Annotated in this window: 44 protein-coding genes and 1 tRNA gene (1 of these 45 running past the window's edge); 19 read left to right on the top strand and 26 right to left on the bottom strand. The window is 61.2% G+C overall.

Translation table 11 applies throughout. The features are described from left to right. Positions 1–128 precede the first annotated feature (128 nt). A complete protein-coding gene (locus tag VGN46_RS09370; protein WP_331643013.1) occupies positions 129–1,064 on the top strand; it encodes an MBL fold metallo-hydrolase in 936 nt (311 codons plus the stop codon). A 44-nt stretch (positions 1,065–1,108) separates the two neighbouring features. Here VGN46_RS09370 and VGN46_RS09365 read toward each other — a convergent pair whose 3' ends face one another. Next, positions 1,109–1,924, bottom strand: a complete 816-nt coding sequence (locus tag VGN46_RS09365; protein WP_331643011.1) for a hypothetical protein — start codon at positions 1,922–1,924, stop codon at positions 1,109–1,111. A 124-nt stretch (positions 1,925–2,048) separates the two neighbouring features. Then, entirely contained in the window at positions 2,049–2,966 is a 918-nt protein-coding gene (locus tag VGN46_RS09360) for a LysR family transcriptional regulator (RefSeq protein WP_331643008.1), read from the bottom strand. A 108-nt stretch (positions 2,967–3,074) separates the two neighbouring features. On the opposite strand from VGN46_RS09360, the gene VGN46_RS09355 reads away from it, so the two are divergent. Together VGN46_RS09355 and VGN46_RS09350 are read left to right on the top strand one after the other, a co-directional pair. After that, on the top strand, positions 3,075–3,851 hold the full coding sequence (locus VGN46_RS09355) for an SDR family NAD(P)-dependent oxidoreductase (RefSeq protein ID WP_331643006.1): 777 nt from the start codon (positions 3,075–3,077) through the stop codon (positions 3,849–3,851). Positions 3,852–4,840: 989 nt separating this feature from the next. Next, positions 4,841–5,488 (top strand): DsbA family oxidoreductase, encoded by a 648-nt coding sequence (locus VGN46_RS09350; protein ID WP_331643004.1) that lies wholly within the window; start codon positions 4,841–4,843, stop codon positions 5,486–5,488. Between the two features lie 84 nt (positions 5,489–5,572). On the opposite strand, the gene VGN46_RS09345 is transcribed toward VGN46_RS09350, so the two are convergent. Both VGN46_RS09345 and VGN46_RS09340 read right to left on the bottom strand, forming a co-directional pair. Then, positions 5,573–6,691 (bottom strand): acyl-CoA desaturase, encoded by a 1,119-nt coding sequence (locus VGN46_RS09345; RefSeq protein ID WP_331643002.1) that lies wholly within the window; start codon positions 6,689–6,691, stop codon positions 5,573–5,575. Positions 6,692–6,699: 8 nt separating this feature from the next. Further along, positions 6,700–7,776 (bottom strand): ferredoxin reductase, encoded by a 1,077-nt coding sequence (locus VGN46_RS09340; RefSeq protein WP_331642999.1) that lies wholly within the window; start codon positions 7,774–7,776, stop codon positions 6,700–6,702. A 94-nt stretch (positions 7,777–7,870) separates the two neighbouring features. Here VGN46_RS09340 and fabR point away from each other — a divergent pair, with 94 nt between their 5' ends. After that, on the top strand, positions 7,871–8,518 hold the full coding sequence (gene fabR / locus VGN46_RS09335) for an HTH-type transcriptional repressor FabR (RefSeq protein ID WP_331642997.1): 648 nt from the start codon (positions 7,871–7,873) through the stop codon (positions 8,516–8,518). Between the two features lie 142 nt (positions 8,519–8,660). Here fabR and VGN46_RS09330 read toward each other — a convergent pair whose 3' ends face one another. Beyond that, positions 8,661–9,197 (bottom strand): YaeQ family protein, encoded by a 537-nt coding sequence (locus VGN46_RS09330; protein ID WP_331642995.1) that lies wholly within the window; start codon positions 9,195–9,197, stop codon positions 8,661–8,663. A gap of 197 nt (positions 9,198–9,394) precedes the next feature. Between VGN46_RS09330 and VGN46_RS09325 the strand changes: the two genes are divergently transcribed. From VGN46_RS09325 to VGN46_RS09310, 4 genes are all read left to right on the top strand, one after another. Beyond that, positions 9,395–9,838, top strand: coding sequence for a DUF2231 domain-containing protein (locus VGN46_RS09325; protein ID WP_331642993.1), 444 nt, complete (start codon positions 9,395–9,397; stop codon positions 9,836–9,838). After that, the gene (locus tag VGN46_RS09320; protein WP_331642991.1) at positions 9,831–11,144 is read left to right on the top strand and encodes a sorbosone dehydrogenase family protein; all 1,314 of its coding nucleotides are present in this window, start codon (positions 9,831–9,833) and stop codon (positions 11,142–11,144) included. The genes VGN46_RS09325 and VGN46_RS09320 overlap by 8 nt, the downstream gene beginning before the upstream one ends. 79 nt (positions 11,145–11,223) lie before the next feature. Beyond that, positions 11,224–12,330, top strand: coding sequence for a hypothetical protein (locus VGN46_RS09315; RefSeq protein ID WP_331642989.1), 1,107 nt, complete (start codon positions 11,224–11,226; stop codon positions 12,328–12,330). Between the two features lie 192 nt (positions 12,331–12,522). Beyond that, on the top strand, positions 12,523–14,625 hold the full coding sequence (locus VGN46_RS09310; RefSeq protein ID WP_331642987.1) for a phosphocholine-specific phospholipase C: 2,103 nt from the start codon (positions 12,523–12,525) through the stop codon (positions 14,623–14,625). A 10-nt stretch (positions 14,626–14,635) separates the two neighbouring features. Here the strand turns inward: VGN46_RS09310 and VGN46_RS09305 are convergent, their stop codons facing one another. The 5 genes from VGN46_RS09305 to VGN46_RS09285 all read right to left on the bottom strand — a co-directional run bounded on the left by VGN46_RS09305 (position 14,636) and on the right by VGN46_RS09285 (position 19,579). Next, positions 14,636–14,842 carry a hypothetical protein gene (locus tag VGN46_RS09305; protein WP_331642985.1) on the bottom strand — a complete coding sequence of 69 codons (207 nt, stop codon included), beginning with the start codon at positions 14,840–14,842 and terminating at the stop codon, positions 14,636–14,638. A 564-nt stretch (positions 14,843–15,406) separates the two neighbouring features. Continuing rightward, positions 15,407–15,994, bottom strand: a complete 588-nt coding sequence (locus VGN46_RS09300; RefSeq protein WP_331642983.1) for an ankyrin repeat domain-containing protein — start codon at positions 15,992–15,994, stop codon at positions 15,407–15,409. A 111-nt stretch (positions 15,995–16,105) separates the two neighbouring features. After that, positions 16,106–17,647 (bottom strand): catalase, encoded by a 1,542-nt coding sequence (locus VGN46_RS09295; RefSeq protein ID WP_331642981.1) that lies wholly within the window; start codon positions 17,645–17,647, stop codon positions 16,106–16,108. 236 nt (positions 17,648–17,883) lie between these two features. Beyond that, positions 17,884–18,885 (bottom strand): NADP-dependent oxidoreductase, encoded by a 1,002-nt coding sequence (locus VGN46_RS09290; protein WP_331642979.1) that lies wholly within the window; start codon positions 18,883–18,885, stop codon positions 17,884–17,886. Positions 18,886–18,973: 88 nt separating this feature from the next. Next, positions 18,974–19,579, bottom strand: a complete 606-nt coding sequence (locus tag VGN46_RS09285) for a TetR/AcrR family transcriptional regulator (protein ID WP_331642978.1) — start codon at positions 19,577–19,579, stop codon at positions 18,974–18,976. A gap of 162 nt (positions 19,580–19,741) precedes the next feature. On the opposite strand from VGN46_RS09285, the gene VGN46_RS09280 reads away from it, so the two are divergent. Next, complete coding sequence (locus tag VGN46_RS09280) at positions 19,742–20,371, top strand: phosphatase PAP2 family protein (protein ID WP_331642977.1); 630 nt, start codon at positions 19,742–19,744, stop codon at positions 20,369–20,371. Here the strand turns inward: VGN46_RS09280 and VGN46_RS09275 are convergent. Next, complete coding sequence (locus VGN46_RS09275; RefSeq protein WP_331642975.1) at positions 20,359–21,525, bottom strand: MFS transporter; 1,167 nt, start codon at positions 21,523–21,525, stop codon at positions 20,359–20,361. The genes VGN46_RS09280 and VGN46_RS09275 overlap by 13 nt on opposite strands. Positions 21,526–21,605: 80 nt before the next feature. Continuing rightward, the gene (gene panD, locus VGN46_RS09270; protein ID WP_331642973.1) at positions 21,606–21,986 is read right to left on the bottom strand and encodes an aspartate 1-decarboxylase; all 381 of its coding nucleotides are present in this window, start codon (positions 21,984–21,986) and stop codon (positions 21,606–21,608) included. A 100-nt stretch (positions 21,987–22,086) separates the two neighbouring features. Here panD and VGN46_RS09265 point away from each other — a divergent pair, with 100 nt between their 5' ends. The 3 genes from VGN46_RS09265 to VGN46_RS09255 all read left to right on the top strand — a co-directional run bounded on the left by VGN46_RS09265 (position 22,087) and on the right by VGN46_RS09255 (position 26,086). Next, entirely contained in the window at positions 22,087–22,674 is a 588-nt protein-coding gene (locus VGN46_RS09265; protein ID WP_331642971.1) for a TetR/AcrR family transcriptional regulator, read from the top strand. Between the two features lie 509 nt (positions 22,675–23,183). Further along, the gene (locus VGN46_RS09260) at positions 23,184–25,190 is read left to right on the top strand and encodes a YadA family autotransporter adhesin (RefSeq protein ID WP_331642969.1); all 2,007 of its coding nucleotides are present in this window, start codon (positions 23,184–23,186) and stop codon (positions 25,188–25,190) included. 119 nt (positions 25,191–25,309) lie between these two features. Continuing rightward, entirely contained in the window at positions 25,310–26,086 is a 777-nt protein-coding gene (locus VGN46_RS09255) for a methyltransferase (RefSeq protein ID WP_331642967.1), read from the top strand. Here the strand turns inward: VGN46_RS09255 and VGN46_RS09250 are convergent. Both VGN46_RS09250 and VGN46_RS09245 read right to left on the bottom strand, forming a co-directional pair. After that, entirely contained in the window at positions 26,067–26,522 is a 456-nt protein-coding gene (locus tag VGN46_RS09250) for an acetyltransferase (protein WP_331642965.1), read from the bottom strand. The two genes, VGN46_RS09255 and VGN46_RS09250, sit on opposite strands and share 20 nt — an antisense overlap. 33 nt (positions 26,523–26,555) lie before the next feature. Further along, the gene (locus VGN46_RS09245; RefSeq protein WP_331642963.1) at positions 26,556–27,335 is read right to left on the bottom strand and encodes a hypothetical protein; all 780 of its coding nucleotides are present in this window, start codon (positions 27,333–27,335) and stop codon (positions 26,556–26,558) included. 302 nt (positions 27,336–27,637) lie between these two features. Here VGN46_RS09245 and VGN46_RS09240 point away from each other — a divergent pair, with 302 nt between their 5' ends. Together VGN46_RS09240 and VGN46_RS09235 are read left to right on the top strand one after the other, a co-directional pair. After that, a complete protein-coding gene (locus VGN46_RS09240) occupies positions 27,638–28,789 on the top strand; it encodes a serine hydrolase domain-containing protein (protein ID WP_331642961.1) in 1,152 nt (383 codons plus the stop codon). Positions 28,790–29,120: 331 nt separating this feature from the next. Further along, entirely contained in the window at positions 29,121–30,083 is a 963-nt protein-coding gene (locus VGN46_RS09235) for a hypothetical protein (protein WP_331642959.1), read from the top strand. 645 nt (positions 30,084–30,728) lie between these two features. Here VGN46_RS09235 and VGN46_RS09230 read toward each other — a convergent pair. Continuing rightward, positions 30,729–31,199, bottom strand: coding sequence for an OmpP1/FadL family transporter (locus tag VGN46_RS09230; protein WP_331642956.1), 471 nt, complete (start codon positions 31,197–31,199; stop codon positions 30,729–30,731). Positions 31,200–31,451: 252 nt separating this feature from the next. After that, positions 31,452–31,808: a hypothetical protein gene (locus VGN46_RS09225; RefSeq protein WP_331642954.1), complete on the bottom strand. Its 357-nt coding sequence runs from the start codon at positions 31,806–31,808 to the stop codon at positions 31,452–31,454. A 188-nt stretch (positions 31,809–31,996) separates the two neighbouring features. Between VGN46_RS09225 and VGN46_RS09220 the strand changes: the two genes are divergently transcribed. Further along, entirely contained in the window at positions 31,997–32,554 is a 558-nt protein-coding gene (locus VGN46_RS09220) for a TetR/AcrR family transcriptional regulator (protein ID WP_331642952.1), read from the top strand. A 339-nt stretch (positions 32,555–32,893) separates the two neighbouring features. Here the strand turns inward: VGN46_RS09220 and VGN46_RS09215 are convergent, their stop codons facing one another. Next, positions 32,894–33,787 (bottom strand): NAD(P)/FAD-dependent oxidoreductase, encoded by an 894-nt coding sequence (locus VGN46_RS09215; protein WP_331642950.1) that lies wholly within the window; start codon positions 33,785–33,787, stop codon positions 32,894–32,896. Between the two features lie 108 nt (positions 33,788–33,895). On the opposite strand from VGN46_RS09215, the gene VGN46_RS09210 reads away from it, so the two are divergent. Further along, entirely contained in the window at positions 33,896–34,546 is a 651-nt protein-coding gene (locus VGN46_RS09210; RefSeq protein ID WP_331642948.1) for a TetR/AcrR family transcriptional regulator, read from the top strand. A 1-nt stretch (position 34,547) separates the two neighbouring features. Here VGN46_RS09210 and VGN46_RS09205 read toward each other — a convergent pair whose 3' ends face one another. After that, the gene (locus tag VGN46_RS09205) at positions 34,548–35,393 is read right to left on the bottom strand and encodes a serine hydrolase domain-containing protein (protein ID WP_331642946.1); all 846 of its coding nucleotides are present in this window, start codon (positions 35,391–35,393) and stop codon (positions 34,548–34,550) included. A gap of 203 nt (positions 35,394–35,596) precedes the next feature. Between VGN46_RS09205 and VGN46_RS09200 the strand changes: the two genes are divergently transcribed. Continuing rightward, on the top strand, positions 35,597–36,124 hold the full coding sequence (locus tag VGN46_RS09200) for an arsenate reductase ArsC (RefSeq protein ID WP_331642944.1): 528 nt from the start codon (positions 35,597–35,599) through the stop codon (positions 36,122–36,124). 12 nt (positions 36,125–36,136) lie between these two features. Here VGN46_RS09200 and VGN46_RS09195 read toward each other — a convergent pair whose 3' ends face one another. Both VGN46_RS09195 and VGN46_RS09190 read right to left on the bottom strand, forming a co-directional pair. After that, positions 36,137–36,505 carry a metalloregulator ArsR/SmtB family transcription factor gene (locus VGN46_RS09195; protein ID WP_331642942.1) on the bottom strand — a complete coding sequence of 123 codons (369 nt, stop codon included), beginning with the start codon at positions 36,503–36,505 and terminating at the stop codon, positions 36,137–36,139. A 55-nt stretch (positions 36,506–36,560) separates the two neighbouring features. Then, complete coding sequence (locus tag VGN46_RS09190) at positions 36,561–37,847, bottom strand: arsenic transporter (RefSeq protein WP_331642940.1); 1,287 nt, start codon at positions 37,845–37,847, stop codon at positions 36,561–36,563. 152 nt (positions 37,848–37,999) lie between these two features. On the opposite strand from VGN46_RS09190, the gene arsH reads away from it, so the two are divergent. Next, positions 38,000–38,788: an arsenical resistance protein ArsH gene (gene arsH / locus VGN46_RS09185; RefSeq protein ID WP_414675242.1), complete on the top strand. Its 789-nt coding sequence runs from the start codon at positions 38,000–38,002 to the stop codon at positions 38,786–38,788. A 126-nt stretch (positions 38,789–38,914) separates the two neighbouring features. On the opposite strand, the gene VGN46_RS09180 is transcribed toward arsH, so the two are convergent. From VGN46_RS09180 to VGN46_RS09155, 6 genes are all read right to left on the bottom strand, one after another. Continuing rightward, on the bottom strand, positions 38,915–39,118 hold the full coding sequence (locus tag VGN46_RS09180) for a hypothetical protein (RefSeq protein WP_331642938.1): 204 nt from the start codon (positions 39,116–39,118) through the stop codon (positions 38,915–38,917). Between the two features lie 19 nt (positions 39,119–39,137). Further along, entirely contained in the window at positions 39,138–39,905 is a 768-nt protein-coding gene (locus VGN46_RS09175) for an SseB family protein (RefSeq protein WP_331642936.1), read from the bottom strand. A 28-nt stretch (positions 39,906–39,933) separates the two neighbouring features. Then, positions 39,934–40,032 (bottom strand) — tRNA-Ile (locus VGN46_RS09170). Between the two features lie 137 nt (positions 40,033–40,169). Beyond that, entirely contained in the window at positions 40,170–40,421 is a 252-nt protein-coding gene (locus VGN46_RS09165; protein ID WP_331642934.1) for a hypothetical protein, read from the bottom strand. 99 nt (positions 40,422–40,520) lie between these two features. Then, complete coding sequence (locus VGN46_RS09160) at positions 40,521–40,880, bottom strand: hypothetical protein (RefSeq protein ID WP_331642932.1); 360 nt, start codon at positions 40,878–40,880, stop codon at positions 40,521–40,523. Between the two features lie 205 nt (positions 40,881–41,085). Continuing rightward, positions 41,086–41,529: a helix-turn-helix domain-containing protein gene (locus VGN46_RS09155; protein WP_331642930.1), complete on the bottom strand. Its 444-nt coding sequence runs from the start codon at positions 41,527–41,529 to the stop codon at positions 41,086–41,088. 102 nt (positions 41,530–41,631) lie between these two features. Here VGN46_RS09155 and VGN46_RS09150 point away from each other — a divergent pair, with 102 nt between their 5' ends. Next, positions 41,632–41,977 carry the beginning of an oxidoreductase gene (locus VGN46_RS09150; RefSeq protein WP_331642928.1) on the top strand. 470 nt of this gene lie beyond the right edge of the window, so only the first 346 of its 816 coding nucleotides appear in the window; its start codon is at positions 41,632–41,634; its stop codon lies beyond the right edge, outside the window.

Below are 41,977 nucleotides of genomic sequence, written 5' to 3'. Positions count from 1 at the left end.
TGCTCGAGGCACCCCCCTCGCGCGCAAGCGCGCTCCTACAAGGGGAGGCTTTTCCAAGACGCCTACACCTTGAGGTCCGATCTTTGTTGGACAGCCGCGTCGCGCGGCCTACAACGAGGGGGCGCACCATGAATCGCACGTCGTTATGCATCGTGGCTACCGCGATCGGCATCGCCTGCGCAACCGCTGCGGCACAGGAGGCGGCCAAGCCCACCAGCCCGGTCATCAAGATCAACGCGGCGGCAGCGACGGATCCGATCCTGACCACCCCGCTGCGCGGCCCCCTGAGCATGCTCTCGGGCTCCGGTGGCAACATCACGGTACTCAGCGGAAAGCAAGGCCAGCTCATGGTCGATGCGGGCATCGCCGTCTCCCGGCCGCGCATCGAAACCGCCCTGGCGGCGCTCGGCAAGCGCCCGATCAAGTACCTGATCAACACCCATTACCACTGGGACCACACCGACGGTAACCCGTGGGTGCACGAAGATGGCGCGACCATCATCGCGACGGCAGGTACGGTAAAACGCGTGACGAGCACCATTCGCGTGGATGACTGGGATTACACCTTCAAGCCCCTTGCAGCGGCTGGCGTTCCCACCGAAATCCTGAAGGCCGACAAGACCTATCATTTCGACGGGCAGACTGTCGAAGTCAAGCTGCTCAATCCGTCTCATACCGACACGGACCTGTACGTGATCTTCAAGGAGGCCAATGTCGCCTCGCTCGGTGATCTGTTCTGGAACGGCGTCTACCCGTTTATCGATAACGAGAACGGTGGCGGGATCGACGGCATGATCAAGGCTGACGACGCGATCCTTGCCCAGTTGAAGGACGATGTAGTCATCGTGCCTGGGCATGGTCCCGTCGGTACCAAGAAGCAGCTGCGTGAGTTCCGCGACATGCTCGCCGCCATCCGTGACAACGTCGCCGCACTGAAAAAACAAGGCAAATCACGCGATGAAGTCATCGCCGCCAAGCCGACCGCGAAGTTCGACGACACCTACGGACACTTCGTGATCGACCCCGATTTCTTCACCCGCATCGTCTACGACGGCCTGAAGTAGCTACCGGCCACGGGTTCGCCCCAGAGCATCGTAGGCGTATGGTGCTATTTGTCGGTGGGAAGCGAAAAGGTGGTCAGGCCGTCGTGGCCGTCAGGGACACTTCTGTGCGAACCGCGCACGAGATCCTTCATCCATTCCAGTTTTGCGCGCGTCGGATCTTCCCAGGGATGAGCCGGGGTCTGTTCGTCGAGTTTTTCAAGGATCGCGTTCTTGAAGCACTCATGGGTAACGTGTTCATTTCCAATCTGCACTGCCTGGCCCATTTCAAACTGATAGAAAGGGTTCAGGAAGTAGGAGTTGTTCTGGCACGAAACCATTTCAGGAATATAGGATGGACGAGGGATATATGACCATTGAGGATTCTCGTCAGAGAAGAATTCCTCATGATTCCTGTCAGTGAGGGCTTTGGCGCGCGCACCTAGCGTTCCACTTAACATGATGCGCGGAACGACGGCCTGCTTTGATTCGATAAGGTATGCCTCTTCGACGGCGGGTCCGAAGAGGCTGAGGTCGTCATGGTACGCATCACCAAATACGATGCCTCCACGCACGAGGTAGCCCTCATACAGGAGGCGGAGCGTCACCAACATTGTATTATGCAGAGCGACATTGATCAGGGCATCCTCGGAGTTCTCGTCGTTTCTGGCCTCAGACTTTAGTTCATGGAGCAGATACGCGCAGTCGGAAAAGTTGAACATCTTCCGCGCATAAGACAAGTCCTGCCGATCTCGTTTCGCGAAATCGCGCATTGATTCATGAAAGATGCGGTGGACGTTGTATTTGGATGCGAAGTCAATCCTCTCTCGCGTGCCCAGGACATCGAGAAAGGATACGACGGTAGGCTTATAAGAAAGGCTCATCTTTATGGACGGTGGCGGCAAATAGTTAAGTCTATTCGCGATAAGTATCCCTCATAACTACTGTAGGAGCGCGCTTGCGCGCGATGGGGCTTGCGACAAGCCATGATCGCGCGCAAGCGCGCTCCTACAGGGGTAGGCCGGCGCGTCGTGGCAGTGCTTCGCTTATCCACTCGACGAACGCGCGGAGGCGCGCGTTGTTTCGGCGTTCGCCGGGGTAGACGAGGTACACGGGCATCGGCGCGGGCTGCCAGTCCGCGAGGAGTGGCACGAGCTTCCCTTCCGCGATGTAAGGCGCCATGGCGAAGGTGAAACCTTGCACGATGCCGAGGCCAGCAAGGGCAGCAGCGGTATGCGCGTTGCTTTCATTCACTTCGACGGGTGCCCGAAGCTCGTCGCCAATTTCAAGCGCGCGATCGGGGTTGCTGAAACGAAGCGGCAGCCTGCGCCCGGTGCGCGCGGAGAAGTAACAGACAACTTCATGTTCGTCGCGCACGAGATCATCGGGATGCTGTGGCGTCCCATGCTGCGCAACGTAGGCAGGCGACGCGCAGGTCGTCCACGGAAAGTCAGCAATGTGGCGGGCCACAAGATTCGGATCATCGGCCGTGCTGCGGATCGCGCAGTCGATCCCTTCGCCGATGAGGTCTAGTGTGCGGTCGGAAACGCCGACCTGCACCTGGATGCCCGGGTAGCGCTCGCGGAACGAAGGGAGCTCGGGAAGGATCAGCCCCGCCGCTACGGAGCCACCGGTATCAATGCGTAGCGTCCCGACGGGGCTGCTGTGGCCGCCGGCTAGCGTGGTCTCGAAATCGTCGAGTTCGGCGAGCCAATGCCGGGTCCGTTCGTAATAGGCGGCACCGTCGGTCGTGACGGTGACGCGCCGCGTCGTGCGTTCGAACAGGCGCACCCCGAGCTTGGCTTCGAGGGCCTGGACCAGCTTGGTCACGGTGGATTTGGGCAGTTGGAGGCTATCCGCGGCCCTGGCGAAACCACCCGTCTCAACGACCCGGCCGAACACGCGCATGGCGAGGAGATGATCCAAGACTGTTTCTCCATGGAAATAGTGAAATCGCTTTTGGATTATTTATCCAGTAAGAGGAAATAACCAGACTATCCCTATCGACCGCGCCGCGGTCACCGGAGCCTGACCATGCACACCCTCGCCAATAGCAACGTCCACACCACCCGCCACGCCGACAAGATCGCCCTGGTCACCGGCGGCAGCTCAGGCCTTGGACTTGCGACGGCAGAACGCCTGATTCGCGAAGGTGCCACGGTCTACATCACCGGCCGCCGCCAGACCGAGCTTGACGCGGTTGCGGCGCGCATCGGTGCCATCGCAATCCAGGGCGATATCGCTGTGCAGGCCGATCTCGATCGGGTCTTCGCCGTGATTCGCGAGCGCAGTGGCAAGCTCGATATTCTTTTCGCCAATGCAGGCGGCGGGGAATTCGCTCCGCTCGGCCAGATCACCGAGGCCCAGTTCGACAAGTACTTTGGTATCAACGTGAAGGGCACGCTGTTCACCGTGCAGAAGGCGCTGGAGCTGATGGGCGAGGGTGGTGCCATTGTCCTCAACGGCTCGATGGTCTCGATCAAGGGCGCCGCCGCGTTTGGCGTGTACGCCGCGACCAAGGCCGCGCTTCGCTCGTTCGCCCGCACCTGGGCGAGCGACCTGAAAGGCCGTGGCATCCGCGTCAACGTGGTCGCACCGGGCACCATCGTCACCCCGGGCTACTCCAGCGAGCTCGGCATGAGCGAGCAGCAGATCGCCGATTACGCCGCTTATGTGGCTACCGTGACCCCACTGGGCCGCACCGGTGAGCCGGATGAAATCGCCAAGGCGGTGTCGTTCCTGGCCTCGGACGATGCGAGCTACATCACCGGCATCGAGCTCTTTGTCGATGGTGGGCAGGCGCAGATTTAAGGTTCTTCGCAGAAGTCCGGGGACGAGTAGTACATCGCGCCGTCGAATCGGTTCATTCGCTGGGGCGAATGCATGTGACCAGCGGCTTGCGCCGCCTCGCTTTTGATTGGTTGAGAAGCTGCGGATGGTCAGGCCCTTGGGGCCGCCAGTCGCGGACCTGCGGACCGGGCCGTAGTGCCTCTTTCGCGAAAATCGCCGCGCGACGCGGCCCTCCGCTCATATCGGCCCCAAGGGCCTGCCCACCCGCGCCCCAAGCGATGAGGTTCACGGTGGGAGAGCTCGCGACGCGTGGCAACTCGCCTGTAGGAGCGCGCTTGCGCGCGATCAGCCCACGGAGCGGTGAGGCGGCGGGCCGTCTCGCTAGCGTAGCCGTCGTTCGATCCGCCGCGGTTTGGTGGCGACGGCACCCGCTGGTATCGCGTCGCCGGGAAGGCTTTCGTGTCTATGGAATGCTGAGCGCGCCTGGCGTTTGCGCGGGATACGGCATCGCCGCTTCGTCGGCTGATCGCGCGCAAGCGCGCTCCTACAAGGGGCGGGGTTTCGGTGTGCCGGCTTGTGCGGCACGAAACGGAGTGCGTCGACGCGGGGGCGGGCAGGCCCTGGCGGCCGACATGAGCGGAGGGCCGCGGGACGCAACGATTTTCGCGACGGGGGAGCTACGGCCCGGTCCGCAGGTCCGCGACTGGCGGCCGTCAGGGCCTGACCGCTCCCGATCCCGCGACGCAACCCGCCTAAGGCGGCGCACGCCGCTCAGTACACGCATTCGCGCCAGCGAATGAACCGATGACGAGGCGGCGATGCACCTGACGACCCCGGTAATGCGCGAAGAACCAGATTTAAGCCTGCGAGGGCATTGAGTTGAAATGAGAAGGGGGCGCTCAGGCGCCCCCTTTACCTGTGGTTTTGGAAAAGTGATTTGCCTGGACGGGCGGGGACGAGCGGCGCGACCGGGGCTATTATTTAGTGCATCCCAAAAGGTTTTTTTTCCCATGTCCAAGAAACTGAAGATCGATTTCGTCTCCGATGTCGCCTGCCCCTGGTGTGTCATTGGTCTGGGCGGTCTCGAGCGCGCGCTGGAGAACCTCAAGGGCGTCGTCGAGCCGGAGATCACCTTCCATCCGTTTGAGCTCAACCCGAACATGGTCAAGGGTGGCGAGAACACGGTGGAACATATCGTCAAGAAATACGGCATTCCGGCGGACGAAGCCCGGACCAACCGCGAGCGGATCAAGGCGCGCGCGGCGGCGGTCGGTTTTACCATGAACACGTCTGATGCGAGTCGCATCTACAACACCTTCGATGCACACCGCCTGATGGCGTGGGCCGCCGGTAGCGGCAAGCAGCAGGCGCTGAAGCACCAGCTGTTCATCGTGAACTTTACGAACCAGACGGATCCCGGCGACCACGACACACTGGTCGCCTCAGCGGAAAAGGCAGGCCTGGATCCCGCTGAAGCGCGTGCGGTGCTCGACTCGGATCGTTACGCCGACGAAGTCCGTCGTGACGAAGCCCTGTGGCAAAGCCGCGGCATCTCCGGTGTGCCGGCGGTGATCGTCAACGACAAGTGGCTCATCTCCGGCGGCCAGCCGCCCGAAGAGTTCGAACGCCAACTCCGCGCGATGGCAGACGAAGCGTAGAACACACGTGTAGGAGCGCGCGTGCGCGCGATGGGTGCTTGCGGCAACCCTATCGCGCGCAAGCGCGCTCCTACAAACTGCTTGTCAGGCTGTTGCGGGTTCGTCTAGCACGCGCAGCTTGCGCGGGCGGCTCGGCAGGGCGTGGCGCAGGATCCGCCAGACCACCTGGCCAAACTGACGGGGCAGGGAGCCCGTGTTGTAGTGCTGACCGTAGCGGGTGCAGATTTCCTTCAGTTCGACCGCGATCGTCGCGTACCGGTTGGCCGGCAGGTCGGGATAGAAGTGGTGCTCGATCTGGTGGCTCAGGTTACCCGAGAGCAGGTCGATGACCTTGCCGCCGCTGATGTTCGACGAGCCGCGCAGCTGGCGGAGATACCAGTGGCCACGGGTTTCATTGCGCAGCACTTCCTTCGGGAACACTTCCGCATCGGCGGTGAAGTGGCCGCAGAAGATGATCACGTAGGTCCAGACGTTACGCAGGCCGTTGGCGACCAGGTTACCCAGCAGCACCGGCAGGAAGAACGGACCGGCGAGCAACGGGAACACCACGTAATCCTTCAGCAACTGCTTGCCCATCTTGCGGCCTACCGGGCGGAACGCCTTGCGCAGCTCGCCGGGCTTCATCTTGCCCGCGAACCAACGGCCGATGCGCAGATCCTGGATCGCCACGCCCCACTGGAACAGCAGTGCGAAGACCACGGCGATGATCGGCTGCATCAGGTAGAACGGGCGCCAGCGCTGTTCCGGGAAGATACGCAGCAGGCCGTAACCGATGTCGTCGTCCATGCCGCGTACGTTGGTGTACGTGTGGTGCTGGAAATTATGCGTCTTGCGCCAGGCCTGGCTCGTCGCGGCGATATCCCACTCATAGGTCTTACCGTTGAGCTTGGGGTCGTTCATCCAATCGTACTGGCCGTGGATCACGTTGTGGCCCAGTTCCATGTTCTCGAGGATCTTGGACAGGCCGAGCAACAGTGTGCCGATGATCCACGCGGGGACCAGCACGGTGTGTACGAACGCGCCAAGGAACAGCAGTGCGCGGCCCGCGACACCAGTCCAGCGCACGCCGGCGACAACGCGGCGGATATAGCGCGCATCGCTCGGCCCGATGTCAGCCGTGACGCGTGCGCGGATGGCATCGAGCTCCACGCCGAAGGCATCTTGCTCGGCGGCGGAAAGGGTGCGGTTACGGATACGGCTCATGCGTTACCTCAGAGATCAAGGATAAGGTCGGTGCGCGGCGCGCTGATGCACAGGCGAACCTGCGTCGTCGGCTCGCTACTGCGGTCACCGGTAAGAATGTGGCGGGTCGTGCCGGACGTGCGTTCGCAGGCGCAGGTGTTGCAGATGCCCATGCGGCAGCCGTTTGCCGGGCGGACGCCCTGCGCTTCGAGACCTTCTAACAAGGATTGGTTACGCGGCAGCTTGAGCGTTCGGCCGCTACGGGAAAGGTGGACCTCGACCTCGCCGGCTTCATCGTCGCCGGGTGTCATCGGCGGCAGGCTGAAGGCCTCGGCCTCGAAGCTCGCGACATGGCCGTTGAAGCGCTCACGCGCCGCGGTGACGAAGCCACCCGGGCCGCAAGCGAGCACGCGGCGGCGGTGCAGCGACTCGACGGCATCGAAGGACGTTGTATCGACACGCGCTGCCGGCGCATCACCTTCGCGCGTGACCAGGAAGTGCACGCGCAGACGCGGATGCGCCGCGGCGAAGGCCTGCAGCTCGTCGACGAAGCAGAGATCGTCACGCTGGCGGGCCCAGTAATAGAGATCGACCTCCATCGGCATGCCGCGCGCGGCCAGGTCGCGCAGCAACGCGCGCATCGGCGTGATACCGCTGCCGGCCGCTAGCAGGAGCAGGCTTTCGCCGCCCGCTGCTACGGTCATGTCGCCGAAGGCCTTATCGAGGCTGACGATCTCGCCGATCCGGGCTTCGCGTGCGAGGTATTCGCTGACGACCCCGCCGGTGATGGCCTTGACCGTGATCGCCAGGGTGCCGTCGCCCATGAGGGTCGGGCTGTAGCTGCGGACCAGGCGGCGGCCGCCGATCGTCACGCCAAAGCTGACGTGTTGGCCGGGGCGCATGCCAGCCCAGTGGCCGTTCGGACGGAAGACCAGGGTCACCGCATCGCGGCTCGCCGTGGTGCGAGACACCAGGCGCGCCAAGGGCTGCTCAAGGGTCCAGAGCCGGTTGACCCGGGTAGCCCAGAAGTCAAAAAGCGCCGGGGAGACCGCGCGTCGGGCCAGGCGCAGGGGCCAGCGGGGCTTGGGTGCGGGAAGGGAGGTCATGGGTGCATACTATACGAACACATATACGAATGTGTATACACATGTATATTCCGCGACCGGGGTATCATTTAGCCCCAGCTGCCCAGGTCATTCCATGCCATCCAGCCTTCTCATTCCGACCACCGACGCGCCCATCGTCCGCAAGGCGGCGATTTCGCGCGAAGACCTGCTGGCCGCGACCCTGAAAATCATCGGTCCGAACCGCAGCCTGTCGACGGTGAGCCTGCGTGAGGTGGCCCGCGAGGCCGGTATCGCCCCGAACAGCTTCTACCGGCAGTTCCGCGATATGGGGGAGCTTTCGGTCGCCCTGATCGACCTGGCGGGCAGTTCGCTGCGCACCATCATCGGCCAGGCCCGTGAGCGGGCGACGTCCACCGATCGGAGCGTCATCCGGGTGTCGGTCGAGACCTTCATGGAGCAGCTGCGCGCGGACGACAAGCTGCTCCACGTGCTACTGCGTGAAGGCGCGGTGGGCTCGGATGACTTCAAGCACGCCGTGGAGCGCGAGCTGGCCTATTTCGAGGACGAGCTGCGGGTGGATCTGATCCGTCTGGCCGCAGCGGACGGGGCCACGCTTTACCAGCCGGCCCTGGTGGCCCGGGCGATCACCCGCCTGGTTTTCGCCATGGGCGCCATGGCCATGGACCAGCCGCCCGAGCGCGACCCCGAGCTGATCGAGGAAATCTCGCAGATGCTGCGCATGATCCTCACTGGCTCCCACGCCCTAAACCGCACCGCCTGACTACTCTCACCCTGTAGGAGCGCGCTTGCGCGCGATGGGTGCTCGCGGCAAGACCCATCGCGCGAAAGCGCGCTCCTACAGGGGGGGGTTAGGGTGCTTGCGGCAAGATCCATCGCGCGCAAGCGCGCTCCTACAGGGGGGATTAGGTGAGGGTCGTCAGCTCGATCGGGATGATGGTTTCGCCGCTGATGACCTGGGCGTGGCCGTCCTGGACCATGAACTGGAGTTGCATGGTGCGCTCGGTGAGCGCCGCCAGCGCTTCGACCGTGGCCGGGGCGACGTCGATCACCGTGACGTTCTTCGTGCGCGCCACCGCCGCCGAGGTCTTTTTCCACCAGACCTCGGCACCGCGGCCGCTGTACGTGTAAATGATCACGCGATGGGCCCGGCCGGCGGCCCGGCGGATCCGCTGCTCATCCGGCTGGCCGAGTTCGATCCAGAGATCGACCTCGCCTGTAAGCTCCTTTCGCCACAGGTCCGGCTCGTCTTCCGAGCTCAAGCCCTTGCCGAAAACGAGCGATTCGTCCGCATTGAGCGCGAACGCGAGGACGCGCACCATCATCCGCTCGTCCGTCTCCGACGGGTGCTGGGCGATGGTCAGGGCGTGGCCCTGGTAATAATGCCGGTCCATATCGCTGACCTGCAGGTCAGCCTTGAAGACCGTGGATTTGAGGGCCATGGAGGGTGTCGCCGATGTGATCCAGCCGCCAAGCCTACACGACCCCTCCCTCTTGTAGGAGTGCGCTTGCGCGCGATGGGTCTTGCCGCGAGCACCCATCGCGCGCAAGCGCGCTCCTAACAGGGGGGGCGATGCATACAAGGCGTCGACGTAGGGCGGGCCTACTATCGCTCCGGTCTATCCAAGGGGATCCACCCATGAGCTACCCAGCCGTACCGCGCCGTTCCGCCGTGGCGAACGCCATCTATGGCCTGTTCAACCCCATACCGTTCGGCTTCTTCGTCGCCGCGCTGATCTTCGACATCATTTATGCGAAGACCGGCACGATTCTCTGGGCCAAGAGCGCGGCATGGCTGATTACCCTCGGCCTGATCTTTGCGATCATCCCGCGGCTGGTCAACCTCACCCAGGTCTGGATTACCTCGCGCCGCTTCAGCACCGGCGCGGACCACGTCGACTTCTGGCTCAATGTCGTCGCGATCGTCGCGGCGATCCTCAATGCCTTCGTCCACAGCCGCGATGCCTACGCGATCATGCCTGCCGGCGTGTGGCTCTCCGTACTCACCGTGGCGCTCATCGCCATCGGCCACATCATCATCGCCGTGCGTTACTCCACGGACCGGGAGTACTTCCATGGCTAAGCACCTCTACCGCAGTGTTCTCGCCATGGCCTGCGTGGCCATCCTCGGCGCATGCAGCGAGAAGGCCTCGCTCGATGCCGCTCAGCAATCGGGCAGCGACCCGTCCATGCCGAAAGCACGGAACTTCTTCGTGCCGCCGATGCAGGTGCCGGACTTCGCCGGCTGGGCACAAGGCGCCATGCCCACCGTGGCTCCCGGCCTGAAGATCGAAAAGATCGCCGGCGACCTCAAGCACCCGCGCCAGCTGCTCACGCTGCCAAATGGCGACGTGCTCGTGGTCGAATCCAACGGCCCCGGCCAGGAAGCGGTCACCACGCCGAAGCAACTGATCGCCGGCATGGTGAAGAATAAATCGGGCAAGGGGGCGAAGGGCGGCAACCAGATCACCTTGCTGCGCAAGACCGGCGACGGCGAATGGGAAAAGCACACCTTCATCCAGAACCTGCATTCGCCGTTCGGCGTGCAGTTGATCGGCAATACACTTTACGTCGCGAACACCGACGCCATCCTCACCTTCCCGTACACCGAGGGCGAAACGGAAATCAAAGCGCCGGGTGTCGAATTCACCGACCTGCCGTCGACGGTGAACCATCACTGGACCAAGGCCCTGCAGGCGAACGCGGACGGCACCAAGCTCTATGTTGGCGTGGGCTCGAACAGCAACATCACCGAGAACGGCCTGGAAGTGGAGTACCGCCGCGCCAACGTCCTCGAAGTGGACGTGGCGAGCCGCAGCAGCCGCATCTATGCCTCGGGTATTCGCAATCCGACCGGCCTCGCGTGGGATGCTTCGACGAACAAGCTATGGGCGATCGCCAACGAGCGTGACGAAATCGGTGCCGACCTGGTCCCCGATTACATGACTTCGGTGACCGAGGGCGCCTTCTACGGCTGGCCCTATAGCTATTACGGCCAGAACGTCGATACGCGGCTGATGCCGCAGAACCCGGACATGGTCAAGAAGGCGATCAAGCCCGACTACGCGGTGGGCTCCCACGTCGCGGCCCTGGGTCTCCTGCTGAGCCAGAAAAACGCGCTGCCGGCGAAGTACCAGAATGGCGCCTTCGTCAGCGAGCACGGCAGCTGGGATCGTTCACCGCTCAGCGGCTACGCCGTGGTCTTCATTACCTTCCAGGATGGTAAGCCCGTCGGTAAACCGGAAACCCTGGTGAGCGGCTTCTATTCGAAGGATGAGAAGCAGCTCTACGGTGCCCCGGTCGGCGTCGTGCTGGACAAGGAGGGCGCGCTGCTCATCGCGGATGACGTGGGCAACACCGTGTGGCGCGTGACCGCAGCGGCTCCCTGAGCTGTCAAACCCACGACGCCGCGATGGTGTAGAACACGGGGTGACGCCCGCTCCTGGCAGGCGACCAAGGGAGTAGGGCGTGACCTCCACTTTGCATCCGCCAGCCGTACCGCGCGTACAGAATGCCTGGATCACGGCACTAGGCCTGTTCGATGTGGCCTATGCCATCGATATCGGCAAGGCGCGCGAGTTATGCGCGGATATGCCTTCGCTGAGCGAGCCGCCTGGGCCCTTGCGGTTCGGGGTGCCGCCCTTACGCCTGCGCCACACGAGCGTCGCGATCGAGGTCGGTGGCGTGCAGATGACCGGCAATGTGGCCGTGCATCTGTATGAATTCGGCACGATCACCCTGGATATCTCGTTCGACATCGAAGACATGGCCTGGCCGGTCTTCGTCGATACGGCGCGCGAGATCGAGCAGGCCCTGGCGTTCGACAAGCCTGGCGCGCCCTGGATGCCCCTGCTGGAGCAGATCAAGACACGCATCGCGGCGGCCCTGGAACGGGCGAACGATGCGGTGATCCAGGAGGACTACCTGCTGATCGAGATCGAGGATTTCAGCGAGCCGCTGGGCATGCCGTTGCACCTCGCGGTCGATCTGACGCCGCTCCTCGCAGGCGACGCGCGCCCGCTTTCGGACAACACGCGTGAAACCCTGCTGCGCCACCGCTTCGGCTACCTCGCCGACGATTGCGTCGTCATTACCCGTGACCGGGCGGTGCTCTATCAACCGGGTGGCGATGCCGGCATCGATGCTGTCCTGGAAGCCGCTAACGCCCAGTTGCTGGAACTGCGCCACTACGGCGCGTTACTGGATGACGAACTGCCACGGATGTACGACCTGGTCGATCGCACCCGTACCGTCTCGGCTTTCCTCGCGCCGGCCGAGCTGTCCCGCCTGGCCCGGCGCCTCTACACCGTGGTGGCCGAGGTCACCGAGCTGACCGAGAAGGTCGATAACGCGCTCGAGGCCACGGGCCACCCTTACCTGGCGCAGGTCTACACCACGACGCTCGAGCTGTTCGGCGTGCCCGCCGTAGGCGCGGCAGTGGATCGCAAACTCGCGATCGTGCGCGACACGTACGCCGCGCTCTACGACGAGGCGGCGGTCAGTCGCGCGGGCCTGCTCGAGATCACGATCGTCGTACTGATCGCCGTCGAACTGATCCTCGCCGTCATCAAGTAAATACCCAGCAAAGCGCACAACGTGTAGGAGCGCGCTTGCGCGCGATGGCCCCCAGCACCAAACACCCGGAACTGTGACGCCCGTTGCGTTTCTGATGCGAAGCCAGTGCAGCCCCCGCAAGCGTGTGAAAACTGTCATAACCCGCCATGACAATCGCCGCCACAGGGGATAAACCAGCGCAGGCGGACACGCATGACCTCCAACGACCGGCGGCATTTCCTGAAGCTTTCCCTTGGCGCCGCAGGCGCCGCATTCACGACCTCGGTCGTGCCCCTGTCGATCCAGAAGGCCCTTGCGGTCCCTGCGGCGCGCCGCACCGGCACCCTGAAAGATATCGAACACGTGGTCATCCTCATGCAGGAAAACCGCTCGTTCGATCATTACTTCGGCAGCATGCGCGGCGTACGCGGTTTTGGCGATCCGCGCACGGTGACACTGGCGAGCGGCCGTTCGGTCTGGCACCAGCCGTTGACAGCCGGCAGCGACGACTATGTTCTCCCGTTCCGGCCGCAAGCCGATAACCTTGGCCTGCAGTTCCTCGAAGACCTGCCGCACGGCTGGAACGACACGCAGGCAGCTTTTAACGCGGGTAAGTACGACCAGTGGGTGCCTTCGAAAGGCACCACGACCATGGCCTACCTGACCCGCGAGGACATCCCGTTTCACTACGCGCTGGCCGATGCCTTCACCGTATGCGACGCATACCACTGCTCGATCCTCTCGTCGACCGATCCGAATCGCTATTACATGTGGACCGGCTACGTCGGTAACGACGGGCAGGGTGGTGGACCGGTGCTTTCGAACGCGGAGCTCGGCTACGGCTGGACGACGTACCCCGAGCGTCTTGAGGCAGCGGGTGTGTCGTGGAAGATCTACCAGGACATCGGCACGGGCCTCGATGCGGCCGGCGGCTGGGGTTGGGGTTCCAATCCGTACATCGGCAACTACGGCGATAACTCACTGCTGTACTTCAACCAGTACCGCAACGCCACGCCGGGCAATCCGCTTTACGATAAGGCGCGTACCGGCACCGATACCTTGAACGGGCAGAACCTGTTCGAGATCTTGCAGAAGGATGTCACGGCGGACCGCCTGCCGCAGGTCTCGTGGATCGCGGCGCCCGAGGCGTACACCGAGCACCCCAGCTGGCCGGCCAATTACGGTGCGTGGTACGTCGATCGCGTCCTCGATGCGCTGACCTCGAATCCGGAGGTCTGGAGCAAGACGGCGCTGTTCATCACGTATGACGAAAACGATGGCTTCTTCGATCACCTGATGCCTGCGTATCCGCCGTCGTCGCGCGATCGTGGCCTGTCGACCGTGAGCACGGACGGGGAGATCTATCCAGGTGGTAACAGCTTCAATGCAGGCGTTTATGGACTCGGCGTACGCGTTCCCATGATGGTCGTGTCACCGTGGAGCAAGGGCGGTTGGGTGTGCTCGGAAACCTATGACCACACTTCGATCCTGCGCTTCCTCGAGCAGCGCTTTGGTGTGCAGGAGCCGAATATCTCGGCATGGCGTCGCGCCGTGTGCGGCGATCTGACCCGTGCCTTCGATTTCGATGGCCACGATGGGCGGGTGCCATTCCTTCCGCCGACGGCTGCGTACGAGCCGGATCGCGGCGACCACAGCGATCTGCATCCGACGCCGCCCACCCAGCAGCAGCTTCCGCGACAGGAACGCGGGCAGCGTCCAGCGCGCGCCCTTGCTTACGACCTCGAAGTCACCGGCAAGGTTGACCAGGGCCAGGGGCGGTACGTGCTCACCTTCGGCAATACCGGTGGCATCGGCGCGTGCTTCCATGTGGATTCCACCTTGCGCTCCGATGGCCCGTGGACCTATACGGTCGAAGCCAACAAGTCGCTCTCGGACTACTGGACCAGCGCCAACAGCGACGATGCCTACGACCTGACCGTCATTGGCCCGAATGGCTTTCTTCGCCAGTTCAGCGGCAAGCAGCCGGAGAAGGGCGCCGACCGTCGGCGTATCGCCTTGCCCGAGGTCTCGCTTGCGCATGGCCGGCGTGCCGGTGAGCTGCACATCGTGCTGAGCAATGAAGGTGGCCGCCCCTGCGCCATCACCATCGAAGCCAACGATTATCTGCGCGAGCCGCCGCGGCGTTATTGGCTGCTGCCGGGGCAGCGGGTCGAGAGCCACTGGGATATCACGGGTTGTGACCACTGGTACGACCTGACGGCGACCTGCGATACCGATGAGCTGTTCTCGCGCCGGTTTGCAGGGCATCGGGAGACTGGCCGCGCCTCTGTGTCGGATCCCGCGCTCGGCAGCTGATCGTTTGCAGTTAGAAGCTCAGCCCAAGGGGCCGGTTGCACTCGTACTTCGCGTTGGCCGCCTTTACATCGGCGGGCGTGAGGTGCCTTGCGACCAGCTCCTCGGTGCTGAGGCTCGACCAGACCTCGACATCGATGCAGTGCTTGTTCGTCACGCCGAACAGGCGCTGTGCGTTGCGCATGACGGCGCCGATGCCCTGGTTCCTCGGGTCGGTCATCGTCAAGCCTGGGGCCAGGCGGGTATCGGAGCCGGGTAGGCCGGGAAGGTGATGGGCGCTTTGAGCGTCTTGAAGGCGTTGCTGGAAGCCGCCATCGCTCGTGGTGGCAATGGTTCCTGTTGGGCCGGGCGCGCTGGATGGTGTGATTGGGGCAAGCGGCGAGGTGGGCGGAGGTGATGCCGATGCCTGGGTGGGTATCTGGGGTGCCAGGACGCCTGGTTTGCGGCTGGCTCGCTGGGGGTGGTCCGTCCGTTGGCGCGCCGGCGGAGGCCCCCTTCGCGAACTAACCGATGAGCGTTGCCATGGTGGAATCAGCCGCGCCTCAAGCGCCGCCTGCCGTGAAGCGAACGTGCGTGTCGGTTCGGACCGGAACGTTCCAGGACGGAGGAGCATCACCAGAAGGGTGCTATGAACGCCGATAGCCGCAGCCATGGCCACGATCCGACGGACGGATACCTTCGACTTCCCTGGCGTCATTCCCGCGGTCCCCGACCGGATGATTTCCACGTCAGGGCTGTAGACGCCGTGGGGAAGCGGTAGTTCCCGGCCTTGGCAGGCCCGGACCTAGTTCGTTGCCCCTAGGTCGCTGAGCACCCGCAGCATGTCGACATCGCCTTGTTTAGAGGCGATCGCCATGGGTGTTTGCCCATGGGCATCGCGGCTGTCCAGGCGAGCACCTAAGTGGAACAGGTCCTCGACGAGTCCCTTGCGACCAAACAAAACCGCAAAGGCGAGCGCGGTCTCACCTGCCTTATTCGTCTGATCGATGGGGCAACCACTGCGCATGAGGCGTTGCGCCTCCACCTCATGCCCCTTGTAGATCGCCCCCATCAAGGCGCTATTGCCATTGTGGTCGGCAATGCACGGATTGGCGCCAGCGCTTAGCAGGTAGTCGAGTGCCGCAGGTTGCTTGTCATAGGCGGCGAGGATCACGGCCGTATAGCCCGAGGCGTTCTGCCGATCGATAGGGTAGTGAGCATCATGCAATGCCTGGAGGATATCGATCCGGCCGGCTCTCGCCGCATCAAACCATTCCGGATCGTAGGTGCTCGCATCCACCCGCTGCACGGTGGATAGTTTCGTTACATCGACAGCGTGTGCCCATAGGCGCACCTGCGGGCAGAGGAGATAGGTGCCCACGGCGCCGATCAAGGCGGCACCTATGGCAAGGGGAATCCAGCGACCGTGCATAGCGTAAGCCCTTTCGGCGTTCTCGAGGAGAACTGCCCCAGTGCCACTACGGTGGACCCGGGGCAGTGAGAGTCAATCCGAAGAGAGATGGGTCGCCATAGCCTTTACGCGATCCGGTTGCGCGTGGACCGCCTTGGCCAGGCGTGTTCCGTAATCGGCATCGGCCTTGTAGAAATAGGAGAGCATCGTGTACTTATTCTCCTCGTTCGTAACCTGACCGAGGTCGGCGCTTAACGCAGTGATCAGGTCGGCCTTATCCAGCTCGGAAAGCGTTCGGTAATATTCGCCGGCCTGGACGAAGTTGCGCTTCTTATCGATGGCGTTCTGCTGGGTGGTGCCATTCAGTTCAGTACGAACGAGTTTGGCCGACGGATCTTCCACCAGGTCCCCCGTGCTCGATGGCTCGAAGTTGACTTCACCCTTGCGGCCGCTGGCGTTCATTGCACCGTCCTGGTTTTCCGACGACACGGCAATGGCCGGGCGGTTCACCGGGATGTTCTGGTAGTTAGCTCCCAGTCGATACATCTGTGTATCTGCATAGGCGAAGAGCCGGCCTTGCAGCATCCGGTCCTCCGATGCCTCAATGCCGGGAACCATACGCGATGGCGCGAATGCCGACTCTTCCGTGCTTTCGAAGTAGTTGTCCGGGATGCGATCCAGGGTCATCGTGCCGATTTTCCTCTCGGGCACGTCGGTCCATACCTTGGTGTCATCCAGCGCGTTGAAGTCGAACTTTGCCAGATCTCCCGGTTCCAATACCTGGACGTACAGGTCCCACTTTGGATACGACTTGCTCTTGATCGCGCCGTAGAGGTCGTTCGTATGCAGGTTCCAATCCTTGCCGATCGACGCGGCAATCTCCTGGGGTCGCAAGCCGTGGTTGCCTTGCTGACTCTTCCAGTGGAACTTTACGTAGTGAACTTCGCCCTGTGCATTGACGAGTTTGAACGCGTGTACGCCGAAGCCATCCATGCGTCGATAGGAATCCGGCATGCCGTTGTCGGTGTACAGGCGGGTCAGCATGTTGGTGGCTTCAGGCGTGCGCGCGAAGAAGTCGAAGGCGAGGTTCGGGTCCTGTACGCCGGTGACCGCACTAGGCTTGTTCGCGTGGACGAAATCGGGAAACTTCATCGCATCGCGAATAAAGAAGACTGGCAAGTTGATCCCGACAAGATCCCAATTTCCTTGTTGGGTGTAGAACTTGGTGGCGAAACCACGCGGATCACGCGCTTGTTCGGGCGAGCCGCGATACCCCATCACGGTGGAAAAGCGTACGAAGACGGGGGTGGTCGTACCCGGCTTGAACACGACGGCCTTGCTCAGCGCGGAGATATCCGCTGTCGGCTGGAACGAGCCGTATGCACCGGTACCTCGCGCATGGACAACACGCTCCGGTATGCGCTCACGATCGAACCGTTGCAGCTTCTCGATCAGGTGTGAATCCTGCAAGAGGGTCGGTCCATTCGGTCCGGCAGTCTGCGAGTTCTGGTTGTCGCCGACGGGTGAACCCCCATCCGTCGTAAGGCGCGTGTTCTGCGCTTGAGCTGAGGCGACCAGACAAACTGATATAGCAAGCGTGATGTAGCGCGCCTTGAAACGTTCGATCTTTGCCATGCTGGCTCCTTGATTCACGTGATGCCCTGAGGCGCGGGTATTTCCACTGATCAAGTGCCTGGCTGTCTAATCGATTATATGCATCGAAGCCATAGCCACCTTCAATGCCAAAAGCGGAGATCTACAGTTCCGAATCGCGCGCGAGATGCGGGATAGAAGGTGATGACGCGGCGTGTCCTCGCTAATCCGTCGATGATTCGCGGGTCCCAGTTATCGAGCACCGCTGCGATACGATCTCATTTCACTTTCACGACGACCTTTCCCTTGGCACGGCCCGCTTCCACATACGCCAGCGCGTCGTTGGTCGATCCGAAAGGGAAGACGCGATCGATGACCGGGCGAATGGCGCCGGCCTCGATGAGTCGGGTGATCTCGCGCAACTGGTCGCCGTTCGCCTTCATGAAGAGAAACGAATAGCCAATGCCGCGGCTCCTGGCCTTTCGCCGGACGCCTGCGCTCAGGAGCCGCATGATCCCGCGTACGAGAGCGGGTGCTGCGATGTCCTTGCCAAACTGGGGATCGGGTGGCCCGGAGATCGAGACCAGTCGTCCGCCGCGCCTGAGCACCTGAAGCGACTTTTCGAGCGTCTTACCATCCTGGCTATTCAGAACGACGTCGTGATCAAGCAGGATACGTTCGAAGTCCTGGGTCTTGTAGTCGATGGCCACGTCTGCACCGAGACGTGATACGAGCGCGAGGTTGGTCGAACTGGTCGTCGTGGAGACTGTCGCGCCCAGATGCTTGGCCAGCTGGATGGCGAACGTGCCGACGCCGCCGGAACCTGCCTGGATGAAGACTTTCTGGCCGCGCTTAAGTTTGGCCGTCTCGATCAACGCCTGCCATGCGGTCAAACCGACCAGCGGAATGGAGGCCGCTTCTTCCATGGTGAGGTTCTTCGGTTTGAGTGCCAGCGATGTCGCTTTTACCGGAACGAATTCGGCGAAGGTGCCGATCCGGAAATCATCGACCCTCGCATACACCTCGTCGCCCGGCTTGAAGTCCCTGACGTCGGGACCCGTCTTCGCGACGACACCTGCCACGTCGTGGCCCAGGATGAGCGGCATGCGATAGGGGAGGATGAGCTTGAATTCGCCGTTTTTTATCTTGGCGTCCAACAGGTTCACGCCGGCGGCGTGGACCTCTACCAGGACTTCGTCACGGCGTAACGTGGGCACGGGTACGTCCGTCTCGCGCAAGACTTGTCTTTTCCCATAATTATCGAGGACATACGCTTTCATCTTCATTCCTTTTCGCTGCGTGCCCGATATCCTGCATGATGATCATCATGCGGAATGGCGAGCGGAAGATCGGCTTCGCGCCGCCGACTTAGTGAGTGGCTAAGGGCAGATGGTTAAGTGCGGCATCGCGCATGGCGTCTGCCAAGGCAGGGTCATCGACAGCGCGCGACAAGATCAGCGCGCCGACCATGGTAGCGATCGTCACCATGGCGCGTTCGTGCGCCGCAGGTTTTCCCCAATCGGGCGATTGCCGGGCAATCAGGTCGATCGATTCCTTGATGTAGCGGGTGGTTACACGGCGGACGTCAGGGGCCTGGCGTGATGTCTCGGAGCCAAGCGCAGCCAGCGGACACCCTTCGTCGATGCGTTCGAAGTGCTCTTTCGAGAGGTAGGCAGCCATCATGGATGCCAGGGCGGCCCCCGGCGGCACGGCGGCGGCCACGTTAGCGGCGACGGCAGCGGACTCCTCGCAGGCCTGTGTAGCAGCCTCGGCCAGCATGGCTTCGCGCGAGGCGAAGTGTGAGTAGAAGGCGCCATGCGTCAGCCCGGCCTCTTTCATAATGTCCGCGACGCCCGTGCCGTCATAGCCACTACGACGGATCGCGCGGGCGGCAACGGCGACGATGCGCTCGTGGGTGGCCTCTTTGGCCGCGGCCCTGCTAGGAGTGATTGTTTTTCGCATGACATTCATCATGCGATCTTTCTGGCCCGGGTGCAAGTGGCACGATAGCGGTGGTCTACCCGCCGGCTTGAGCCCCTAAGCCGGCCGCGGCATTTGATCAGCTTGCCCTAAGGTACCGGCGTTTTAATGACCGAGAGGACTGCCGGGACCTGACGCCGGCAGGAGGGAGGCCGTATGCGACGTGTACCGATGGGTATTGCGCTGACGCTCTTGATGCTCTGTCCGCTGCAGGCCTACGCGGGCGGCGGTCCCTTTGGCATTGATCACCGCGTTAATAAACAGAACAGCGGGATATGGAAGCTCTCCAACCAGAACATCCTGCGCTACGGCACGATCCTCACCGTGGCCGGCGGAGCGCTCGCCTTTGGTGATAACGACCAGCTGGGCGATACGTTCTGGCGGTCGGTCGATTCGACGATCATCGGAAGCGTGGCCGCCACGGCCATGAAATATACGTTCCGGCGCGAGCGTCCTTCGAAAACCGACGACCCGGATCGTTGGTTCAAGAGCAGCGGCAACAAGAGCTTCCCTAGTGGCGAGGTCACGCTTATCTCGGCAGCCGTCACGCCCTTCATCGTGAACTATGGGGAAGAGTATCCCGCGGTGTACGCGCTGGCCTTGCTGCCGGCCTACGACGCCGTCGCCCGGGTGAAAGTGCAAGGCCATTGGCAGAGCGATGTGCTGGTGGGCGCCGCGCTGGGCGTGGGTATCGGCATCTGGAGCGCGCGGCGCAGCGAGTCGCCGATCAGCATCAGCCTGCTGCCGGGCGGCTTCCGGGTCGGCTTCGTGCATCATTTTCGTTGAGCTTCGAGTTCGCCAGCTCGCGCCTTCTGGTCACGGGGGTCCCCCTGCCAGTGATACAGGCAGGCGGTGAGGCCCAGCACGATGCCGAAGACGACAATGCCCTTCCAGCCATAGTGGCTCATCAACCACCCGCTGATGATGACGCCGACCGCACCGCCCAGGAAAATAGCCGTCATGTACAGGCTGTTGATGCGACCCTGGGCGGTGTGATCCACGGCGAAGGCCCGCGTCTGGTTGGATACCAGCCCTGCCTGCACCCCGATATCGAGGACGATCACGCCAAGGATCAGCAGCGTCATCGATGACGCTGCGCCGCCGAGAATCACGTACGACACGGTCACCACCAGGATGCTGATGCCGACGACCCATCGCGGTCCGTGGCGGTCTGCGCCCCTTCCGGCAAACGATGCAGCCGCGGCACCGGCAGCACCGATGATGCCGAATGCGCCCGCCCAACCACTTCCGAGATGCCAGGGGCCGCTGGCAAGCAATGCCGCGAGGTTGACCCAGAATGCGTTGAAGCATGCCCACAGCAGCGCCTGGACGATCATGGATTCGCGGATCGGGCGATTGTCGCGTGCCAGTGGCCAGAGCGAGGCGAGTAACCGACCATACGACAGGTTCGTCGTCGGCACGCCACGCGGTAGCAGCGATGCGGAGATAAACCACACCGGAACCATCGCCACCGCTTGCAGGCCATAGACGGCGCGCCAGCCGAAGTAGGCACCGACGATGCCGCTGATCGTGCGGCCGAGAAGGATGCCGATCATGATGCCGCTGACGACGGTGCCCACCGAGCGACCACGCTCGCTGGGTAAAGACATGCTGGCGGCGAACGGTACCAATTGCTGGGGTACGCAACTGACGACGCCGAGCGCGAACGATGATGCGATCAGGGGCCAGATGCTCGGGGAAAACGTCGCACACAGCGCCGCGAGAAAGGCCAGCGTGACCTGGGCCAGGACCAGCTTGCGCCGGTCTACCCGATCGCCCAACGGCAACAGAAGGGCGAGCCCACTCGCAAATCCCAGCAGGGCCGCACCGGCGACCAGATCCACCGCGGCCAGATCGACACCCAGGCCCGTCTCGATAAGCGGAAGGATGGGCTGCGTGCAATAGATGTTTGTCGCCACCGCACCGGCGATCGCGCCCATGACGATGATCTTGCCCCGAGAAGCAGAGGGGGGAGGTGTGTGTGTCGCGGAAGTCGTTTCGCTAGTCACGGCCATTTCCCTCATGCCATCTGTTTCGGAATGGCGGATGAGACGCGTGCAATGCGATTGGCTGCGTCGACGTAGACAAGCTCGGGTTGGTAGCCATCGAACGCGTCGTGGGGAACCAGTGCGAACGCAGCGATGATCAGGATGTCGCCCGTGGAAACCCGACGAGCTGCGCTCCCATTCACCGAAATGATCCCGGAGCCTTCTTCCGCACGCAGGGCATAGGTGACGAAGCGCTCGCCGTTGCTGACGTTCCAGACGTGGATCTGCTCGTACGATGCCATGCCCGCAGCGTCGAGCAGGTTCCCATCAATGGCGACCGAGCCCTCGTAGTTGAGTTCGGCGTGAGTCACGGTGGCGCGGTGAATCTTGCACTTAAGCATGTTGAGGTGCACGTGGTTTTCCCTTGGCAGTGTAGGAGACAAGTCTGTCTATATTGAGGTTGATATAGACAGGTCTGTATGTCAATATGGGAAAAACACGAGGAGCCGGGTCATGCCGCCGAATGCCAATGCCGTCGTTCCTGCGCGTGAGCGCATCCTGGAAACCGCCAACCGGCTGTTCTACAGCGAGGGGCTGCGGGCGACCGGCATTGACCGGATCATCGCCGAGTCCGGCGTGGCCAAGATGTCGTTCTACCGGCATTTCCCGGCGAAACGCGACCTCATCGTGGCTTACCTCGAGCTGCGCCGTAAGGAGTGGATGGGGTGGTTCCGTTCGGAAGTCGAAAGCCGGCTGGCCAAGCGGGGCGCCGGGCTCGAGGTCATCGCCGATGTGCTCGAGAGCTGGTTCGCGCAGACCGACTTTCGCGGATGCACGTTCATGAACTCCGTGGCGGAAGGTGCGCACGGGGAACCGCAGATCGCCCAGGTCGTCACCGAGCATAAGGCCGAACTCGGTATGTACATCCAGGAACTTGCCGGTCGCTTTGGCTTGACCCAACCCAAGCGGGTCAATGAGGCCGTCATGATCGTGATCGAAGGCTCGGTGATCCGTGCGCAGATGACGGGCGATTTTGGTGACCCTACGGTGGGCCGTATGTTGCTGCGTGCTATCGCCCGCGAGTACACACGGGCGAAGTAACGCCGCCTCCGTGATCGTTGGTGTTAATGACTAACGGAAACGGCCCAGCCGGCTGCGTCTTGTCGTCGATTCATCCTGTAGGAGCGCGCTTGCGCGCGATAGGTGGAAGGTGATCTGGGCAACCATGTGTCATGGTGGCCTGAAATGACTTGTTTTTGTGCCGCTTTGGATCGACGAAGGCGTCACATGCGGTCCGCCTAGCACACCGAATCAAACCTATTTGGGCACAAAGTCACAAGTTGCGTCATTTGGCAGGAGGTTCTCCAGAGGCCTGCGTATCCCTATCTGGACCGTTCGGCAGCATTGACGTTCCGAGATGTACTGGCTTTATTCAATGCCTGTGAACACGCATGGGATTCTGTTGGACTATCGATGTGATTTCCGTTGTTTATTTATGGGATTTCTTTGAACTGACCAGGGGTGTGTCAAATATCCAGGGGCGGGCATGCTTTATGCAGAACGCATCGTGATCGGGGACATGATCCCCGCACTGGCGCGAGGCAAAAGCCATGAACGACATAGATATACAGGCCGGGGATACGTGGGAGACCTGCCGCGGTTTGCAAGGCCGACATCATCGGTATCGCCCGGGTCTGAGAATCCGGTTCGTTGCCATGGCTGCGATATGGGGGTGGCTCGTCCTGCCCAGTATGGCCCTGGCGCAATACGCGGCGGGTGGGGGCACCTACACGGAAGGCACGCGTTGCGTCGGAAACATATCCATTGGATCAAATGCCCCAGGCTTATTACCGAATGCTACGGGTTGTGATGCGATCGCCATTGGCATTGCCGCAAAGGCAAATTCTGGTATCGGCGGCGGAAACAATACGACGCAGTATTCGGCCCCCATTGCGTTAGGAGCGTACTCGAGCGCGACGGGCCTGGAGGCGATCGCATTAGGTCAACAGGCAGCGGCGACAGGCAACTTGACTACGGCTGTGGGTAATGCGGCCATAGCCAATGGAATCGGTGCCACTGGGCTCGGTGCTAGCACGTCAGCTTCTGCTTCTAATGCTACGGCCGTCGGCAGCACGTCCAGAGCCAGCAATATCAACGCCACCGCCATCGGATTCAACGCCAATGCCAGCGGTCGCGACTCCCTCGCGTTGGGTTCCAACGCTGTAGCGAGTGGCTCATTGAGCTCGGATGGCAACCCGGGTAATGGCTTCGCCCTGGCGATTGGTTCTCGAGCAAATAGTGCAGGAAGTTCGTCGATTTCTATCGGCGGTAACTCGCTCGCTTCAGGTACCAAGGCGCTTGCACTGGGTGACACCGCTTCATCGAGCGCGACCAGATCAGTCGCTATCGGCGCAAATGCCAGTTCCACTATCAGTGGCGCCGTGGCCATCGGCAACGGTGCGACGGCTTCTGCCAATGTGGGTGACGTATCGTTGGGCGCGGGCTCGAGTACCGCTGCCGTCGTGATCACGAGCAGCATCACGGTCGGTGGCAATACCTATGCCGTGGCGGGGAGCAGTCCCACCAGCACGGTAAGCGTGGGCACCGCCGTTAACCCGCGCACCATCACCAACGTCGCCGCGGGTCAGGTGAGCGCCACCAGCACGGATGCTGTCAATGGTTCGGAGCTGTATGCCACCAATCAGCAGGTGAACGCCAATACCGCGAACATCGCTAGCAACACCACAGCAATCAACAATCTCAGCCGTGGAACGGCAGGCCTCGGTACATCGATGTCCAGCGTGCTTGGCGGGTCCACAAGCTATAACGCCAGTACCGGTGAAGTCGCGGGGAACTTTACTTATGGCGGCAACACCTACGGCAGCGTCCAGGGCGTGTTCAACGCTATCACGGGTGATGACACAACGGCCGGCATCAAATACTTCCATGCGAATTCTGCAGCGCCCGAAGCGCAAGCCACAGGCGTGAACAGTGTGACGATCGGGCCCTCAGCCGTCTCGAGTGGTTCAAACAGCGTCGCTATGGGTACCCATGCAACAGCATCCGGTGACAACGCGACAGCCATCGGCGTTGGATCATCGGCGACCGGTAACGGCAGTACATCGGTGGGCGACCATTCGATGGCCTCGGCGAACGATGCCGTCGCGCTCGGGCAAGGTTCGGTGGCCGATCGAGCCGGCACGGTATCTGTCGGCACGGCGATCAATACACGTCAGATTACCAGCGTGACTGCGGGTACCCAGGCGACCGACGCGGTGAATGTAGGCCAGCTCAACACCGGCATGGAGGCCGCGAAAAGCTGGGCGAAGGACTATACCGATCAGAGATTCCAGGCTATCGATCGGGACTTGAACGCCGTCGCCAATCGAGCGAATGCGGGTGTGGCTTCGGGCATCGCGATTGCGAGTCTGGGCCAGGCGTACCAGCCAAACCTCAGTACCGTCGGTGTCGGCGTGGGTTCCTACCATGGTGAGGCCGGTATTGCGGTCGGCTTATCCACCATCTCCGAAAGTGGGCGGTACATGTTCAAAGTCGCAGCGACAAGCAACACGCGTGGAGATACCGGGTTGGGCGGTAGCGTCAATCTGGCTTGGTAGATGGGTTTGACCCCAAGGGCAGGGAACCCGGCCAAGGGGGATCTGGCGGCCGGGCCGCCAGGGGTTTAGGCTCAGGCTTCCGCATGTCGCAGGGCCAGGCGCCCTAGGGAAGACGAGTCATGAAGTCCACCCTCCTAGCTGTGGCGATTGCCGCGGCCGTTCTTTCCGCAGCGGCTGTTTCAGCCGCGCCACCTCCCGCCAGCCCGGCCATTGCGGCTGCGGTCGCCGATTCACACCGGCCGTCCAAGGACACGGAGCAGGATGCCGTCAGGCGGCCAGCCGACCTGGTGGCGTTCTCGAAGGTGAAGGCGGGCGAAACCGTCATGGATGTCTGGCCCGGTGGTGGCTACTGGAGCCGGCTGTTCTCGCCGATCGTCGGGGCCAAGGGCCACGTCTACGCCTATGTCCCGTCGGAGATCGCCGAATTCAAAAGTGACCCGGTCGCTCTCGCCAAGGCGATTTCGTCCGAGCCGACTTACAGCAACGTCAAAGCCATCTCCGACCCGTTGGCCCAACAGCCGCCGCCGGACATGTTCAATAAGTTCGACGTAGTCTGGACCTTCGAGAACTACCACGACCTGCACGATAGCTTCATGAAGGGCGCAAGCGTCGACGGCTTCAACCAGGCGATCTTCAAGCTGCTGAAGCCCGGCGGCTATTACGTGATCGTCGACCATGCCGCGGCGAAGGGGCAGGGGCTGAAGAACACCGAAGACCTGCACCGGATCGATCCGGCCACCGTAAAGGCCGAGGTGGAAAAGGCCGGGTTCGTGCTGGATGACGAGTCGTCACTGCTGGCCAGCCAGGCGGATGATCATTCGCTGAAGGTCTTCGACCCCGCGGTAAAGGGTAAGACGGATCGATTCATGCTTCGGTTCAGGAAGCCGGCCAAATAACGTTCGCATGCATGTGAATCAACGGAAACGGACGGCCTTCGCCGTCCGTTTCCGAACGGCCCGTGGCGCGGAATCCTTGGGCCACGTAGAAGGCGAGGGCGTCCGGATTCTGTTCATTGACATCGACGGTCAACTCGCCTTTCAGCTGACGAGCGTGTGCGACCAGCTTTGTGCCGCCGCCGTTCCCGGTGTGGGCCGGATCGATGAACAAGGCTTCCAGCTTCGCGCCGTCCAGGCCCATGAAACCGAGTGGGCGGTCGTCGTGATCCGCCAGAACCCACACCTCGAGCATGACAAGCGCACCGTCGCGCACCGCCGGTATGAGCGCGACGATATCCGTTTCGCTCAGGAACGTATGCGTCGCGCGGACGGATCGAAGCCAGAGCGAGAGTAAGGCTTCGCGATCGTCAGTTGTGGACGGCCTTATGCACGTCATCGCAGTTCCGTCCTATTCCGGCAATGCGTAAGCTTACATCTTGTGCGGCGATGCCGGACTTCCATCGGAGAATGTGTTCGTCCCGACCAGGAAGACGGAGATGGCTGGAAGCGCAGCGATCTCAGCCTCATGGCCAGGTAGCAAATACCAGTAATTGCCGCCCATCACGGGAGAGTCCGGCAGGTTTGCACCCCAGTTCGTGCCATCTTTGAATGGCACGTAGAACATGACGTGGGCCATGTTGTGCTCGCCCATCGCCGACAGGTAAGCGTCCTTCGACATCATGTAGCACATGGCGCCCGCGCCGAGAGGGGGGATCTCCTTCGTCCGAAGCGCTGTCTTGATGCGATCCATGATCTCGGCATCTGTCTTTCCGGCAAGCGTCATGGCCGTACGCAGCTTAAGAATCGCGGTCATCGTGGGCACGGCTGGCGGGTTATCGCAGGCGGCGGCGCGAATCCTGGGATCCCAGCGTTCGGGCCAGTCAGGCGCGCCACCGAAACCGCGACCCACATAGCACACGAAGCCGTTGGTTCCCTTTACCGCCGTTTCATAGCCCTTGCGCGTCAGGACCAGGACGGTCGCGTCTTTGGCGATCGAGGCCGGCGCGGCGCTCCTGGCCAGGCTGATTTCCGCGGCACGGTCCATCAGGTAGGCGTCGACCGGTGCCATGCGAGTAACGTCTTGCGCACGTAGTGCGGTACCGGCGGAACCGGCGAAACCGATGATGAGAGCGGCGGCGTAGGCGGCGGCTCGGCCGACGCGACGGGTAGGGAACCTGACGGGAAGACTCGTGCGATGGGTGGTTTTCATGACGGTTTCTCCAATGAGGCGATCATCGCCCTATCCAGACGACGAACGAGCACCGCGTAAATCGACATGCTCAAGCGAGAGGAGCAGGTTGTCACCACTCGCTTTATAGAGACACTCTGGAAAATAGCCGATAAAGTCATTTGAATCAATGATATGAAGCAAATCTTTGCTCCCCCTTCGAGCCCCTCGAAGTGGAGGCACGGTTCATCCCTATGCCGAAAGTACAGAGGCCCACCGGCACGGGTCTGGTTCGTTACTCCCGCCTACGATGCATCGAGTCAACGATCGGAAAGGGAGCCGTTATGGCAAAGCGCATCGTGAGCATGCTGGTGGCCATCGTACTTCTGCAGGCGCCGCTGGTACATGCGAATTCATCCATTGAGCTCAAGGTAGATGAGGTGGTGGGCAAGGACATGGCTGCCCGCCACACACCTGGTGCATCCGTTGCTGTTATCAAGGACGGTAAGGTAGTGCTTGAGAAAAGCTATGGGCTCGCCAGCATCGAACTAAACGTTCCTGCCACCAATGCAACCTTGTATCGCTTAGCGTCCACGACCAAGGAATTCACCGGCGTCGCTATCATGACGCTAGTGGAGCAGGGCAGTATCTCGTTAGACGACTCTGTCAGGAAATATCTTCCGGATCTTCCTGCTTCCTGGGCCCCCGTGACGATACGCCATTGTCTTTCCCACACATCTGGCCTTCCGGATAATGTGGTGGACGACATGGTCAACGTCCTGCCGTTGGCTGGAACCCGCGCCGATCTGATGGCCTTGCTCGCCCAGAAGCCGGTCAAAGCACCGGGTACCTCCATGGTCTACAACCAAACGGAATACATGCTGCTGGGCGACATCATCGCGCGTGTCAGCGGCATGCCTTACGAGCGTTACGTTGACGAACGCCTTCTCAAACCCCTGGGTATTACCGGCCTTCAGTGGGGTGATACATGGACGCTGGTACCAGGTCGGGCATCCCTGTACACCGCACTACAGCCGACGGCGGACCACTCGAAGCTCCAACTGGATGCCAAGGGCCAACCGGTCTTCTCGACCAACGGCATCCATCCATTCGGCTCGAAGATTGCCACGGATTGGTTGAATCCCGCTGCCGGGTTAAACGGGAGCATCCAGGCTATGGCCACCTGGGAAAATGCGCTCTGGACCGGAAAGGTCATCAAGCCCGAAAGCCTCGCGCTGATGGCGAAACCTTATGTGATGCGTGATGGTAAAACGGGTGACTTCGGCCTTGCGCTCATGCAGGAAAACCAACAGGGTCACGTCAGGGTGAGCACCGGCGGTGGTGCGGCGGTGTGGATTACCACTATTCCCGATCAACATCTGACTGTCATCGTTCTGACGAACCTGCAGGCATCACAGCCATATAAGCTGGTCTCAGCAATCCTCGACGTTTACACACGACCAACGCATAGCGGGGCAGCCGAGGCAACTCGCTGAGTGGATGCATTGCGTTACCGTGGGTTGCGCCAGGAGTGTGCGTTTTCACACGTGCGTCAGGCGCGACCCCGTGTTGCTACTTACGCCTTGCGTCGTATTGATAATGTGGCCGCTCGCTTCAATAGTGATGGGGCGGGCAAGGATTGCGTATCGAAATGGCTCTTAGATTGAACGTACCCACATTCCCGCGTGGCGCTATTCACTGAGCGGAGGGAGTATGGGATCGTCATATCATCTTCCGGAGTTTTCACCCGCTAGCTGGCGTGCAAATTGCTACATTTGCCATGCGCCTCTCATCAAGAACCACCGAGCTAAACTGGGTACTCACACGTTGGAGCACGTCATCCCCCAATGGCTGGCCAAGGCATATGAACTCAACCGCGTTCCGATTTCGATTGAGGGGGATAAGCGGGTTACATACACGAACTACGTCGTGCCCTGCTGCAGGCGTTGTAATTGCAAACTTCTCGGGCCACTTGAGAAGTTTCTAAAAGATGCATTCGAGGACGAAGAAAAAGGCCCGAACTACGTATCAAAAATGACTATCTCACTATGGTGTTGCAAGATTTTTGCGGCAGCGAGAATGTATTCAGAGGTGTTGCGGGAAATGCCAGAGAGTGCCATGGATGGACTGAATGAGCTTGTGCCTTCGGCCGGGAAGCATGTACACCGGATGATCAGCAGAAAGGAAATATGTCACAAGTTTCTGGGCATCTTGAATGATCGCGTTAAGGTGTCTAGCGAAGTGAGTAGTATGTTTTGTCAGGATCGGGGCGTGGAGTTTCCCTTTTCCGTAGAAGCCTTTCGAACAAAGGTGCCAGCCTGTCTCGAAGCGAGGTTTGACTTCCACCTTGATACACAACTCTACGCGATGTACCTAAGGTTCGGCTGCTGGATGATGGTAGCGTGCCTGGATGGAGGCTACATCAGCTTCCAAGCGCACAGTTTCTTCGAGGCATACAGAGGCTTCGAACTTGCACCCTTGCAGGCTGAAGAGATGGCAGCGCATTTTTTCACCATGGCATCTACGAGTCGATGCTATATGAATTACGTGTCAGAAGTTGATGGGGGCGGTGTTGAGCATTTGAAAGCCACTTTGGCCCCCGTTAATGAACCGTTTTCGGAGAGTCCCGACTATGCGGAGCTTACGCATTTCCTTCGTTTCTTTACCAGGGAACCGAGGATTGAAGGCTGGTCAAAAGAGCGTGGGATCACCACGTGGCTGAAAATAGATAGCCACGGAAATCTCCAAGCGGTAGGAGCTGATGACGTCGCCGGGGTTTGCGAGCGGTAGGATCGCGAGACCCTATTTGGCGCCATTTGAAGAGGCACGCCTGCGCCGGCTGAACGACACCGTCTCAACTGACCATAGTCTGCGTACCGTGGCGCCACACATGGCGGAAGGTGGTCGAGCGATCGATGCATCCACCGCTTGCCAGCTTGTTGGCAGTGACGACATGTATCCCGGCGTGGAGCCATCCAGCATGCCTATCAGCAACAAGCGGTTGGAAGCGGCCATCGTTTCAGCGCGTGCTGCGGAATAACTTGCGGCCGAACGAGGCGCCCGCGCCAGAGCGCTCGAGGAACAATTGGCTAGGATGGATGGTCTCCCCGCCGCGTCGGTTGCAGCTCAGCGAACGTTGGCCGCTGCAACCAAGCGCGAAATGGCTCTGCAGAAGAAGTTGACCGGACGCTCCGCAAAAGCTGCAGATAAGAGCGTCGGGAAGTAACGGTGACCATTGCTGGTCGCCGATTGATCGGCCAGGCCAGGCCAGTAACTGGGATCGTTGGCTTGACTGACCAGCCAACGACTTTGCGAGAGAAGATATCCATAACGGCTGCAAGATAGAGCCAGCCCTGCCAAGTTCGGATGTAGGTGGTAGCCCACCTACCGCACGGCGATAATCAATGAAATGATGATCCGTGCCACTGCAGAAGCCTAGAAGCGATAAGCCAGCGCAAGCATGAAGAAATCGCTGCCCACGTCATACGTTCCGCTCAAGCTGCTGCCCGTCACGGAAGTAAGCGCAACCTTCGGGCTATCGAGGAAGAGGTGTGTATAGCCGGCGCTGTATTCGAGTGCGAACGATGCCTTCCAGGTTGCGCCAACCGAAAGCCAGCGACGGTTCGTATCCGGTACCCGAACATCGCGAATCGCGCTTGTTACCGGTGTCTGGTCGTAGGTAACGCCGCCACGCAAAGTCAGGCGGTCGCTTACGGTGTATTCGGTGCCGATGGCGCCGAAGGTTGTGTCGCGATAGCCGAAATGGAATATTTGGGTTGGCTGTGCCGGGGCAAAATCGAGACGAATGTCCTTGAACGCACTCCACTCGGTGTGACTCACGTCGGCCATGACTGACCAGCGACCAGTGATGTGCTGGGTCGCGCTGACTGTCCACGTGGCAGGCAACTTCAGCTCCGTCAACACAGTGGTATCGACGAACCAGCCAAATGATCACCTTAGCCGGCAACCGATTTGTTGCCGATCGTGGTCGGTTGGATGTGGGCAAGTCCGTCGAAGTCGGCAACCGGTCGGCGGCAACCGGCACATTGGGGTCCTTCGACTTCGCGGCTAGCGCACCCGGAATCCGTCAATCGCGACGCACTTCTTGAATTACTGAAGCGCTCACCGTCGAGCAGCATACCTCTGAGAATCCATTTCTCATGAGGCAGCAGAGACCACCCAAGCAAGCGCTGCGAATTGCACTAGCGCGATGCCGATGGGGCCCCATGTCGTGCGGGGGTTCTTCATCTTCGTCCCGACATAGCCGTCGAACAATTGAATCAATCCGGCGAGCGCGCTGAGCCACAGCACGACGGTCAGTGGGGCCCAGAGTATTGCGGCGATGGTGACAAGCGCCACCGGTATGGTGCGGGCAAAGGTGTAGAGCGCGAAGATGCGGCTGGCTTCGGTCTGCTGCCCGGGAGCGACAGAGCTTGGACGCACCAGGCCGCCAATGGCGAAGCCAGCTGCGACAAGTACATTGATGATTGTGACGACGTAAAGGGTGATCAGCATGTCGGCTGCCTAAGACGATTGTTGGGGATAATCTAACCAAAAGGTTGGTGAGGCCGTATCGTCCGGAGAGCCACGCACGGCCTGCAGCCCATAATTCGGCCAAGCGAAAATCACTCTATATCGACGATATACAAATGGTATATCCGTGCTATATTGGCGTCAAGTGATGAGCAACTTTAGGGGTATGTATGGACACGGAGAAGGCGATTCTGGATGCATCTTCTGCCCTGCTTGAGGCGAAGGGGCCTCGCGGCCTGACGACACGCGCGGTCTGCGAGGCCGCTGGCATCAAGGCGCCAACGCTGTACCACCACTTTGGCGACAAGGAGGGGCTGGAGTTGGCTCTGATTCGTCGTGGGCTGGCCGACTTCATGCGCCGCAAGCAGCAAGCCCTCGCCGCCGCCGAACCGCTAGACCAACTTCGCGCGGGGTGGGACGTTGCGCTGGAGTTCGCACTCAAGCGTCCGAGTCTCTACGCGTTGTTATCCCATCACGTGCGAGCTCAGCCAGAGTTGGTCGCCGATTCCTACGCGCTGATGCACTCATGCGTCCAGCGTCTGGTAGACATGGGCCGGTTCCATTGCACGGTTGACCCTGCAGCCCGCGCCATCTGGGCGGCATGCCAAGGGGTGCTTTCACTAGTGCGGCCAGGTGCGTCACGAAAGGACATCGAGGCAGTCAGTGACCTGCTGTTCGAGGCTGTCGTCGACAAACTTTCGCAACTTCGTACCAGCCGCGCTGGATAGCTCCCCGCCACGCGGCCCCTTCAAGTGAAACAGTCACTACGGTGAAAGCGAGGGGGAGCCGCGGCAGCTTGAGTCACCGACGGAGAAGCTACAGGACCTTCAAGCAGCGGTGTCATTCCTAAGCCAGCTGCCATATGTGCGGGCTAAACGTCGGCATCGAGCAGTTGGTGCGTGATCGGATTGAGCTGCCGGCCTTCTCATCCCTTGACCGATTGGCGCGCCGACTCCGCACGTTAGTCAACGGACGCTTCTTCGCACAGATCGACGCACAGCTGACTGCAGACGAGAAGGTCGTCGGTCCTAGGAGATCCTGGCTTCGAGAGAAGGGAATCTGTGCTCTTAGGCCAACATCGATTGCTGGGCGAAGATGCCCGCCATCGCGCCCTGCGATGACGCCACGGTGACCGACGGTAGAAAGGGCGTGGCGAGGTCGCCGGCGGCGTAGATGCCGGGCATGCTGGTTTCGCGGCGCTCGTCGACCTTGAGGACGATACCGAGGGGCGTATCGACCGTGGCGAGGCCCAGTGATTCATGCAGGGTTGCGGACGGCTTGTTGCGCGGATGCGCGAACAGGATGTCAACCGCGATATGGGGGCCGGAATCGAGATTGACGATGGCGGCATGGCCCCCGTGACGGGCGATCTCGGTGACCCGGCCATCGACGACAGGTACGTTGCGGCGCGCCAGGTCGGCCCGGATATCGGGTGGAATGTCGTGACCATTGGCGAAGACCGTCAATCTGTCGGTCCAATCGCGGAACAGCCTGACAGACTGGTGCGACTGCGGGCCGGACCAGATGAGACCCCAGTGCTGGCCGGCGACTTCAAAGCCGTCGCAATAGGGGCAAGGCACGATGGACGTGCCCCAGCCTTCGATGAAGCCCGGAACATCAGGCATCTGGTCGACGACACCATAACTCAGGATCAGGCGGCGCGCCCTTAGGCTTTCGTTATCGTCAGTGACGACGCAGAAATCGTCGATGGCGCCAGACACGCTCTCGGCCCGCGCATTGACGAGCTTGATCGTTGGATAGCGCGCCAGCTGCTGCCGCGCCTCGGCCAGGATGTCGAGCGGTGGCTTGTGATCATGACCGAGCAGACCATGCGAATGGCCGGCAAAGCGGTTGCGCGGGCGGCCGGTATCGAGAACGGTGACCTTGCGGCGGGCGCGGCCGAGCTGCAGGGCGGCCGCGAGACCGGCAAAGCTGCCGCCGATGATGATGGCGTCATCCATGGTGATGGACTCCGTATGTGGATGAGGGGAGGGGGCTGGCTTGTGCATTTGGATACCGTATGGTATCGTAATTAACGATTTAGGATACCGTCAAGGACTGTAATTATCGTGATCGAAAACAGCCAGGCCCGGCGCGGCCGGCCCGCCAATGAGGCCCTTGGCCAAACGATCGTCGACGCCGCGCGCGAACTCTTTGTGGAGTTGGGTTTTCAAGCGACGACCTTGGACAAGGTCGCCCAGCGAGCGAAGATCTCCAAGCTCAGCATCTATCGGCACTTCGAGAACAAGGAGGCGCTATTCAGCGCGGCCATCGCGGCCGGCTGCCATCAGTTGTTTGCACCACAGCCCCTTCTTGAAGGCGTCGACGGTTCGGTCGAAGATCGGCTGATGGCGGTGGGATCATTATTGCTTCGCACGCTGTTGAGATCAGACGTCCGCAGTGTCGAAGCCATGGTCATGGCCGACAGGACGAATCAAGGCTCCTTAAGCAAGCTTCATTACGAAGCCGGCCCCGCCCATGTCATCGCCCAAATCGAGGCCCTGTTGTGTCAGTTGCACGCGAAGGCGCTTCTGAACGTGCCCGATGCTCTCCGGTCCGCCCGCTTGTTTGCCGCGCTTTTCAAAGGATCCGATCTCCTGCTTATCGCGCGCTTCGATCAGGCAAGAGCAGAGGACGACAACGAAATCGAATCCTATTGCCGGTCGGCCGTCGCCATGTTCATGGCGGCGCACGGTGGCAAAAAACACGCAGGCGGATAGCCTAATTGGCCGTCATGCGTCGCGGCTGATAGGGTTTGCCATCGAGGATGGCGCCGATCGCATCCGCCATTGCATACACGTCGTTCCGATTCTGGCTGGTGACGAGGATAATCGTGCGTCCCTTGGTAGGATCTACCATCAGGAGAGCCTGGAAATAGTGATCGTTTCCGTCGTGGACATGGCGAACGACCCGACCTCCGCTCATCTGGACATGCCCCAGGCCACTCTGCCATGAAGGGGCACCGGTCGTTGCGATCCGCAGCGTGCTTTGGGGGTCGATGAGACAAAAACGCGTGATGCAATTCGACCACCGATATAGATCGTCAACCGTCAAGGCCGTCCAGCCCGTGAGGTAGACTTTCATGGCATCCTGCTTTCCTTCTGCGTCCAGGCCTTTGGCCACGCGAGGCGTCTCTTCGTCGGGATCGATGACGGGATCGCGAAGACCGGCCTTGGGAAACACCTGAGTCTCCAGGAAGGCTCGAAAGCTCATTCCGCTTGCGCTCTGGATGATCCTTCGGCGAAGGAACGTGTTGTTATTGTTGTACGCGTAATGCGTGCCGGCAGGAAAATCGAGCCGTTCCAGTGCTTGGAGATTCCTGAAATTGTCGGCATCGTCTTCGACGGTGTTCCAGTCGACGTCGGGCAGTCCGCTCGTATAGTGCAGAAGCTCGTCGATCGTGACCGCATCGGACCAGGGCGGAAGGCCAGGCACGAACTTCGACACAGGATCAGTCAGCGACAGTTTCCTGTTTTCGGCCAGCATGAGGATTCCGACGGCGTCGAACTCCTTGGCAATTGATCCGATGTCGAACCGGTCCGAAAGAGAGAGGGGACAGTTGCGCAACCGGGCGTCGCAAGTATCCAGAGTGCGGCAAACCAGTGGCGCGAACCATGTAGGCCCGAAGGCTGGGCGGGACCCTCGTCGCGCATCCCTGGCAGCACCCGCTAACAGCCGGCGATCGTTGGCAGGCTCCGCTACACGACATAACTATATCTATGGAGACGTGGTAATGTCTTGGGGCCATCTGACTGCCCCGGAGTCCCGCCATGAGCGACCGAGTCCTAAACGTTCTTTTTCTGTGCACCCACAATTCGGCCCGTTCGGTGCTGGCCGAAAGCATTCTCCGCCAAGACGGCGCCGGGCGTTTTCGAGCTTTTTCTGCCGGAAGCTCGCCAAGATCATCGATCAATCCCATGGCGGTGCAGGTCCTCGACGAGCTGGGCTATCCCACGGCGAAGCTGGCTTCCAAGAGCTGGGACGTGTTCGAGGCCGAGGGAGCGCCGACCATGGATATCGTCATCACGGTTTGCGACAACGCGGCGGGCGAGGTGTGCCCGATCTGGCCCGGTCGGCCGGTCACTGCGCACTGGGGGATCGAGGACCCTTCGGTTGCCGAGGGCACGGAACTGGACCGTAAGCGCGCTTTCCTCACCGCGTTCCGTTACCTGAAGAACCGTATCAGCGCGTTGATCGCCTTGCCCGCAGATCGCCTGGACGCGCTCAGCCTGCGTGACGAGCTGAAGAAGATCGGGCGCAGCGCGGGCGCCTCTCCGAGATCTCTGGACGCCACGTAAGGGAAATGCTACTCAGGAGGCCTTGGCGCGCGGCGAGCGCGCGGCAGCCGTGCGCTTGGTGGCAACGGTTTTCTTCGCCGGCGCACACGTGCCACCGCTGCCCGCACAGCAGTTGTCCATGAGGTAGCCCACTAGGTCGTTAACGGACGCGATCACTGGCGCGTAGTAGATGAACCGCCCACTCTGACGGCTGGTAACCAAGCCGGCGTGGAGCAGTTCCTTCAGATGAAAAGATAACGTGGCACTGGGCAGACCCAGCCGCTCGCCGATCACGCCTACCGGCAATCCGTCCGGGCCTTGCTCGATGAGCAGACGGAAGATCGCCAGGCGCGAATCCTGGGCCAGAGCGGATAGAACCTTGATCGCGTCAGCGGTTTTCATAGGCAGCGGTGCAGGGGGACTGTTCCGAGTGTAGCAAACAGACCTTGGGGTCCTTTTAGAAGAGCGAGAGCCGAAGGGCCAGCGCAGCGAGGGTCACAAGCAGGATGGGTACGGTCAGCACGATGCCCACCCGGCAGTAGTAACCCCAGGTAATCGTCATACCCTTGCGAGCCAGCACGTGGAGCCACAGTAACGTGGCAAGCGAGCCGATCGGCGTGAGTTTGGGGCCTAGGTCACTGCCGATGACGTTGGCATAGATCATCGCCTCCTTGACGGCGCCCGTGGCCGCCGAGCCGTCGATCGACAAAGCGCCGACCAGCACCGTTGGCATGTTGTTCATGACCGAAGAAAGGATCGCGCTGAGCAGCCCCGTACCCAGGGCGGCTCCCCACACGCCCCCATGGGCGAAGCGGTCCAGCAGGCTCGAGAGATGGCCGGTCAGCCCCGCATTGCGCAACCCGTAGACCACCAGGTACATGCCTAACGAGAACAGCACGATCTGCCACGGTGCGCCGCGAAGCACCTTGCGTGTGTCGATGTGGTGTCCCCTGGCGGCGACGACGAGCAACACCGCTGCGCCCACCGCAGCGACGGCGCTGACCGGTACCCCCAACGGTTCAAGACCGAAAAATCCGATCAGCAGCAGGGCCAGCACGGCCCAGCCCATGACGAACGTGGCTCGGTCGCGAACGGCGGCGCTCGGCGTCTTGAGCAACGAGGCATCGTAGGTGCGCGGCACATCGTGCCGGAAATACAGCAGCAGCGCCGCCAGCGTCGCCGCCACGGCCACCAACGTGACGGGAACCATCACCACCGCGTAAGGCGTGAACCCGATCCGGAAGTAGTCCGCAGAAACGATATTGACGAGGTTGGACACGACCAGCGGCAGGCTCGCCATATCGGCGATGAAACCGGCGGCCATCACAAAGGCGAGGGTCGCTGCCGGGCCAAAGCCTAACGCCATGAGCATGGCCATCACGATCGGGGTAAGGATCAAGGCCGCGCCATCGTTAGCGAAGATGGCTGACACCGCCGCGCCCAGAAGCACGATGAGGCCGAAGAGGCAGCGGCCGCAACCGTCGCCCCATCGCGCCACATGCAGCGCGGCCCATTCGAAGAAGCCCGCTTCATCGAGCAACAGGCTGATGATGATCACCGCGATGAAGGTGGCGGTCGCGTTCCACACGATATGCCACACGAGGGCAATGTCGCTCAGATGCACCACACCCAAGCACAGCGCCACGGTGGCACCCGCCAGTGCGCTCCAACCGATGCCAAGTCCACGAGGCTGCCAGATGACGAGAAAGAGGGTCAGGACGAAGATGGCGAATGCGGTAATCATGAATACCTAAGGCCGTAGGGAATTCGCCGTGAGTGGCCCGCAGTCGTTCGCGCCGCCGACGTGTCGCGCGCTGACTGGGCTCCGACGATGGTTTTGTCTCCACGTTTCTAGAATGATAGAATCGTCGCTCTCGCGCAAGATTCGGAGGCGCCGTGTCCCTTGTTGATCTGCCCCATATCACTGGCGATCTGCCGCACCCAGCATGGGAGGCCCTCACCGCCAGCGGCGACCCCGGTCACCCGCCGCGCATCCTCATTCTCTACGGCTCGCTGCGCCCGCAGTCGTTCAGCCGTAAGCTGGCCCATGAAGCGGAGCGGATCCTGCGCCACTTGGGTGCAGAAACGTGGGTCTTCGATCCGGCGGACCTGCCGATGCTCGACAGCGCGCCGGCAGATCATCCCAAAGTGCAGGAACTACGTGCGCTGTCGCTGTGGTCGGAGGGCCATGTCTGGGTCAGTCCGGAACGGCATGGCACGATGACCGGAGTCTTCAAGAACCAGATCGACTGGTTGCCGTTGGAAAGCGGTGGCGTACGGCCGACCCAAGGACGCACCCTCGCTGTCATGCAAGTCAACGGCGGCTCACAGTCGTTCAATGTTGTCAACGCGCTGCGCGTGTTGGGTCGTTGGATGCGCATGGTCACCATCCCGAATCAGTCTTCGGTCGCCAAAGCCTGGACCGAGTTCGATGACGCCGGCCGTATGAAGCCATCGCCCTTCTACGACCGTGTCGTCGACGTCATGGAGGAGCTGATGAAGTTCACTCTTCTGGTTCGTGGCCGCAGTGAGTACCTTGTCGACCGCTACAGTGAACGCAAGGGCGCCGCCGAGGCACATGCCCTGGCCAGGGCGTCAGCCGTCGTTGAGACCAACGAAACCGAGGGTCGGCCGAGAATCGGGAAAAAAGGCGCCACTTGCACCATAAGCAACTGTAAGTACTAAGGTTCCTTTCGAGCCGCCAGCTACTGGCATCCCCAAAATGAAGTGGACGGTTCAACCGCACGACTGCGGTTGCAGGCTATTGCCCCGTGTGCAGTATTTCCTTGAGCGTGTGCCGTGCCGAGCAAGTCACTCGAAGTCGAGATCGGCCGGATCGACGCTGTGGAAGACATCTGCAGCCCCGTCGAGAAACATGATCCGTATATTTGGGCTTCCGGAATCGGGGTGTACCACCCTGAGCACCTGCGCAGACGCAAGCCAACGATGGCCACCGTACTTTGTCTTATGCGTGATCTGCACGCGCAGACCAGGCCTCACCTCTTCACGCTCCATCAGTTCCGTCCTTTGGATTTTAGTTCGGACTAGTTGACGGGACGTCGACCAAGCGCTCGCCCCATTTCTTGTCATAGATCGGCGTCAGTTCCAGGCCGCCGATACACGGTGGACGTTGCCCCGGCTCGAAATAGGTGATGTCTAAGGCCATCCGATGTTCCTCACAGGCCGGCTGCAGGTCCGAGATAACCGCATGGACGGCGCGCTCTCCTAAACCCGCTTCGGTGCCTATGGCCAACAGCGTGCTGCTGGGCGTCGCCCCGTCGGCTGCATGCATGGAGGCTATGTAGGCAAGCTCGACGAAAGGAAGCTTGGCCAGCGAGACCAGTAGAAGATCCACGAGCCACGGCGGTATCGTCTCCAGCGGCTTTACCACTGGTTCGCTGCCTGCAGCGACCGTGACTTTGTTGAGGCGCGCCATTCGCCCTGTCGCCAGGAGCGTCTTTACCTCTTCCGGATAGAGCGTGCCGTGCTCGTCGTTGGGATTGAGCATGAGCGTCGCCCCCACAGTCGCTTCGAGGAACATCCGGCCCGGCAATGCAACCACGCGAGCGGAGGTGCCGGCGGCGGCACGCGCTTTCGCCTCGTCGGTGAAAAACGGCAGGATCAGGACGCCCGTCTCGGGATGGTTGAACTGGATGAATCGGAGGCGGCGCCCGACCGGATCGTCCTTGGGGACATGGGCATACACGTTCGCCTTCAACAGCGCCTGAAAAAACGCCGGTTCTTCCCGATGATCCACCGTGGCACGGGCCAGGAGCCGGCTGAGTTTGACCGCACTAACCACTGCCTCGCCCCTCGCGCTTGCCCGACGGTGGTGCCCCCGGCAGGACTCGAACCTGCATGCGTGGCTTATCAGGCCACTGCCTTTATCCGGATATAAACCGGACGCCTAACCTCTCGGCCACGAGGGCAAACGAATACCTCAGCGCGAGGCGGCGGGTATTCGTTCGCGGTGGCGCATGGGATGGATCATGGGCGGATGGTATCAGCCCCGGTTAGGGTGAGGGTGAATACTTATGGGATGGCCGGCGATATCCCACCGGCGACCTCAGGCGATCTTGAGCCGGCGCAAGGTCCCGTCCTTGCGGAAATTCACTGCATTGACCGGGCGCGGCCGCTTGGCGTGCGCATTCTCGACGATGCCCTCTTTGATCAGTTCCGCGAGCGCCGCCTGCAGTTCGGAGAGTAGCCCGTCGGTTTCTTCGATCAGGTCGGCCATGGCCATCATGCCGACCGTCAGCGTATCGCCGACGCGGGGCATCCGTTTCAACCAGGCGAGTTTCAGATCGTAGGACGGCATCGAGGGCTCCTCCTCGTGCTCGTCGGCGGTGAAGAAGTCGCTCTGGCCACCCTTCTTTGCCTTCGTATTCAGCCGGTGCTGCAGTTTCAGTCGGGTCTGCTACAGAGCCGTTTTCTCCGCCTCCTCCCAGAACACAACCAGACCGGTCGCATTGTGGGTGGCGTACACGAGATTGAAGATGACCTTCTTCTTGTCGATGTATTCGACAGGCAACATCGCCGTGCGCAAGCGCTGCGACGCATGACCGTCGCAGACCTGAGCGAGCTTGCCGCGATAACGGCGCATGATTTCTCGCTTCTTGGTTTCACCGCCGACGGCCAGCGCGTCACGCCAGTCGGCACCGAACACGGCGATGAGGTTATTTTCCTGTTCGGCCAGCCCGGTCGCGAGGTTGATGAAGTTCCACATGACGTTGATCAGCAACTCGGTGTGCGGACACTTTAGGAACGGCGCAAGCACCGCTGGCTCGACGATGCCCTTCCAGCCGAACGGATCGACGAAGACGAAGGCAAACTCATCCGGCTGTCTGATTAGAGGACCGCTTCACTGCGATCGCTTGACCGGCAGTGATCATGTTTCCAACAGTTGGACCCCACCTTGGGAATACACATGCCCATCCCATAGGGGTCAAAAGCCGTGACGGCTGATGGATGAATCGCACCAGCTATGGATCATTCGGTGTAACGATGATTATCGGGCGCGTTCCAATCATCATTCCCGTGACTTGGTCGATGGCCACTGGTTTGATATCCGTGCCCGTCTCTGAGTCCAAAAAACGAATCATCTTTCCTCCGCCTCGATGCTTCCGTCCCCACGCACCGATGACGCACAGCGCCGGAAGAAAGTCGCGCCCGGCTTCGGTTAGCAGATATTCCTCTCGTGGCGGGCGCTCAGAATAGCGCCGCTTTTCCAGCAGTCCCTCTTCCGTGAGTGTCGCCAGCCGCCGAGTAAGGATGGTCGGGGCAATGCCCAAGCTCTTTCGAAATTGGTCGAAGCGCGTAAGCCCGGCATGAGCATCCCTCAGGATCAACATGCTCCATGCGTCGCCCATGAACGCAAGGCTCCGGGCGATCGGGCAGGGGTCATCACAAAGATTTTTACCGTTCATACTGTTTTGATAGTGACTTCCCGGAAAAGGCGGGGTATAGTTTCTATCGATTAGATAGTAACTGCCCAAGACTGGGTTATCAACCGCCTTTGGAGAATATGCATGCGTAACAATCAGTTAGGAGTCGCCCTGGTGACGGGGGCTTCCTCTGGCATTGGCAAAGTTACTGCCCTGGCCCTTCAGGGTGCGGGATATCGCGTGTTCGGTACCAGTCGCAAGGCAGTCTCGAATCCTCCCGCCGGAATCACGATGCTGATTTGCGATGTGACGGACGATGACTCTGTACGCCTCATGGTCGCGGAGCTGGTGAAGCAGGCGGGGCGCATCGACGTACTGGTCAACAACGCCGGTATCGGGTTGCTTGGTGGAGCAGAAGAATCATCCGCGGCGCAGGCGAAAGCGCTGTTTGACGTGAATGTCTTTGGCGTCCTTCGCGTGACAAACGCTG

Origin of the sequence: Luteibacter sp. (assembly GCF_036500425.1) — a bacterium.
Lineage (GTDB): Bacteria > Pseudomonadota > Gammaproteobacteria > Xanthomonadales > Rhodanobacteraceae > Luteibacter.
This window is presented reverse-complemented; position numbering and strand designations above follow the sequence as displayed.

Coding starts and splice junctions, on each gene's coding strand:
- VGN46_RS09370 (WP_331643013.1), top strand. CDS start 129: ATGAATCGCACGTCGTTATGCATCGTGGCTACCGCGATCGGCATCGCC.
- VGN46_RS09365 (WP_331643011.1), bottom strand. CDS start 1,924: ATGAGCCTTTCTTATAAGCCTACCGTCGTATCCTTTCTCGATGTCCTG.
- VGN46_RS09355 (WP_331643006.1), top strand. CDS start 3,075: ATGCACACCCTCGCCAATAGCAACGTCCACACCACCCGCCACGCCGAC.
- VGN46_RS09350 (WP_331643004.1), top strand. CDS start 4,841: ATGTCCAAGAAACTGAAGATCGATTTCGTCTCCGATGTCGCCTGCCCC.
- VGN46_RS09345 (WP_331643002.1), bottom strand. CDS start 6,691: ATGAGCCGTATCCGTAACCGCACCCTTTCCGCCGCCGAGCAAGATGCC.
- VGN46_RS09340 (WP_331642999.1), bottom strand. CDS start 7,776: ATGACCTCCCTTCCCGCACCCAAGCCCCGCTGGCCCCTGCGCCTGGCC.
- fabR (WP_331642997.1), top strand. CDS start 7,871: ATGCCATCCAGCCTTCTCATTCCGACCACCGACGCGCCCATCGTCCGC.
- VGN46_RS09330 (WP_331642995.1), bottom strand. CDS start 9,197: ATGGCCCTCAAATCCACGGTCTTCAAGGCTGACCTGCAGGTCAGCGAT.
- VGN46_RS09325 (WP_331642993.1), top strand. CDS start 9,395: ATGAGCTACCCAGCCGTACCGCGCCGTTCCGCCGTGGCGAACGCCATC.
- VGN46_RS09320 (WP_331642991.1), top strand. CDS start 9,831: ATGGCTAAGCACCTCTACCGCAGTGTTCTCGCCATGGCCTGCGTGGCC.
- VGN46_RS09310 (WP_331642987.1), top strand. CDS start 12,523: ATGACCTCCAACGACCGGCGGCATTTCCTGAAGCTTTCCCTTGGCGCC.
- VGN46_RS09305 (WP_331642985.1), bottom strand. CDS start 14,842: ATGACCGACCCGAGGAACCAGGGCATCGGCGCCGTCATGCGCAACGCA.
- VGN46_RS09295 (WP_331642981.1), bottom strand. CDS start 17,647: ATGGCAAAGATCGAACGTTTCAAGGCGCGCTACATCACGCTTGCTATA.
- VGN46_RS09290 (WP_331642979.1), bottom strand. CDS start 18,885: ATGAAAGCGTATGTCCTCGATAATTATGGGAAAAGACAAGTCTTGCGC.
- VGN46_RS09285 (WP_331642978.1), bottom strand. CDS start 19,579: ATGATGAATGTCATGCGAAAAACAATCACTCCTAGCAGGGCCGCGGCC.
- VGN46_RS09280 (WP_331642977.1), top strand. CDS start 19,742: ATGCGACGTGTACCGATGGGTATTGCGCTGACGCTCTTGATGCTCTGT.
- VGN46_RS09275 (WP_331642975.1), bottom strand. CDS start 21,525: ATGGGCGCGATCGCCGGTGCGGTGGCGACAAACATCTATTGCACGCAG.
- VGN46_RS09265 (WP_331642971.1), top strand. CDS start 22,087: ATGCCGCCGAATGCCAATGCCGTCGTTCCTGCGCGTGAGCGCATCCTG.
- VGN46_RS09260 (WP_331642969.1), top strand. CDS start 23,184: ATGAACGACATAGATATACAGGCCGGGGATACGTGGGAGACCTGCCGC.
- VGN46_RS09255 (WP_331642967.1), top strand. CDS start 25,310: ATGAAGTCCACCCTCCTAGCTGTGGCGATTGCCGCGGCCGTTCTTTCC.
- VGN46_RS09250 (WP_331642965.1), bottom strand. CDS start 26,522: ATGACGTGCATAAGGCCGTCCACAACTGACGATCGCGAAGCCTTACTC.
- VGN46_RS09245 (WP_331642963.1), bottom strand. CDS start 27,335: ATGAAAACCACCCATCGCACGAGTCTTCCCGTCAGGTTCCCTACCCGT.
- VGN46_RS09240 (WP_331642961.1), top strand. CDS start 27,638: ATGGCAAAGCGCATCGTGAGCATGCTGGTGGCCATCGTACTTCTGCAG.
- VGN46_RS09225 (WP_331642954.1), bottom strand. CDS start 31,808: ATGCTGATCACCCTTTACGTCGTCACAATCATCAATGTACTTGTCGCA.
- VGN46_RS09220 (WP_331642952.1), top strand. CDS start 31,997: ATGGACACGGAGAAGGCGATTCTGGATGCATCTTCTGCCCTGCTTGAG.
- VGN46_RS09215 (WP_331642950.1), bottom strand. CDS start 33,787: ATGGATGACGCCATCATCATCGGCGGCAGCTTTGCCGGTCTCGCGGCC.
- VGN46_RS09200 (WP_331642944.1), top strand. CDS start 35,597: ATGAGCGACCGAGTCCTAAACGTTCTTTTTCTGTGCACCCACAATTCG.
- VGN46_RS09195 (WP_331642942.1), bottom strand. CDS start 36,505: ATGAAAACCGCTGACGCGATCAAGGTTCTATCCGCTCTGGCCCAGGAT.
- VGN46_RS09190 (WP_331642940.1), bottom strand. CDS start 37,847: ATGATTACCGCATTCGCCATCTTCGTCCTGACCCTCTTTCTCGTCATC.
- VGN46_RS09180 (WP_331642938.1), bottom strand. CDS start 39,118: ATGGAGCGTGAAGAGGTGAGGCCTGGTCTGCGCGTGCAGATCACGCAT.
- VGN46_RS09165 (WP_331642934.1), bottom strand. CDS start 40,421: ATGCCGTCCTACGATCTGAAACTCGCCTGGTTGAAACGGATGCCCCGC.
- VGN46_RS09155 (WP_331642930.1), bottom strand. CDS start 41,529: ATGAACGGTAAAAATCTTTGTGATGACCCCTGCCCGATCGCCCGGAGC.